Here is a 45546-nt window from a genome sequence, read left to right as displayed (position 1 = left end):
GCGGTTGTGGCGGGGACTGTTTCCTATGATGCGGGGTCGCGGACGGCGATGTTGGTGCCGTCGGCGCCGTTGGTGTCGGGGACGGTGTATACGGCGACGGTGAGGGGTGGGTCGACGGATCCGCGGGTGAAGGATCTGGCGGGTAATGCGTTGGCGGGTGATGTGTCGTGGAGTTTCACCACGGCTGTGCCGGTGGCGTGTCCGTGTTCGATCTGGTCGGCGAGTGCGGTGCCGGTGAATCAGGAGGACAACGATCGTCGGGCGGTGGAGTTGGGGGTGAAGTTCCGTTCCGACACTGACGGGTTTGTCGCGGGGGTCCGGTTCTGGAAGGGGCCGCGGAACACGGGGATCCATACCGGGGATCTGTGGTCGTTGTCGGGGACGCGGTTGGCGTCGGCGGTGTTCACCAATGAGTCGGCTTCGGGGTGGCAGGAGGTGCGGTTCGCCCAGCCTGTTCCGGTGAAGGCGGGGGTGACGTATGTGGCGTCGTACCACACTCCGACGGGGTTGTATGCGCAGGATGCTGGTGCTTTTGCTGCCGCGGGGGTGGATTCGGCGCCGTTGCACGCGTTGCGTGATGGGCTCGACGGTCCCAACGGGGTGTATGCGTACGGCACGGCGGGTACCTTCCCGACCAAGTCCTGGCGGTCCAGCAACAACTGGGTCGACGTGGTCTTCACCACCACCCCGTGAGGAACTCCGTGGGGGGCTCCGTGGGCAACTCCTTGAGGACGGCAGCCGAGGGCTGAATTGTCAGAATCGTCAGGGCCGTGCGCCCGCCTTCCAGTGCTCCTTGCGCGCCGCGACCTCCCGCAACTCCTCGGTGACCGCCGCCACCACGGCTTGGGCGAACCCGCGCGGATCCGCAGCAGGATCGGCCGGCTCGGGGACGATCCGGTGGATGATCCCGTCCTCCAGCAGTTGGTGGGCGCCGACACGCTGCTGCTCGGACAGCTCGGCGGCGTGGTCACCGTCCTTGAACATGATCGCGCTGGCACCCTCGGGCGGCAGCGGCGCCAGCCAGCCGTTCTCCATCGCGATGATCCGGTCGGCCGGCAGCATCGCCAGCGCACCACCGCCGGTGCCCTGGCCCAGGATGATCGAGACCGAGGGCACCGTCGTACGTGACAGCCAGGCCAGGGTTCGGGAGATCTCGCCGGCCAGGCCCCCCTCCTCGGCCTCGGGCGACAGATCGGCCCCGGGGGTGTCGACCACGCAGACCAGCGGCAGGCCGAGCATCTCGGCCAGGCGGATGCCGCGCTGCGCGGCGCGCAGACCGGCCGGTCCGAGCGGGCCGCCGGTCATCTGGATGTGCCGGTCCTGGCCGACGACGACGCAGGGTAGCCCGTCGAGGCGGGCCAGTGCGAGGTACAGGCCCGGGCCGTGCTCGGCACCGGTCCCGGAAAGCGGAAGGACGTCGGTCGCGCCGTGGCGCAGGACCTCGCGGATCCCGGGCCGGTCATCGCGGCGGGTGGCCTCGATCGCGTCCCAGACCGAGCCGGGGCGCGGGGGCAGCGCGGGGGGAGTGCCCTTCTCGTGGGGTTCGCCGAGGTCGACCGGGGTCAGCACCCGCAGGGCCGTCGCCGCGACCTGGCGCAGGTGTTCGGGCCGGACGATCGCATCGATGATGCCGTGGTCGACGAGGTTCTCGGCGACCTGGACGCCCTCGGGGAAGGGACGGTCGTTGAGCACCTCATACACCCGCGGGCCGAGGAAGCCGATCATCGCCTCCGGCTCGGCGACGGTGATGTGGCCCAGCGACCCCCAGGAGGCGAAGACGCCGCCGGTCGTGGGGTGGCGCTGGTACACGATGTAGGGCAGGCCGGCGTCCTTGTGCGCGATGATCGCCCGCGAGATCGAGACCATCGTGACGAAGGCAGGGGTACCCTCCTGCATCCGGGTGCCACCCGAGGACGTCGAGGCGATCAGCGGCAGCCCCTGGGTGGTGGCGCGGCGTACGGCGGCCTCGATCCGGACCGAGGTGTCGCGGCCGATCGAACCGCCAAGGAACCGGAAGTCCCCGACGATGAACGCCGCAGTCCGGCCCTCGATGGTCGCGCGACCGGTGATCACCGCCTCGTCCATGCCGGACTTCTCCCGGGCACGCAGCACCTGCTCGCGGTAGTCATCCGGGTAGCCGGTCACGTCGATCGGCTGGTCCCAGGATTCCCAGGAGCCGGGGTCCACCACGAGGTCGACAAGGTCGTGCGCACGCCATCGTTCCGCCATGCCGCCAGTGTTCCAGAGCGCAGGGCCGGGGGCTGGCGTACGGGTGGGCTGCGCGCCGGTGTACGGGTGGGCTGCGCGCCGGTGTACGGGTGGGCCGCGCCGCGTACGTCCTGGCGCCCCGACCCGGTGGTGAGGTGCCAAGGGGCCGGGGGCCGGGGGCCGGGGTGCTCAGGCTGCCACCGGAAGGTCGTCCGGCAGTTCGATGTCGAACAGCCGTTGGACGCATTCGTGCAGTCGGAAACCTTGGCCCGCCTCGGCCGGGAAGATGCGATCGGGCTGGGTTGCGGCCGCCCGGGCAGCGTGCTGAACGATCTGCTCGACCGTGTCGGCGTCGGGATGATCGCCGGTACTGATGACCTGGCCGTCGGGGAGGGTGAAGACCCAGGCACCCGGGCGGCCGGTCAGGGCCACGCCGCCCTCATGCACATACGTGTGGTGGGCTTGGCACAACAGGACCAGGTTGGATAGGTCGGTGGCGCCGCCGAGGGCCCAGGGAATGATGTGGTGAGGGATGAGGCGGCGGTGCTGGCTGCAGCCGGGGAACCGGCAGGCGCCGTCGCGCACTCGTAGTGCACGCCGTTGGGACGGTGAGGCGAGCCGGCGGCTCCGGCCCATGGCCAGGACATCGCCGTTGCGGTCAAGGATCAGCCCCAGCAGCGGGGCGTCACAGACATGACGGGCAGCCGTCTCCGCCTCGATCGGGCCGCCGCGCTCGATCCAGGCTCGCTCTGCCCGACCTGCAGCTGCGCCCCGGGACGTTCCCGCGGGAACGTCCGTCGAGCCATCGGACGTCCCGTCGTTCCCTTCTGTGGTGGAAGGCGGAGCGGTGGTGGTCGTTGCGGATGCCGTGGTCGTTGCGGATGCCGTGGCCGTGGCGGATGCCGTGGTCGTTGCGGATGTGGCTGCAGGAGTGGCCAGGGACTCCAGACCGACGTGGATCACGACCAGGTCCGGGTCGTCGGTGGCGCTGGTCGGCGTGGCATCCAAGTAGCAGCGGGCGACGGCGCACAGCCCCGCCACCGGGTCGATCCGAGCGGGCGCCGGGTCATCGCCTTCCTCCTCGGTACTGGCCTCGCCTTCCTCCTCGGTACTGGCCTCGCCTTCCTCCTCGGTACTGGCCTCGGCTCCCTCCTCGGTACGGGCCGCGCCGCGTTCCCCGGTGCTCGTCCCGGGCACTTCCCCGCTGGACCGTTTCCCGGATCTGCCGGTCGGCGCTGCCTTGCTGTCGGCGTCTGGATCGGGTGAGGACAAGGCGTCGCGCTGCCGGTCCGTTGCGGCCTCCAACGCTCCGCGTACCACTGCCGCCTCCTCCGGCAGGAGGGTGACACTGAGGCGCACCATTCCCTCCTCGGTGTCCTTCCAGGAGAGCCGGCGTCGCTCCAGCTGCTGCATGTGCGTTCCTGCGTGCGCACGGTACGACTGGATCGTTCGGGCCAACTGTGAGGCCGTCTGGTCGAGTGCCAGTTGGCACAACTCGGCCTCGTCTACCCGACCGACAAGGCGGGACAGCTCACGGACCTTGGAGAACGTCAGCTCCCCATCGGCGAACCGCGCCGCGACCATCGGCATGGACCGGAGGGCGCGGGCGACCCGTACGTGCTCCCGAGCCGTGCCCGGACTCATCGAACATGCCCACGCGAGCCAGTGCGCACACGAGGTGACACCCTCGAACCATCCCCAGCCGGACCCCTCGTCGAACTGCGCCACCAACTCCACCAGCGTCGCGTCGCACCGCGCCTGCGCCGTCGCAGCCCCCTGGATCCCCATCCCCAGGTCCTCTGCTCGGTCCCTGGGCATTCGATCGGCCCCCGCATCCTCTGACCAGTCCCACATGACGTCCCCCCACGTTCACGTACGATCGCTTCTGGTCCCAAGGCTCCGGGATGGCTCTGACAGTTCTTGGAAGGCCGCCCGACGTACGGGTCCGTTGCTTCGCCGGCGACCGGCGCCGGCGATCGGCGCCGCGACTGGCGCCGCGACTGGCGCCGGCGATCGGCGCCGCGACTGGCGCCGCGACTGGCGGCCCCTCGCCCTCCGGCCGGGCCGGCCGAGGCGCTCCTCTAGGGTGAGCCCATGATCGTACGACCTGCCTCCCGGCGCCCCGCCACCGTGCTCGCCGGGCTGGCGCTGGCGGGACTCGGCCTGGCAGCGCTGGCCGGATGCGCCACCTCCTCGACCAGTTCCGCGCCCGAGCCGACACCGTCCTTCGTCGCCGGGCAGCAGATCACCGTCTTCGCCGCAGCCTCCCTGGCCGGGCCGTTCGACCAGATCGGGGCGGCCTTCGAGTCCGCCCATCCGGGCAGCGACGTGAAGTTCAGCTATGCCGGTTCCTCGGACCTCGTCAGCCAGCTCGCCGCCGGCGCCCCCGCTGACGTCCTGGCCACCGCCGACGAGCGAACCATGAAGCAGGCCACCGACAAGGCACTGGTCCCACAACCGAGGCTGTTCGCGACCAACGAGCTGGCCATCCTGGTCCGACCCGGCAACCCGCTCGGTATCGTGGGGGCACGCGACCTGGCCCATCCGGACGTCCAGCTGGTCGTCTGCGCTCCCCAGGTTCCGTGCGGTGCTGCGACCCAGCGGACCCTCCAGGCGGCCGGCATCTCCATCACGCCGGTGAGCGAGGAGCCGAACGTCACCGACACCGCCGGCAAGGTCACCTCCGGGCAGGCCGACGCTGCAGTGGTCTACACCACCGACGTTGCGAAGGCCGAGGCTACCCGGACCGGAACGGGCGTTCCGCTCGGCATCGACCAGACCCCCAACCGCTACCCGATCGGCGTCACGGCAGCGGCCCTCTCCAGCAACCGTGCCGAGCTCGCCGACCAGTTCGTCTCGTACGTGACCGGTGCGGAAGGCCAGGCAGTCCTGCAGAAGGCAGGGTTCGGTCGGCCGTGACCCGCGAGCCCCCACCGATTGGGCCCGACGGAGTCCGTCCCCGCGGAGTCCGTCCCCGCGGAGTCCGTCCCGGCGGAGTCCGTCCCGGCGGGGCCCATCCCCATCGCATCGCGCCCCGCCTCGACCGCTACGCCGTCCCGCCCTGGATCTGGGCCCCCGCCGCGGCCGGCGTGCTGTTCCTCGTGCTGCCGGTCGCCGCGATGGCGATCGCCGCCGACTGGCCGAACTTCTGGACCCTGGTCACGTCGCAGTCCGCCCTCGTCGCGCTCGGCCTCTCGCTGCGTACGGCCGCCGCGGCGACCCTGCTCAGCCTTGTCCTGGGCATCCCGCTCGCGGTGGTGCTGGCCCGCGGTGACTTCCCCGGGCACCGCCTGGTCCGGGCGGTCGTGCTGCTGCCCCTGGTCCTGCCGCCGGTGGTCGGTGGCCTGGCGCTGCTGCTCACGTACGGGCGCACCGGCCTGCTCGGCGGCGCACTGGAGGCGTTCGGGATCCGGATCGCCTTCTCCACCGCCGCCGTGGTGCTGGCCCAGACGTTCGTGGCGATGCCGTTCCTGGTCATCTCGCTGGAGGGCGCGCTGCGCACCGGCACCGAGGCGTACGAACGGGTCGCCGCCACCCTCGGCGCGTCCCCCGGCACGGTGCTGCGCCGGATCACGCTGCCGCTCGTCGGGCCCGGGCTGGTCTCGGGCACGGTGTTGGCCTTCGCGCGGGCGCTGGGGGAGTTCGGCGCGACGCTGACCTTCGCCGGGTCGCTGCAGGGCACCACCCGGACCCTGCCGCTGGAGGTCTACCTGCAGCGCGAGGTCGACCCGGCCGCGGCAGTCGCCCTCTCGCTGGTCCTGGTCGCGATCGGCGCTCTGGTGGTGCTGGCCGTCGGCGCCCGCGCACTGTCCGGACCGGCAGCGGGGGACCGGCGTGGCTGACGTACGTATCGACGTGGCGCTGGCCCCGCGCCACCTGCAGGTCACCCTCGACGTGCCCGACGGACAGGTCGTGGCGGTGCTCGGGCCCAACGGCGCCGGCAAGTCCACCCTGCTGGCCCTGTTGTCCGGCACCCTCGCCCCTACGGCCGGGAGCGTGGCGATCGGTGGCCGTGACGTCACCGGGCTGCCGGCGCACCGGCGCCGGGTCGCGCTGCTGTCGCAGGATGCGCTGTTGTTCCCGCACCTCAGCGTGCTCGACAACGTCGCCTTCGCCCCCCGTGCGGCAGGCGTGCGCCGGGCGCACTCCGAGGAGCGGGCCCGTGAATGGCTGGAGGCGGTCGATGCCGGCCAGTTCGCCGATCGTCGTCCCGGGCAGCTGTCGGGCGGCCAGGCCCAAAGGGTCGCGATCGCCCGCGCGCTGGCCGCCGACCCGGAGGTGCTGCTGCTGGACGAGCCGTTCGCCGCCCTCGACGTCGCGGTGGCCCCCCAGTTGCGAGCCCTGCTGCGCCGGGTTCTGGCGGGTCGTACGGCCCTGGTCGTCACCCACGACCTGGTCGACGTGGTGACGCTGGCGGACCGGGCGGTGGTGCTGGAGGCGGGGCGGGTGGTCGAGGACCGGCCGGTGCGGGAACTGGTGGAGAGCCCGCGCAGCCGGTTCGCGGCGCACCTGGCCGGTCGGGTCCTGCTGGAGGGAACGTTGGCCGGCGAGCTCGACGCGGACGCCGGCGGAGAAGTCCACCGCGGCGATGCGGTGGTGATCGCTACCGCGCTGGGCCCGGTCGCAGGGCTGTGGCAGGACGACACCGCCGCCGGACCCGGGGCCACGGCGTTGGCCCTGGTGGATCCGGCGGCGGTCAGTCTCCATCGCGAGGCACCGCACGGCAGCCCGCGCAACTGCTGGCCGGTCGAGGTCGCCGGAATGGAACCCCTGGGCGGCCAGTTGCGGGTGATTGCGCACGGTGTCGGCTCGTACGGTGCCGTTGCGCAGGGTCCGGCAGGGGGTGTGGCTCCTACGGTGACCGCTGTGCGCGATGGGGTTTCCCGCGGCGAGGCGTACGTCCCGGAAGGGGGACGGTCCGTACGCCTCGCCGCGGACATCACCCCTGCGGCGGCCGCTGACCTGGCGGTCGCGCCGGGGCGACGACTGTGGTTCGTGGTCAAGGCCCAGCAGGTACGGGTGTACGCCGGGCACTGACCACGGAGTGGGTCAGCCGACGGCCTGCAGCCGGTCGCCGATCCAGGAGGTGGACCAGGCGGTCATCGCGGGCGCCGGGTCGACGACGTGGGCGCGACAGCCGTGCTGGCTGGCCACCCAGATGGCACCGTCGCGTCCGCCCACGACCAGCGCCGTGGACAGGATCTCGGCCAGGCCGGCGTGCGGGGCCACGACCGTGGCGGACCGGGCGCCCGTGGCGGGCAGGCCGGTGGCCGGGTCGACGATGTGGTCGCCGCGCTCGTACGCCCCCGAGGTGGCGACGGCACCGTCGGTGACCTCCTCCACGCCGATGATCGCTTCGGGGTCGTCGGGGTGGCGGATGCCGATCCGCCAGGCCTCGCCGGGGGCCGGGCGGCCGCGAGTGACGACGTCGCCGCCGGCGTTGACCGAGACGTTCCCGAAGCCGCGCCCGACCAGTAGGTCGGCGACCAGTTCGGCGGCCCAGCCCTTGACATAGCCCGACGGGTCGAACCCGCCCGGCGCCGCCCACGGGTCGAACCGGCCGGCGGTCAGCGTACGACCCCAGCGGCAGGCGGCGATGACCTCCATCAGCGACGCCTGGTCCGGGTCACCGGCGTCCAGGTCGGACTCGGCCAGCCGGCCGGCGCGCAGCGCACTGACCAGGGAGGTCTGCCGATAGGTGGAGAACACCCGGTCGACCCACCGCATCAGTTCCACTGCCTCGGTGATCGCACCCTCCAGCACCTCGTCGGCCGGCCACTCGTCGGGGTCCTCGACCAGGTCGATCACCACCACTGTTCCCCACATCTCCTGCAGGTGGGTGTAGCGGCGGCCGGCGGGGCGGCGCTGGGTGACGGTCGGGGTCTCGTTGCCGGGGGTCTCGTTGCCGGGGGTCTCGTTGCCGGGGGTCTTGTTGCTCGGGGAGTCGTTGCTCGGGGAGTCGGTGCGCTGGGTCATCACAGGCCTGCCTTCTGGATCGCGGACTGGAGGGACATTCGGAAGCCTTCGGTGGTGTAGCTGGCGCCGGAGACCCCGTCGACGGTGGCGGACTGGGCGGCCAGGGCCTGCTGGACCAGCAGCGGCGCGGCGTAGCTGTTGATCCGCGCGGAGTGCCCGTCGTTCATCGGGACCTGTTGCCACTGGATGTCGGAGATCTTGCCGCCGGCGACGCTGATCGAGACCTGCATCGGGCCGTACGGGGAGGAGTAGCTGGAGCCGGTGTACGTCTTCGTGCTGGTCGAGGTGGATCCGGAGCTGCTCGAGCCGGAGCCGGAACCCGAGGAGGCCGAACCCGAGGCGGACGAACCAGAGGATGACGAGCCGGAGCCGGAGGAGCCGGAGGACGAGGACCCCGACGAGCTGGAGCCGGAGGATACCGAGCCCGAGCCGGTCGAGCCGGAGGAGGTGGAGCCGTGCTCCTCGCTCTCGCCCTCCGGGTCGGACCCGGAGTTGGGGAGGGCGGGCCGGGCCTGGCCGGCACCGCTGGCTCCGCGGAGCTGGGCCCGGTCCGGGCTGACCTGGGTGCCGGTGCCGGTTCCCGCGGTGAGGGAGGGCGTCCGCGGGTTCAGCACCAGCACTCCGGCGACGCCGGCGATGGTGGCCCCGGTGACGAGGACCGTGGTGACTGCCTTCTTCATCGTTGCCTCACAGGTCGAAGACTTCGTGGTGGATGTTGGCCGGCCGGGCTCCGATCTGGCGGGCCGAGGCGACCACCTGCTCGTTCAGGGTGGCCGGCCCGCAGACGTACACCTGGGCGTCGTCCAGGCGTCCGACGGTGGCGCGCAGGTGCTCGGGGCTGAGCGGGTAGGCGTGGCGGTGGCCCGGCATCAGGTGGACCTTCACCCCGGGGTGGGACTGCAGCGCCCAGAGCTCGTCGCGGTGGGCCATCGACTCCATCGAGCCGGCCCGGTAGATCACGTCGAGCCGGGCCTCTCCGGCCAGCCGTTCGGCCAGTGCCACGACCGGGCCGATCCCGACGCCACCGGCGATCAGCACGGTGCGACGCGTACGGTCCTCGCCGTCGGGGGCGACCCGGCCCGGGGTGACCGCCCCGTACGGGCCCTCGACCAGCACGCGGGTGCCGGCCGGCAGCTGGGCCATCGTGGCGGAGGCGTCACCCAGGGCCTTCACGGTGATCCGCATCATGTCGCCGCGGATCGCCGAGATCGAGTACGGGTGCGCCTCGTAGCCCAGGCCGGGGTGCAGGAAGCGCCAGTTGAAGAACTGCCCGTGGCTGGCGCCCAGTCCGGCCAGCCGGCGGCCGCGGACCCACACGCTGGTCACGCCGGGGGCCTCCTGGACCACCATGGCGACCTTGAGGTCGTGGCGCAGCGAGCGGACGATCGGCAGTACCACCCGGTAGGCGATGATCGCGCCGAACACCGCCACGTACAGGCCGATCCACATGGCCCGGGACCAGCCGGACAGGAACGGGCCACCGGAGGTGATCTGGTGCGCGAACGCCAGGGCGATGCCCAGGTAGGTGTACAGGTGGATGGTCCACCAGGTCTCGTGCTTGATGGTGCGCCGGACCCGCTTCCACGAGGTGTACCCGGCGGCGATGATCGCGGCGGTGCCGGCCAGCGCGGGCAGGATCCACGGCGTCTTCGTCACCAGGCTCCACATCTCGGCGAACCAGTTCACCTTGGCGTCCATGCCGTAGCTGGTGACGACCAGGATGATGTGCGCGAAGACCAGCGACATCGACCAGGGGGCGATGCGCTTGTGCCAGGTGACCAGGTGGTCCTGGCCGATGGCGCGTTCCAGCACCGGCAGCCGGGCGATCAGCAGCAGCAGGATCAGCACGCCGTACGTGCCGATCGAGGCGGCCAGCACCGAGACGGCGTAGATCAGGTTGGACAGGGTGCCGGTGAGAGGGAACACGGCCTGGATGGTCAGGCCGAGCACCACTCCACCGATCGCCCCGACCATGGCCAGGAACCGGGTGGCCCGACGGGCGCGGAGGTTGTCCTGGTCGGCCTGTGCGGGAAGCGAGAGGGCGATCTCGTTGGTGCCGCGCTGGTCGATCGAACTGCGGGTGGGGGTGGCGGAGCGCTGGGGGCCGTAGTGGCGGGTGTCGTTCGGGCGGGTGCCGTACTCGTCACGGACGGTGGCGGCAGGACCGGCGGCACGGGTGGCGTACGCCGACGAGGCGGCACCGGGATCGGAGCCGATCGGGCGGGGGATACGAGACGCTGGCGACTGCATGCTTCAAGAGCACTCCCGGATCCTGTGCCGGTTCTGTGCCGGTTCTCCCGCTGCCATGTGAGTCGCGCCGGACCGTCCACCACCGCCCCCTCTTGCCGCACCGATCACCCCTGCCGTACCCCGGACAGGCACGTGCCGCACTCCGGACAGGCACCCGACCGGCCCCGAAAGGCGCGGGGGATGTCCCCCAGCACCCCCCGGAAGTGCCCCATGGGATCCGCGCGGGGCAGGATGCGCTGGCCGGCGTCCCTAGACTGGTTGGAGCCGACACACGCGCAGGGGAGGGAGCGGACAGTGGCCCAGCCGCCGATGACGACCGTCGAGGCCACCGGTGTGCTCTTCGGGCCCCGCTCCGACGACCCGGCCGAACTGGTCGATGCCGCCGGCCGGCAGCCGGTGATCGACCTGACCCGCCGGCTCCGCCCGGCCTTGTCTCCGATCGACCAGCAGAAGCTCACCCCGTTCCTGGGGTTCTGGGGCCAGATGCGCCCCGACCAGATGCCCGAGGCGTTCGTGGTCAAGGTGATCGCGGTGCCGCCAGGCGTGGCGACGGTGCCGGTCCAGGCCGCCCGGCTGCTCGCCAACGAGGAGGAGGCCGCCCGCCGCAACGGACTGCTCTTCGAGGGCGTGCCGGCGACCGGCGTCGGCGACGGCTACGCGTGGGTGATCCGGCGCTACATCCACGGCCTCACCCTCACCCAGACCCGGTCCTCCGGCGGCCTGGCCGGCAACGAGGTGCTGCTCGCCCGGATGGTGCTGGCCAGGATCGTGGAGCTGCACACCCGTACGTACAACGGCAACCCGCTCTTCCACGGCGACATCAAGCCCGCGAACGTGATCGTCCGGGTGGAGGGCACCACGATCTCGGGCGTCGAGCTGATCGACTACGAGTCCGGCGGCGCGACGGGCGACAACGGCCCGGCCTACCGGCATGCCACGCTGCAGTTCGCCAGCCCCGAGCACTTCCTCTCCCCGCAGATCGACCGCGCCTCCGACGTGTTCTCGTGGGGCCTGACCGCGCTGGACATGTACGCCCCGAACCGGCACCCGTTCGTCACCGCCGTCAATGACCCGAGGGCGTACGAGGACGCGTACGGGACCGGCCGGTCCGCCGACGAGCACCTGCTGGCCGCGGTCACCGACCCGACCCTGCGTGAGTGCATCCGGCTGGCGCTGACCGTCCGTTCCGACAACCGCCCCAGCGCCCGCGCGCTGCTGGACCGGCTGACCCCGGTCGCCCCGCCCCGCCCGGCTGCTCCGGTCGAGGCTCCGACCGCGAGCTTCCAGCTGCCGGTGCGCGGGCCCGCCCCGCTCGCCGGCCCGGGCGCGCCGGTGGCCGCCGAGCCGTACGATCCCGACCAGACCGCCATGCGCGCGTACGGACTGGTGGCCGAGCCGTGGACGGACGGCGTCGCCGGCCACGCCGCGGATCGGTACCCCGGCGGCGGCACCTCCCGGAGCGTCGATCCCGGCGCTGACCGGACCCGGGTCGCCCCGACCACGGCCCTGCCCATGCCGCTGGACGTCACCACCTCGCTGCCCGGTCGCGAGCCACCACCGCTGCCGCTCGTCCGTCCGGTCCGTGCCCTGCCCGTCGACACCGCCGACCCGGACTCGGTCCCCGCCCAGTTGGGTGGCTGGTGGCGCCAGATGGTCACCGCCCGCGGGTACCTCGGTGCGCAGGAGTTCGGGCCGTGGCACTGGGCCGGTTACCTGGTCGCCACCGTCGCGGCGGCCGCGGTGGTCGGCATGCTCGTCGGGATCGTCCTGCTCTCTCTCGGGAGGTTGCTGTTCCCATGACCCTGCCCACCTTCGAGGAGGCCGAGCGCCGCCGGGTCGCCCGGCTGGAGCACCAGCGCGCCCTGGCCCGGTTCCGTACCCGCACCCGGGTGCTGCGGCTGGTCGGACTGGCCGTCGTCCTGCTGGTCACCCTCTGGGTGGTGCTGCCCTGATGGCCCGCTACCTGTGCCCCCAGTGCGCCGTCCACTACCGGGCGAGCCAGTTCACCGCGTACAACGCGCAGAGCGAGGCGTGGGAACCGCCGCGGGTCTCGGTGCCCCAGCGGGTCGCTCGCGCCGTGCGCGCGCTGCTCGGGGCCACCGGCCGGGACCGGGACCGGGAGCGCCGCGAGCACCTGGAGATGCTCCGGCTCGGGGTGCACCACCGCTGCCCCCAGGGCCACCGGATGCCGGCCGAGTTCCTGCGCCGCGAGACCGTCCCGATCGGGCTGGTCGGCCCCTCCTCGGTCTCGAAGTCGACCTACCTGGCCGTCCTGCTGCACCGCATCGTCGGGATGACCGACCTGGCCCCGATGGGGCTGACGTTCACCGTCGAGGAGCACTCCCGGGCCGTCTACCAGCGCGACTACGTCACCCCGCTGGCGATGCGCCGTCCCCCCGAGCAGACCCGGCTGGAGCGTACGTCCCCGCTGGTGGTGCGGATGCACCGCGACTGGGCGCCCGAGGACGACGTGAACCTGTTGTTCTTCGATGCCGCGGGGGAGGGCTACCGCGATGCCCGCTCCAGCGCCGACCTCAACCCGTACCTGACCGTGATGGCCGGGGCCCTGGTGTTCTGCTCGCCGGTCAACCTCGCCTTCGCGCCAGGCTCGGGCTTCGCGCTGCCGGAGGGCATCGAGGGGGCCACCGCGCCCGGCGCCGGCACCGTCGTCGCCGCGCTGCAGTCGACCCGGACAGTCCTGGAACGCCGCCGGGACCCCATCCCGACAGCCGTCGTGGTGGCCAAGTGCGACGAGCTCGCCGCGCTGGAGGCCCGCCGGCCGCACCCCGGCCAGTCGATCCCGCTCGACCCCGGCTTCTACGGCAACGAGGAGGGCTACCTGGCCCGCCAGTCCCGCTGGCCGTACGACCTCCTCGCCGCGCACGGCCAGGCCATCCTCGCCGAGGTCGGGCGGTTCTCGCTGCTGACCCGCTACCACGCGGTCTCGGCCACCGGCTGTGCGGTCAACAACCTCGGCCTGTTCGAACGGATCGCCCCGATCCGGGTGCACGAACCGCTGCTCGGCCTGCTGCACGACATGGGGCTGCTCGAGGGTGCCGCCGCCAGCTACCACCGCGACACCGAGTCGGTGGCCGGGCAGGGGACCTACGGTGGCTGAGATCCAGCAGGCGGTGGTCGGCTGGGCGCCGACCAGCAACGGGCTGGGCGTGCTCGGCGCCTCCCCGGGATGGCCGCTGGTCGACGGGCAGCCGTGGCTGCCGGACCAGGCCCGTACGTTCCTGCCGCGCGGCTCGGACGCCGAGGTGATGCGCGGCACCGAGCCCCCCGGCGGGCTCGAGGCGCACCCCACCGCGTACGGCACCATCCTGGTCTCCAAGGTCTACCTGGGCCGGGTCGGGCGTCCCGGCACCTTCACCGCGCACTGCGTCCTCGACCCGTCCGGCCGCCAGGGTGCGACCGACCTGCTGGACCTGGCCCGCGACGGCGTGCTGCGGCTCCGCGAGGAACAGCCCGATGCCGAGGCGCTGCCCGCGCTGCAACTCACCGCGCGGCGCACCCAGCCGCTGCCAGGGGACGTCGCCCCCGACCTGCTGGCCGTGCTGATCGCCCGGCTGGCGGATCGTACGCCGCTGCTGCTGCGCGCCCGGGACCGGATGACGGCGATCGACACCTTCGCCGCGCTGGCCCGCGCCCTGCCACGGCGGGTCGGCGCGGACATGTGGTGGTCCAGCTTCGTCGCCCACCCGTACGATCCGGCCGAGACCGCCGGTCCGGGGGTCGGGGTCGTGGTGGCACCGTTCTCGGTCACCGACGACTTCGGCGCGAGTACCGGGCCCGCGACGCTGGTCGACCTGGACGCCGGCCCGCCGACCGCCCCCGAGCGCGCGCGAGCCCTGTGCCGCAGCTACCTGGACCACCCCGAGCGCTACGGCGACGCCGCGGACGTGGACGAGTTCATCGCCCGGCTCGACGCGCTGACCCTCGACCCGGCTGCCCCGGTCGACGACCGTGCCCTGGACCTGCTGGCCGGTGACGTCGGCCCGGTCGTCTTCGCCCGGCTGATCACCGGCGAGCGCGGCATGACCCGGCTGGCCGAGGTCGTCCGCGCCGGCCGCCGGCTGCCCTATCGCGCCCTGTGGAGCGCCGTCCCCGAACTGCCCGCGCAGATGTACGCGTGGTTCGGGCCGGTGCAGGGGGACCAGGACGTCCAGGTCCGGGCCCAGCACGTGATCTGCTCCACCATGGACACCCGCAACCTGGCCCGCCTGGTCGCCCGCCCGCTCGCCGCGGACGTGGCAGACTTCCGGCCGGTGATCGCCGACCGCAAGCTGGCCGGTTCGCTGGCCGGGCTGGGCGTGCCCCTGGACGCGTACGAGTGGCGGGTGCTGACCGAGGAATGGGGCCCGGTCGTCACCGCAGCCGTGGTCGGCTGGCTGGAGGGCTGGACCCACGCCCCCGCAGACCTGGCCCGGCTCGCCGCGGACCGTGCCGGCTTCGTGGCGGGGCTGGACGCGGCGCTGGCGGCGGTCGCGGCCCCGGCGGCCGACGTGCGGGACCGGCTGGCCGGTTGGCGCGAGCTGCCGGTGGAGGAGTGGATCGACGTGCTGCTGGAGTGCCGGAACGTTCCCGCGGGAACGCCGCTGGCCGCGCTCGGCCGGCTGGACCGCGGGGGAGTGCGGCAGGTGCTGCGCCGGGACTGGCCCCGGCTCGCCGGACAGGCGGGCATTCCGGCGGTCGTCGCCGAGGAGCTGCGGGTGCGCGGGTTGGGGTTCTGAGCTCGGCACTTCTGAGCCCGGCACCTCAGAGCTCGGGCCAGGGTGCACGGCCGGGAACACGCGAGCGACCGCGCCCTGAAGCGTTGAATCTTTAACTATCTCCGCGTACGCTGGGCTCCTGGAGCTCCCACGCCCGACCCGGAGGCAACGCCATGACCGCACCGAACCAGCCCGACCGCCTGCCGACGTACTTCGTCTCCCACGGTGGCGGTCCGTGGCCCTGGATCAAGGACCTGATGCCGGGCGACATGGGCAAGCTGGAGAAGTCGCTGCAGGACATCCCGCGTGAGCTCGGCGTCACACCGCGCGCGATCCTGGCGGTCTCGGGCCACTGGGAGGAGTCCGAGTTCACCGTCCAGACCAACCCGCACCCACCGATGCTCTACGACTACGGCGGCTTCCCCGACTTCACCTACCGGATCCAGTACCCGGCGCCCGGCGCGCCCGACGTGGCGGCCAGGGTCGGCCAGCTGCTCGACGAGGCCGGCATCCCCACCCGCTACGACGCCCAGCGCGGGTACGACCACGGCGTGTTCGCCCCGTTCTTCGTGATGTACCCCGACGCCGACGTGCCGATCCTCCAGCTCTCGCTCAGGAGCGGGTACGACCCGGCCGCCCACCTCGCCGCGGGCCGTGCACTGGCCCCCTTGCGCGACGAGGGCGTGCTGATCGTCGGCAGCGGGTTCAGCTACCACAACCTGCGCAACTTCGGCCCCCGGGCGGCACACGACTCCAAGGCGTTCGGCGACTGGCTCACCGAGGCGGTGGTCGAGGTATCGCCGCAGGAGCGTACGCAGCGGCTGCTGCGCTGGGACACCGCGCCCAGTGCCCGGGCCGCGCACCCGGCCGAGGACCACCTGGTCCCGCTGATGGTCGCCGTCGGCGCCGCCGAGGACGAGGCGGGCGTGCGGATCTACCACGAGCCCGACTTCATGGGCTCGGTCGACTCCTCCAGCTACCGCTTCGGGGCGCTTCCGGGGCGCGCCGGCGCCCGGGCCTGAGCCCTGCGTCGGCCCTGCGCCTGACCGGGCTCACTCCGGCAGCCCGGCCCCGTTCCAGGTGAACTGCGGCTTGCGGCGGGCCCGGAACGCCGCCATACCCTCGGCCACGTCGGGGCTGGAGGCGACCTGGTCCATCCAGGCCGCGACCCGGGCGTCCTCGAGCGTACGGTCGACCATCCGGTCCACCAGGTCCTTGGTGGCCTGGATGGTCAGCTGCGAACGACCCGCCAGGTCGTCGGCAAGCCGCAGCGCCCGGTCGAGCACCACGTCGTCGGGGACGACCTCGTCGACCAGCCCGATGTGCCGGGCGCGTTCGGCGCCGACCAGTTCGGCGGTGAAGATCAGGTACTTGGTCGCGGCCGGGCCGAGCAGTCGGACCAGCCGTTCCAGCGGCACCGTCGGGTAGATGATGCCGAGGTTGGCCGGGGTGACGCCGAACCGAGCCGACGTCGCACTGATCCGGATGTCACAGGCCGCCGCGACCTGCACCCCGCCGCCGACGCAGGAGCCGTTGATCGCCGCGATGGTCGGCTTCGGGCACTCGGCGATCGCCCGGTGCGCCTGTGTCGGCAGGTCGGTGTCGTGGATCGAGTCGAGCTGGCTGATGTCCGCGCCTGCGCAGAAGGTCTGTCCGGCCCCCGTGACCACCACCACCCGGACGTCGGTGTCGACGGTCGCCGCCCCCATCACCTCCGCCCACTGGGCCCACATCTGCGGGGTCAGCGCATTGCGCCGGCTCGGGTGGTCGATCGTGACCAGTGCGGTGCCGCCACGAACCTCGTACGCCAGGTGTCCTTCGGTGCCCATGGACGCATCGTGGTGGACGCGGGGGTCTCCTGTCAGGACGTCGCAGCGGTGGACTGTCAGGACGTCGCAGCGGTGGACTGTCAGGACGTCGCCGGGGTGGAGTCGGCGATCACCTTGTCGTACAGCTCGTTGAACCTGCCCATCCGCTCGGTGTAGTACGCGGTCCGCCGGGGGTGCGGCTCGAAGACCGTCCCCATGTCCGGCGGGGTCCGGTCCAGGTTCGGGGCCAGGGTCTCGAGCGCGAGCAGGGCGGAGCCGTGCAGCGTGGCGCGCTTGATCGTCACCGGTGCCACCGGGCGGCCCATCACGTCGGCGAGGATCTGCAGGATCTCGGGCCGGTCCTGGGTGACCCGGCCCTGCGCCAGGATGCGTACGGCCCCCGGGGCTCGGGTGACCAGCTGGTCACCGATCCGCCGGTAGGTCAGCCCGACGCCCTCGAGCACGCCGCGGTAGAGCTGCATCGGCTCGGTGGAGATCCGTACCCCTGACATCAGGGCGGTGGCGTGCGCCGCCCAACCTGTGGAGCGCTCGCCGGTGAAGAACGGCAGCACCAAGGGGGTGTCCTCGGTGGGGTCGGCCAGTAGGGCGCGGCTGACCAGTGGCTCGTCCGGCAGGGCCAGGGTGTTGGTGGCCCAGGTCACCGCGCGGCCGACGTCGTTGACCGCCCCGCCCAGCAGCGAGCGGTTCCGGTCGACCCGGTAGCACCACAATCCGCTGGGGACCTGGTCGACCGGGCCGGACACCATCACGCGCAGGGCGCCGGTGGTGGCGGCCGAGGCGCCGATCGTACGCGAGTCCGTGGCGCCGGCACCGACGCTGGCGCCCAGTCCGTCGCTGATCGCCGGGAACCACTTGGCCCCGCGCAGCGCCGGCCAGCGCTGGTCCAGCCGGTTGTCCGTCGCGGACAACGGCCGGTCGGGGTCGCGGACCGAGGACAGGTGGCTGGTGGAGATGCCGCACAGGGTCAGCATCTCGGCGTCCCACTTGCCGGTGCGCCGGTCCAGCAGGCCGCTCCAGGAGGCGGTCGAGGTGCCGACGGCGGTGCGCCCGAGCAGGTGCAGGTGCAGGTACTCACCGAGCGAGAGCCAGCGGTCCACCCGGTCGAACAGCAGCGGGTCGGTCGCCGAGAGCCAGCGCAGCCGGGCGGGCAGGTAGGAGGCGTGCAGGCGGACGCCGATCCGGTCGTGCACGGCGTCCTCGTCGACGACGCGGCGCAGTTCGGCGACCTGCTGGGCCGAGCGGGTGTCGGCGTACGTGTAGCAGGGGGTCAGGGCCAGGCCCTTGCGGTCGACGCCGATCACCGAGGAGGCGAAGGTGTCCAGGGCGACGCCGCCGATCCGGCCCTTCAGCTCCTTGGCGGCCAGCCCGTCGATGATCTCGATCACCTCGGCGAGCACCTGGTCGGGGTCGATCGTGGAGGTGCCGTCGCCGGCGGTGCTGAACGCGTGCGGCACCTTCACCCGCTGCCCGACCGGGCGGCCGTGCGCGTCGTGGAGCGAGCCGCGGCTCGCGGTCGATCCGATGTCGACGGCGAGCACCAGCGGGTCGACGGCCTTGGCCAGCTCGATCTGGAAGATGCTCCTGGCCATCCTGCCTCCGGGGTGCTCCGCCTGTGGCGTACGACTGTCGTACGCGCCCTGTGCTGCCCGTGTCTCCCGGACGCCTGGTGGCGACCGGGGCCCCCGACCCGTGCGGTTTCAGACTAGTGCGCGGACACCGGCGGCGGCGACATTCGGCGGGTGTTGCGGTCTCGGACCGGTCATGGGCACGGACGAGGGGCGGCACCCCGTCGCCCGGATGCCGCCCCTCGTGTGCTCAGGACCTGGTGCTCAGGAGCCTCAGACCTTCATGGTGCCGGTCGCCAGCATGCGCTGGTGCCAGCTGAGGGCCTGGGACAGGTCGTGCGGGGTGTGCTGGCCGTTGGCGACCTTCTGCGCCACCGCGAAGTACTCCTCCAGCATCGGACGGAAGTCCGGGTGCGCGATCTTGATGATCGCGGGGACGCGCTGGCGCGGGGACTTGCCGCGCAGGTCGGCGACGCCGTACTCGCTGATGATCAGGTCGGTGTCGTGTTCGGTGTGGTCGACGTGCGAGACCATCGGCACGATCGCCGAGATGGCGCCGTCCTTGGCGGTGGAGGGGGTGACGAACACGGTCAGCGCGGCGTTGCGGGCGAAGTCGCCCGACCCGCCGATGCCGTTCTGCATCCGCGAGCCCATGATGTGCGTGGAGTTCACGTTGCCGTAGATGTCGGCCTCGATCATGCCGTTCATCGCGATCATGCCGAGACGGCGGATGACCTCCGGGTTGTTCGAGATCTCCTGGTTGCGCAGGATGATCTTGTCCCGGTAGAACTTCGCGTTGTCGTTCATCTTCTTCGCGTACTCCGGGGACAGCGAGAACGCGGTGGCCGAGGCGACACTCAGCTTGCCGGAGTCGATCAGGTCGACCATGCCGTCCTGGATCACCTCGGTGTAGGAGGTCAGGTTCTCGAACTGGCCGTGCAGCAGGCCGGCGAGGACGGCGTTGGCGATGTTGCCCACACCGGACTGCATGGCCGGCATCGGGTCGGGCAGGCGGCCGGCCTTCTCCTCCAGGTCGAGGAAGTCCAGCAGGTGGCTGGCGATTGACTTGGACACGTCGTCGAGCGGCTTGAACGGCGAGTTGCGGTCCGGGGTGTCGTTCTCGACGACCGCGATCACCTTGGCGGGGTCGACGGTCAGGTACTTGCTGCCGATCCGGTCCGAGGCGTGGAAGACCGGGATCGCGAAGTCCAGCGGCGCCTTGCGGAGGCCGCCGAACACGTCGTGCATGCCCTCCAGGTCCTCGGACTGCCAGGAGTTGACCTCGAAGATCACCCGGTCGGCGGCGTCGAGCCAGGCCTGGTTGTTGCCGATGGAGGAGGACGGGACCAGCGAACCGTCGGCCTTGATGGCGGTCAGCTCGATGATCGCGACGTCCATCTTGCCGTGGAAGCCGTTGCGCACCTGCGGGGCGATGTGCGACAGGTGGATGTCGGCGTAGTTGATGCTGCCGGCGTTGATCCGCTTGCGGGTCTCGGGATCGGACTGGTACGGCGTACGGAAGTCGACCGCATCGGCGAGGGCCAGCTCGCCGTCCAGCTCGGGGGCGGTCGAGGCGCCCGTGTTCAGGCCGACCCGGAAGGAGCGGCCGGCCTCGTGCTCGGCCTTCGCGCGAGCAGCCAGGGCGATCGGCACCGCCTTGGGGTAGCCCGAGCCGGTGAAGCCCGAGACACCGAGCCTGTCGCCGTCATTGATCAGCGCGGCGGCGTCCTCGGCGCTCATCACCTTGCTCTGGTACGCGGCGTTGTGGATCCGATTGCCCATGAAGTCCTCCAATAGGGGTGCAGCTTTGCACTGCTTAACCTACAGGTCGCCCGCTCGCGGGGGGCAGGAACCGGCAACGAGTCCGACGGATCACTCTGCGGACGAGGGAGGAGCGGCGTACGATGCCCGGCCTCAGGTCAGCGGCTCTCGGTCGCCCGGGAGAGGAAGTCCTGGTGCTCGCCGTGCGCCCGGTGGATCAGGTCGCGGTAGTGCTGCTCGTTCTCGATCAGCTCCGACTTGAGGTGGTCGGGGATACGCGGCATCCCGCCCAGCTTCTGGCCCAGCTGGCGGTTGATCCGCGTACGCTCCTCGAGCGGCGCGTCGGCCGGCAGGGCCAGGTAGCGCTCGGCCAGGTCCTCGGTGGCGCGGATGATCGCCATGGCGCGTCCCCGCGGGCTGTAGAGCGAGAACAGCACGGTCACCGCCAGCACGCCGAGGATGAACACCAGCGACATCTGGGTGGTGATCTCCAGCACCGGCACCGGCTCCCCGGCGTTGATGAAGGGCAGGTTGTTCTCGTGCAGCGCGTGCAGGACCAGCTTCACCGCGATGAAGGCCAGGATCGCCGACAGCCCGTACGACAGGTAGATCAGCCGGTCCAGCAGCCCGTCGATCAGGAAGAACAGCTGTTTCAGGCCCATCAAGGAGAACACCACGGCGGTGAAGACCAGGTAGACCTCCTGGGTCAGGCCGAAGATCGCCGGGATCGAGTCGAGGGCGAACAGGACGTCGGTGCCGCCGATCGCGATCATCACCAGCAGCATCGGGGTCATCGCGCGACGCCCGTCCAGCTGGGTGAACAGCTTGTTGCCCTCGTACTGGTCGGACGTGTGGAAGACCCGGCGGACCGCCCGGATGAAGAAGTTCTCCCCGGACTCCTCCTCGTCGTCGTCCCCGCTGAGGGCCTCCTTGAGCGTGGAGCCGGCGGTGATCAGCAGGATCAGGCCGAAGATGTAGAAGACCCAGGCGAACGCGTTGATCGCTGCGGCACCGACGAAGATCAGCGCCGAGCGGAAGATCAGCGAGACCACGATGCCGAACAGCAGCACCTCCTGCTGGGACTCCCGCGGCACCTTGAACGACGCCATGATGATCAGGAAGACGAACAGGTTGTCCACGCTCAGGGAGAGCTCGGTGACGTAGCCGGCGTAGTACTGGGTGGCGAAGTTCGGGCCCCAGTGCCACAGCACGAACAGGCCGAAGGACAGTGCGATGGTGACGTAGAGAGCGGACCAGGCCGCCGACTCCTTGAGCCCGGGGGTGTGCGGCTTGCGCGCGTGGAAGATGAAGTCGAAGAGCAGCATCCCCACGACGAAGAGGGTGGTGAGCACCCAGGTGAGGCCGGAAACCGCCATGCGTCGTCCCTTCTGTTCAACCGGCGCAGTCTATCAGGCGCACTCCGGCCCCCGGATTTCCGTGCATCGGGCACGGGCCGGGGGCCGGAGGAACGGTTGCCGGGACGTACGGGCCGGTGACGTACGTCAGTGGCGCCGGTGACGTACGTCAGTGGTGCTGCGGGCGCCCCTCGCTGCTGCCCTCGGGGGCGGTCGAGCCGACCGACTCCTCGGCCGAGCCGACCGACTCGGCGGCCGGGTTGACGATGTCGCTGAAGGCGGTCTTGCGGCGCTCCAGCTCGGCCGACTCCGCCGAGGAGGTGTCGTCGGAGGACTGCCGGGCGCTCAGGTAGTCCAGGTGCTCACCGTGCACCTCGTGCAGCAGCTCCATGTAGTGGCGCCTGTCGGAGATCAGCTCGTCCTTCAGGCTGTCGGAGATCCGCGGCATCCGCTGCAGCTGGCGGGCCAGCTTGCGGCTGATCGCGTCGCGCTGGGAGTCGGTGGCGTCGGCCGGCAACTGCAGGTAGCGCTCGGACAGCATCTCGGTGGCGCTGACCACCGACATGGCCCGGCCCCTCGGGCTGTAGAGCGAGGCGAGCACGGTGACCACCAGGATGCCGATGATCACGCTGAGCGACAGGCTGGTGGTGATCTCGAAGACCGTCACGTGCTCGCCGCCGTTGATGAAGGGCAGGTTGTTCTCGTGCAGCGCGTGCAGGAACAGCTTCACTGCGATGAAGCCGAGGATCGCGGACAGGCCGTACGACAGGTAGATCAGGCGGTCCAGCAGGCCGTCGATCAGGAAGTACAGCTGCTTGAGGCCGAGCAGCGAGAAGGCGACCGCGGTGAAGACCAGGTAGACCTCCTGGGTCAGGCCGAAGATCGCCGGGATCGAGTCGAGGGCGAACAGCAGGTCGGTGCCGCCGATCGCGATCATCACCAGCAGCATCGGCGTCATCACCCGGCGGCCGTTGAGGTGGGTGAACAGCTTGTTGCCGTCGTACTCGTCAGAGGTGTGGAAGATCCGGCGGATCAGCTTGATGAATCGGCTGTCGCCCTCTTCCTCCTCGTCACCCTTCAGGGCCTCCTTCAGCGTCGAGCCGGCGGTGGCGAGCAGGATCACGGCGAAGATGTAGAAGACCCAGGCGAACTGGTTGATCAGGCCCGCGCCGACGAAGATCAGGCCGGTCCGGGCGATCAGCGAGAAGGCGATGCCGAACAGCAGCACCTCCTCCTGGTACTGCCGCGGCACCCGGAAGGTCGCCAGGATGATCAGGAAGACGAACAGGTTGTCGACGCTGAGCGCCTTCTCGGTGATGTAGCCGGCGTAGTACTGGCCGGCGAAGTCGCCGCCCCACAGGGCCAGTACCACCAGGCCGAAGACCAGGGCGATGCCGACGTACGCGGCGGACCAGATCGCAGACTCGCGCATGGTCGGGACGTGCGGCTTGCGGGCGTGGAACACGAAGTCGTAGACCAGCATCCCGAGGATCAGGGCTACGGTGAGGGTCCATACCAACGGTGAGACCGTCATGGGTGGGAGTCCTTCCAAGGAGTCGACAGAAGTCGCCTCGCAAGTCTCTCCGCCTCACCCCTCGGGGCCAGGCCGCACCACCCGGTCGGGCCCATCGGGGCCGACGTGCTGACGTGTGGTGTGTTGCGGATACTCCCTCACGGACTCCACCACGTTACCAGTGTGGGGTGGCTCACTCGAAATCGTCGTTCCTCCGGGCGCCTCTACGAGGTCGTGAACGCGATCACCATCAGCGCGAGCGAGAAGACACCCTCGGCCAGGCCGAGCTGCTTGGGCGTGAACCGCAGGCCGTCGGTCCGCATCGGTCCGACCAGCGGCAGGGCGAGGGATCGTACGACCAGGATCGCGAACAGGACCGCCCACGCCCAGGGGAAGCCGGTGAGCAGGCTCGCCACCACGGCCGCGGCCAGCACTGCCACGTGCCAGCCGACCGACATCGCCAGGAAGCCGGCATTGCCGCGTTCGCGGATCATCGACTTCACGAAGAAGACCGTGCCGCCGAAGTAGCCGAGGCACGCCAGCGCCAGGCCGACCGCCGTGCCGTCGGAGGACGGGACCTCGGCCGGCGATGCGTACGCCGCGACCAGCACGACCAGGCAGGCGGCCGCGACCGTGAGCAGGCCACCGACCAGGGCCCGCTCGTGGCGGGAGGCGGCCAGGGCCAGCGCCACGGCGAGCACCGGGACGAACGGGACCACCCACCAGGCCAGGGCCACCCCGGCGAGGGCCCAGGTCAGCAGGCCCAGGGCCGCGGTGATCGCGCCGTAGACCAGCACCGGGCGCCGGTACCGGGCCTGGCGGCGCGACTTCAGCCAGACCGAGGTCGCATGGAAGGTGAAGTAGCCGACCAACCAGAACAGGCCCAGTACCAGGGCGTACGCGGCGCCGCGGCCCTGGTGGAAGCGCAGCCAGGTGCCCAGCACCCAGGGCACGATCACCATGGCCCAGGCGCCGTGCTGGTTGGGTACCCAGCCGCTGGTCCGGTGGTGCCCCCGTTGCTTGCGTACGGGTGCGGGGGTGGCGGGCTGGAAAGACACGGAACTCACGTCGCAATTCAACACGACCGGTCCAACGGTCCGGACGCGGGTCAGGACTCCCGTGTGCTGCGGGTGACGATGTAGCTGCGGTCGCGGGCCACGACCTCGGAGGGGCCGACGTCGCGGCGCAGCGCCGGCAGGTAGGGCAGGTGCGCGTTGTAGACGCACCACAGCTCACCTCCCGGCCGCAGGGCGTGGGCGGCGGAGGCGATCATCCGGAACGCCGGGGAGGAGTCCTTGGCCGAGCCGACGTGGAAGGGCGGGTTGCAGACGACCAGGTCCAGGTCGGCGGCCGACCAGTCGGTGAGGGCATCGGTGCGGAGGACCTCGACAGTGGCCCGGTTCGCCGCGGCGGTGGCCGCGGTGGCGGCGACGGCCGCACGGGAGGAGTCCACCCCGGTGACCTGCCAGCCGTTGCGGGCCAGGACAGTGGCGAGGATGCCCGATCCCGAGCCCAGGTCGACCGCCCGGTCCGCGCCGGGGGCGGGCCTCAGGTCGGCGACCTGGCCGAGCAGCAGGCGGGTGCCGAGGTCGAGCTTGTTCCCGGCGAAGGTGGCGCCATGGGACAGCACGGTCAGCCCGAACTCCTCCAGGGCCGCCTCCCGGGGCCAGGTCGGTTGCGTCCCGCGGGCGTCGGGCAGGGCGCCGGCGGCGTGCAGCACCCGGCACTTGCGTACGCCCAGGCTGGCCCGGACCTCGCCGAAGTGGGCGGCCAGCACGTCGTTCATCCCGCGAGTCATGTGCTTGACCCGCGCGCCGGCGACCAGCCTGACCTCGGGGTGGCAGTGGGTGGCGACGAGTTCGGCCAGCTCGTCTAGCGCGTTCAGGTTGGCCGGCAGGCGCAGCAGGACCAGCCGGACCTCGGCCAGCCGCGGGTCGTCCCAGGACTCCAGCAGTTCGGCCGGTACGTCGGCCTCGTCCTCGAGCTGGTCGGAACGGTGCAGGACCGTACGTCCCTGGCCGGCCAGCTCGGCCGCGACGGCCGGGGCCTCCAGGACCAGCACCGGGGCGTCGGCGAGGTCCTCGCCGGACCCGGCCTCGTCGGTGTCCTCGCCGGACCCGAACGCGTCCTCCTCGGACGCGTCCCCCGACTCCGCGGGATCGACCGTGAGGGCTTCGTCGAGGATCAGGTCGTCTACCGCGTCGAGCTTGTGCATTCCCCGAGCCTAGTGGTCCCGGCCACAGCCGGCGGCCCGGACGTCCGTGCCGGGCAGCGGGACGCGTCCCGGACTCCGGCACCCGATGGGCCGCCGTCTCAGCAGGTGGTCGGAATTCCGCTTCGTTGTCCCCGGTTGCGGAACGGTGCGGACCTGCCCCCGCGATCCTTCACCGGCGGGGGCTAGTGTGCTCCTCGTGGCGGGGGAAGTCCTTGAAGTTCATGTCATTGCCGACTCCACGGGAGAGACGGCGGCTCGCCTTGCCCGCGCGGCACAGGCGCAGTTCCCGTCGCGCCGGTTCCGGATCATCCGCCATCCCCGGATCACCTCGGTGGAGGGCGTGCTGTCGGCGGTGGAGAGCCTGAAGGGCCGCCCGCACGACCGGATCGTCCTCACCACCCTGGTCAATCCCGACCTGCGCGACCTGGTGAACCGGGCCTGCGACGAGATGGGCGTACGACACTCCGACCTGCTCGGCCCCACCCTGCGCAGTATCGAGGAGATCACCGGGACCGAAGCCGACCTGGTCCCGATGCGCCCGGTCGGGGTGGAGGCGGACTACTTCACCCGGATCGGCGCCATGCACTACGTCATCCAGCACGACGACGGCCAGCACCTCGAGGGGTTGAGGAGCGCGGACATCGTCCTGCTCGGTGCCTCGCGCAGCGGCAAGACACCGCTGTCGATGTACCTGGGCTACCTCGGCTACCGGACCGCCAACGTCCCGCTCGTGCTCGGCATCGACCCGCCCGCGCAGCTTGCCGCGGTCGACCGCTGGCGGCTGGTCGGGCTGACCATGGACCCGGAGCGGCTGGTCGAGATCCGCAAGGAGCGGGTGGGACGCCTCGGCCAGGGCACCGGCCTGCGCAACCGCAAGGACGGCTACGCCGACCTGGCCCGGGTGTACGACGAGGTCGACCAGATCGTGGCGCTGCAGCGCCGGCTCGGGGCCGTGGTGATGAACACCACCTCGGTCGCCCTGGAGGAGAGCGCCGCCAAGATCATCGAGACCGTCGAGCGCCGCGCCCTCCAGGCCGGCGCCCACCTCAGGGAGATCGCCGGTGAGCCGCGGGCCACGCCCCGCGCCTCGGCGAAACCCCCCACCTGAACTCCCGGCAACGGGTATGGTCCGCATCCCACGAGGATGCTCCCTCCGGTTGACCACCGGAACCCGACTTGCCGGACAGAGGGGTTCGGCACAGAAGAGGAGAAGTTTGATGACAGAACAGGCCTCCAGCCCCTACATCTATGACCTTGCAGACGGCAATGCGGACATGAAGCCCCTCCTGGGCGGCAAGGGTGCCGGTGTTGCCGAGATGCACCGCATCGGTGTGCCGGTACCCGACGCCTTCACCGTGACCACCACCGCGTGTGTCGAGACGATGCGGACCGGCGAGTGGCCGGCCGGACTCTGGGACCAGATCCAGGCCGCCGTGAAGCGCCTCGAGGAGCGCACCGGTCGTACGCTCGGTGGCTCGGAGAAGCCCCTGCTGGTCTCCGTACGCTCCGGCTCGGTCCAGTCCATGCCCGGCATGATGGACACCATCCTGAACCTGGGCATCTCCGACTCCTCGGTCGAGGCGCTCGGTGCCGAGGCCGGCAACCCGCGCTTCGCCTGGGACTCCTACCGCCGCTTCATCTCCATGTACGGGGAGGTCGTCGAGGGCATCGCCCCGCACATCTACGAGGACGCGCTCAGCGCGGCCAAGCAGGCCAAGGGCGTCGCCAGCGACACCGACCTGGATGCCGAGGATCTCAAGGCGCTGGTGGCGGAGTACAAGCGCCTTTCCAGCGACGCCCTGGGTGGCGCCTGGACCACCGACCCGATGGAGCAGCTGCGCCGCGCCGTCGACGCCGTGTTCAAGTCCTGGAACAACCCGCGGGCCGAGGTCTACCGTCGGGCGAACAACATCTCCGCAGCCATGGGCACCGCCGTCAACGTGATGCAGATGGTGTTCGGCAACATGGGCGAGACCTCCGGCACCGGTGTCTGCTTCACCCGCAACCCCTCCACCGGCGCCAAGGAGCTCTACGGCGAGTTCCTCACCAACGCCCAGGGCGAGGACGTGGTGTCCGGCATCCGTACGCCGCGCCGGCTGGAGGAGATGGAGCAGGTCCTCCCCGAGGCGTACCACCAGCTCATCGAGACGATGGAGCTGATGGAGAAGCACTACAAGGACATGCAGGACATGGAGTTCACCATCCAGGATGGCAAGCTCTACATGCTGCAGACCCGCAACGGCAAGCGCACCGCCCGCGCAGCGCTGCGGGTCGCCGGTGACCTGGTCGACGAGGGGATCATCGACAAGACGGAGGCCGTGCGCCGGATCGAGCCGGGCCAGCTGGACCAGCTGATGCACCCCGGCATCGACCCCGACGCGAAGCCGGAGGCCATCACCACCGGCCTGAACGCGTCCCCGGGTGCCGCCGTCGGTGCCATCGTGTTCGACGCCGACACCGCCGAGGAGCGTGGCAAGGCCGGCGAGGACGTCGTGCTGGTGCGCTGGGAGACCACCCCGGACGACATCCACGGGGTCATCCAGGCCCAGGGCGTGCTGACCTCCCACGGCGGCATGACCTCCCATGCGGCCGTCGTGGCGCGCGGCATGGGTACCCCCTGTGTCGCCGGTGCGCACGAGCTGGCCATCGACGCCGCCAACAAGGTCGTCACGGTCAACGGTCGTACGTGGCACGAGGGCGACATCATCTCGATCGACGGCACCACCGGTGAGGTCTTCGAGGGTGCGGTCAAGTTGATCCCGCCGGCGATGGACGAGGACTTCGAGCGGATCATCAGCTGGGCCGACGAGGTCAAGTCGCTGGTCGTGCGCGCGAACGCGGACAACGGTCCTGATGCCGCCAAGGCGCGCGAGTTCGGCGCCCAGGGCATCGGCCTGTGCCGCACCGAGCACATGTTCATGGACGAGGTCCGCCTGCCCGCCGTGCAGCGGATGATCCTGGCCGAGGACCAGGCCGAGCGGGCGGCCGCCCTGGCGGAGATCCTGCCGCTGCAGCAGTCCGACTTCGAGTCGATCTTCGAGGCGATGACCGGCCTGCCGGTCAACATCCGACTGCTCGACCCGCCGCTGCACGAGTTCCTGCCCGGCCTGGTCGAGCAGAACCTGAAGGTCCAGGAGCTGCGCCTGACCGGCGGTTCGCAGGAGGACATCACCAGGGAGGAGGCCCTGCTGGCCCGGGTGAAGAAGCTGTCCGAGGCCAACCCGATGCTCGGCCTGCGTGGCTGCCGCCTGTCCCTGCTGTACCCGGAGATCCCGGTGATGCAGACCAAGGCCATCGTCCGCGCCGCGATCGCCGTCAAGCAGCGCGGTGGCGACCCGGTGCTGGAGATCATGGTGCCGCTGGTGGCCTACCCGGAGGAGCTCAAGCGCCTCCGCGAGATCATCGTCCGGGTGGCCGACGAGGAGATCGCCGCCGCCGGCATCGAGCTGGAGTACACGGTCGGCACGATGATCGAGCTGCCGCGCGCGGCCCTGGTCGCTGACCAGATCGCCGAGTACGCCGACTACTTCAGCTTCGGCACCAACGACCTGACCCAGACCGGTATCGGCCTGTCGCGTGATGACGCGGAGGGATCCTTCCTCAACGCGTACATCGACAACGACATCATCCCGGCCAACCCGTTCGCCCAGATCGACCGCGACGGTGTCGGCGAGCTGGTCCGGATCGGGGTCGAGAAGGGTCGCAAGGCCAAGCCCGGCCTGAAGACCGGTGTCTGCGGCGAGCACGGCGGTGACCCGGAGTCGATCGAGCTGTTCAACGAGATCGGGATGAACTACGTGTCCTGCTCCCCGTACCGCGTGCCGATCGCCCGCCTCGCGGCGGCGCGTGCGGCGCTGGGTGCGCAGGGCTGATCCTGGCCTGAACCGGGCCGACCCGTACGGGTGGTCCGAACGCTGTAGCGGCCGGTCCGGGCGATGCGCCCGGGCCGGCCGATGCACGTCCGGGACCCCTTGGGTGTGACGATCCGGTTGCGCCCGGGGACCGGGTCCGCCCGATGGAACCGGTCTCACTAGGATCACAGGCGTGGAGACGCTCACCTACGCCGTACTGACCGACAAGGGAACCGTCCGGGCCGAGAACCAGGATTCGGTGCTGGCCGACCCTCCGGTGTTCCTCGTCGCGGATGGTATCGGTGGCCAGGCCGGGGGTGCGCTGGCCAGCCAGGCGATCGTCGAGGAGTTCCGTACGCTCGTCGGCCGCGCCGTCGACGTGGAGGAGGTGGCGGCCGTCGTGAAGGCCGCGCATCGGCGCGTTGTGGGCCTGCACGACGAGAACCCCGGCGCCGGCAGCACCTTGTGTGCGCTGGTCGTGGTCCGGGTGGACGACACCGACCTCTGGATGGTGCTGAACGTCGGTGACTCGCGCTGCTACCTGGTCCACGAGGAGGACGGGCGGCGCCGGGTCCGGCAGGTCACCGTCGACCACTCGCTGGTGCAGGAGATGATCGACGCCGGCGTCCTCGACCCCGAGGAGGCGGAAAAGACGCCGCTGCGCAACGTGATCACCCGCGCGATGGGGTCGGAGCAGGAGTCCGAGAGCGACGTGTGGCTGCTGCCGTTCGAACCGGGCCAGCGATTGATGCTGTGCAGCGACGGGCTGGTGAACGCCGTCCCGATGGCTGAGATCGAGGCCGTCCTCCTCGGTCCGCAGCCCCCTGCTACGGCCTGTCAGACCCTTCTTGAGGGTGCCTTGGGTTACGGTGCACGTGACAATGTGTCAGTCGTAGTTGTCGACGTAGGGGATGGGCGATGAACATTCAGGGCCCGCAGGCCGCAAGCCAGGAGTCCACCGAGCCGATCGGTACGTGGCGTGTCACGTACGCCCCCGGGGAATGGGTCGCGCTCGCCGGCCCCGACGCCCTGGTGGTGATGCCGCCCGCCCCCGCGCGCGCCGGCCGTTTCCTCACCCGCCTCTGGGAGTCCATCGTCCCGACCGCGTCGATCGATGACCTCGTGGCCGAGCTCGGTCGCGCCGGCGTGACCGAGATGCCCGACATGGTCGCGCTGTTCTGGGACGCGGGCTCGATGCACAGCCTCGTCCGCGGTCGCCTCCGGGTCGTCGACCCGGCCACCGGTGACGTGATCGCCAGCGGCGAGGGCGTCCGGACGTGGAACGAGGTCGGCCTCGGTGACGTCCGTACGGTCGCGATCGTGCCGTCCGACGAGGCTCCCGCCGGCGACGACGTCCTGCACCTGCCGCTGGTGGTCGGCGCGGCACGGGTCGGATCCCTGGTGGTCGAGACCTCCGCCGAGCGCCTGGTGAAGAGCCCGCCCGCCGCGCCGCGTGCGTCGGTGGTCGAGCCGGCCAGGACCGAGGCGCCGCGCCACGACACGTCCGGCTGGGCTGCCCCTGCCGGAGCTGCTGCGGGACCTGCTGCCGGGTCTGGTGCTGCTGCCGGCGCTGCCGCAGCCCTCGCCGCCGGCGGCCTGGCCGCGGGTATCGCTGCTGGTGCTGCTGGTGCTGCTGGTGCTGCTGGTGCTGCTGGTGCTGCTGGTGCTGCTGGTGCCGCTGGTCCGGCGGGCGTGGAACACCCCGGTGGACACGAGCCCGAGCACCCGCACGGCCAGGTGTACGACCCGGTGCACCCCGAGTCCGACGAGCCCTCGGTGGTGCACCACCACGGTTCCCACCCGGCCGAGACCGGTGCCTACCCCGCCGACGACGAGCCGCGGACGGCCGAGCTGGCCGCCGTACCCGCCGCCTGGGACGACGAGCCGCAGACCTGGGACGAACGACAGGTCGGAGGCACCGGCTCCCAGGCTCGCATCGACCCCGATGACGCCGCCGCCGAGGACATGGACGCCTCGCTGGCGCAGCAACCGCAGGCCGCGCCGGTGTGGAACCGTCCCGCCACCGACACGGGCCGAACCGGCCCCGACTCGGCTACCCAACTGCTCGACGTCCCCTCCGGCGCGCCCGGATCCGACCATGACGCCGACGCCACCGGGCCGATGGCAGCCACTGAACTGCTCGACGTCCCGGACGGGGCGACCGGCCCGTCCGTCCCGATCGAGACCCCGGCCGCGCCCGGCCCCACTGCGCCCGGAGCCACCCAGCCCGGCCCGTCCGCTCCCGCCGATCGGTCCGGAGCGGCGCAACCGGCCGGACCCGCCGGCGTGTCCGGCACCGGGCTCATCGGCGCCGCAGCCTCCGGTGCCGGCGCGAGTGCTGCCGGCCACGAGGCCCACCGGGAGCAGCCCCAGGAGGAGCGCCCCCACGAGGCCACCGCGCCAGTGATGGCGATCCTGCGGCCGATCACCGGTGCGCCGGTGACCGTCGACCGGATCGTGCTGATCGGCCGGGCCCCCAACGCGGGCAAGGCCGGCGGCACCGGGGTCCCCAAGCTGATGACCGTGCCGAGCCCCTCGCACGACATCAGCCGCACCCACGTGAAGGTCGAGCCGGTCGGACGTACGGTCCAGGTCACCGACCTGCACTCGACCAACGGCACCGTGCTGATCACCGGCCCGGTCGGCGGTGATCCCTCGCTCGCCGGCCAGCGCCACCAGCTGGTGCCCGGCGAGCCCGTCGCGGTCCAGCCCGGGTGGATCCTCGACCTCGGTGACGGCGTGACGATCCTGATCGATCGCGCCTGACGCATGCCCCGACAACGCCACCGCGTGGACCTGGGAGTCCGCCAGGGGTCCCTCCGCGAAGCCAACCTCGAGCTCATCACTCGCCACGTGTTCGCCTTCGGCGACGAGGACCACCCGGTCTCCCGGGCCCGGCTCGCCGACGAGACGCACATGACGCGCTCCACGTCCTCGCGCTTGGTCGACGCCCTGATCGAGGGGCGGATCCTCGAGTCCCTGCCGGCGATCAGCGTCTCCGGGCGCGGCCGCCCGGCGGTCCCGCTCATCCCGGCCCGCGGCTCGTACGTGGGTCTGGGCATGGAGGTCGGCGTCGGTCTGCTCGCCGCCCGCTTGGTCGACCTGTCCGGCAGGGTGCTCGCCGACAGCCTGGACCAGCTGGACCTGACCGGGTCCGACCCGGCCAAGGCACTGCGGCACCTGGGCGTCATGGTCAAGGAGATCCTGGACGAGATGGCCCCGGGCCAGGTACTGGTCGGGGCGACGTTGTCGCTGCCCGGGCTGGTCGACATGTCGGCCGCACGCCTGCTCGTGGCGCCGAACCTCGGCTGGACCGACGTGGACCCCTACCCGTACCTGGAAGAGGTGCTCGGCCCCGAGATCGACTTCAGCGTCGGCAACTCGGCCAACCTCGCCGCCCGCACCGTGGCCCAGACCCGTCCCGGGCACCCCGGGCCGTGGTCGAGCTTCATCTACCTGCACGGTGACATCGGTGTCGGCGCCGCCATGATGCTCGACGGTCGGGAGATCGTCGGTGCGCATGGCTGGGCCGGCGAGATCGGACACATGACGGTCGACCCGAACGGGCCGGCCTGCCGCTGCGGCTCGCACGGCTGTCTCGAGCAGTACCTGGGCCGCCACCACCTGCTGCTGGCCGCCGGGATGCCGCCGCGCGCCTCGATCCACGACCTGCTCGCCCGGGTCCGGGCCGGTGACCCGCTGGCCGTCGAGGCGGTGCGAGCTGCCGGGCACGCGCTCGGATCGGTGCTGGCGAGCGTGGTGAACCTGCTCGACATGCCGACCCTCGTCCTCGGCGGTGACCTCGCCGTCATCGGGGAGTACCTGACCGGGCCGGTCGAGCAGGAGATGCGCCACCGACTCCTGTCCGACCCGCTGGCCAAGCCCCTGGTCGTGCTCGCCCCGGCCACCGCGGCCCCCGGGGCCACCGGCGCCGCTTACGTGGCCCTGGACCGGGTGATCCGCGACCCCGCCCGCTGGCTCGGCCCCGGCCGCGGCACCTCCGACCTCGACTGACCGACCTCGACGACCGGACGCGCACTCCCGGCCGCCGCCCGGACAGCGAGAGGCCGGCGCGACCGACCGCAGACCAGCGCGATCAGCGACCGTACGCCGTATGCCGTGCGGCAGGCGTGGCTGCTCGGTATAGGGTCGTGCCATGCTCCTGTCGGACCGCGACATTTCCGCCGAAATCGAGGCCGGTGCCATCGGCCTCAGCCCGTTCGACCCGGCGATGGTCCAGCCCGCCAGTGTCGACGTACGTCTGGACAAGTACTTCCGGATCTTCCAGAACCACCGCTATCCCAACATCGACCCCGCCGAGGAGCAGGCGGAGCTGACCCGGATGGTGGAGCCGGAGGGGCCCGACGAGCCGTTCATCCTGCACCCGGGCGAGTTCGTGCTGGCCTCCACCTACGAGGTCGTCACGCTGCCGACGCACCTGGCGGCGCGGCTGGAGGGCAAGTCCTCGCTGGGCCGGCTCGGCCTGCTGACGCACTCGACCGCTGGCTTCGTCGACCCGGGCTTCAGCGGTCACGTCACCCTGGAGCTGTCCAACGTCGCCACGCTGCCGATCAAGCTGTGGCCGGGCATGAAGATCGGCCAGCTCTGCTTCTTCCGGCTCTCCTCACCGGCCGAGGCCCCGTACGGCTCGGACCGGACCGGATCGCGCTACCAGGGCCAGGTCGGCCCGACACCGAGCCGCTCGTACCTGAACTTCCACCGCACCCGGATCGACTGATCCAGCCGGATCGTCCGAGCTGCCGGATCGACCGAGCTGCCGGATCGACCGCGTCACCCGACCGTCCGGTCAGGAGGCGGCGCGTGCGGGGCGCGCGGTGCCACCGAGCAGGATGGCGCACTCCTTCGCCCCGCTCTCATGGACGTACGAGGCGCCGCGGCGGGCGTACGCGGACTGGACCACCGCCCCGAACCGCCACGCGTTGACCTGCTTGGCGAGCCGCTCCGGCGCGATGGTCCACTCCATCCCGAAGTCGTCCGCGAGCCGCTGGAGGCCGTCGGCCAGCTGTCGGTCGTAGTCGGCCAGACGCTGCGACGTCTCCTCCCGCAACCCGTCGCGCAACACGCCGTAGATCGCCAGTTCGGCCACCACGCCCTGGGTCGCCGCGTCCTGGACGAGCAGTTCGCCCAAGAACTGCTCCAGGGCTTCGGGGAACGTGTCGGCGGTCGGCTCGGGGGACGGCGCCGGGACCAGCTGGCGCTCGATCAGCCGGAGCAGGAACTCCTCGTGGTTGGTGAAGGCGTAGTGGAACGAGGCCAACGGCATGCCTGCCTCGTTGACGATGGCCCGGGTGGTGGCCGCCGCGACCCCGGAGCGGGCGATCACGCGCACCCCGGCGTCCAGCAGCAGCTCTCGCCGGCGGGCGATCGGCAGGTTGGGCATGGCGGCCTCCATAGAGCCAAGCGGTCGGCACGAGCTCCCGAGGGCGAACCAGACGTATGTCGATAGTTTACGCGCGGTTCACATTCTGGGGGTCGCCGCCGGGAAATGCCGGGGTGGCGTCGAAGGCCGCGAGCCGGGACACCCGGGCGAACGCGCGCAGCAGTCCGCGGCCGAAGGCCAGCACCAGCAGGGCCGTGATGACGCCGCGGGGCAGGTCCCAGCCGAGCGAGGTGGCGAGCCAGAAGGCGCCGTACCGGGCCAGGTTGGCGGCCAGCGGGTCGCCGGCGATGAACGACAGGCCGGTCCCGTTGGCCGTGAAGGGCCAGAACCAGATGTTCATCACCAAGCCGTACGCCAGGCCCGCCACCGTCCCGTACGCGCCGAGCAGGCCGAGCTGCCAGGCCCGGACCGTACCGTGCAGCCGGGCCGCCCCGGGCAGCAGTCCGGCCCCGGCCCCGACCCAGCCGGCGGCGAACATCTGGAACGGCATCCACGGCCCCACGCCCGCAGTGAGCAGCCCGCCGGCCACGATCGACAGTGACCCCAGCACGAAGCCGAAGCCCGGACCGAAGGCGTAGCCGGCCAGCACCAACAGGAAGAAGCCCGGCTCCAGTCCCGCCACGCCGGGTGAGATCGCCCGCAGACCGGCGCCGACGGCGGTGAGCATCCCCAGCAGCGCCACCACCTTGGCGTCCATCCCGCCCTCGGACAGCTGGGCCAGTACCACGGCGGCCAGCAGCGGCAGGACCGCCACGAACAGCCACGGGGCGTCCTGGGTGTGGCTGATCGCGTGCGCGCCGGACTCCTGGCCGACCGGCACGAAGAACGGCCACCCGAACGCCAGCAGGCCGACCAGTGAGGCGGCGACGAGGGCCGCTGCCGAACGGGGGCCCATCGCGATCAGGGACAGTCGGGCGGCCCGGGTCATGGGGGCGGGGCGGGTCATGCCACCTGCTCCAGGGCCGCGGCGACCTGCCCGACGGTCAGGTAGGGGAGCGGGGCGAGCACCTTGGCCACCTGCGGGGCGAACATCGGCGAACCGGTCACCACTCGCTGGGCTGGCCCGTCGGCGACGACCTCGCCATCGGCGACCACCACCACCCGGTCGGCCAGCGTGGCGACCACCTCGACGTCGTGGGTGGACAGCACGATGCCGTGCCCGGTCGCGGCCAGCCGGGCCAGCTGGGCGCCGAGTCGCTGCTTGGCGCTGTAGTCCAGGCCCCGGGTCGGTTCGTCCAGGACCAGCAGGTCGGGCGACCCACTGAGCACCACGGCCAGGGCCAGGCACATCCGCTGGCCCTCGGACAGGTCCCGCGGGTGCCGTGACGCCGGGACGTCCGGGGCAAGGTCGGCCAGCAGGGCGGCACAGGTCCCGGCCGGGACGTCGAAGTCGGCATCGGCGGTGGCGCACTCCTCGGCCACCGAGGCGGCGTACAGCAGGTCGGCGGGATCCTGCGGGACCATCCCGACCCGGCGGACCAGCTCGCGCGGGGTGGACCGGCGAGGTACCACCCCACCGACCTCCACCGTCCCGGAGGTCGGGGCGACCAGGCCGGCCAGCACCGACAGCAGGGTCGACTTGCCGGCGCCGTTGCGGCCCATCAGCGCGCAGATCTCCCCGGCCCGGGCCTCGAAGTCGATCCCGCGCAGCGCCTCGACCCGCCCGTACCGGACGGTCAGGCCGTGGCTGGAGGCCAGTACCCGGCCCGGCAGGCCGGCGTGGGTGGTGCGCGGCGGGGGCACCTCGGGCAGGCCGTCCCGCAGCGTACGGGCCCGGCGGCGGGCGTCGCGGACCGACAGCGGCAGCGGTGTCCAGCCGGCCAGTCGGCCCAGCCGGACGATCGGCGGCACCACTGCGGCATCGGCCATCACCCGGCAGGGATCACCGGAGCGGACGATCCGGCCGGCGGCGATCTCGACCACCTGGTCGGCGTACTGCACCACGCGCTCGAGCCGGTGCTCGGCCATCAGCACGGTCATGCCCAGGTCGTCGACCAGGCGACGGATCGCCGACAGGACGTCCTCGGCGGCCTGCGGATCGAGGGCGGAGGTCGGCTCGTCCAGCACCAGGATCCGCGGGTGGGCTGTCAGCGCGGAGCCGATCGCGACCCGCTGGGCCTGGCCGCCGGACAGGGTCGTCACCGGACGGTTGCGCAGGTCGGCCAGGCCGAGCAGGTCGAGGGTCTCCTCGACCCGGACCCGCATGGTCTGTGGGCCGACACCGAGGGACTCCATCGTGTAGGCGAGCTCGGTCTCGACGGTGTCGGTGACGAAGGTCGAGGCGGGGTCCTGTCCGACCAGCCCGACCAGGTCGGCCAGGTCGCGGGGCTGCCACTCGGCGGTGTCCCGACCCCCGACCGTGACCCGGCCGGTCAGCAGGCCCCCGGTGAAGTGGGGGACCAAGCCGTTGGTGGCGCGCAGCAGGGTCGACTTGCCCGAGCCGGTCGGGCCGACCAGCAGGGCCAGTTCGCCTTCCTCGACGTGCAGGTCGATGTCGTCCAGGGTCGGGCGCGGGGCGCCGTCGTAGCGGAGCGAGACGTGGGTGAAGTCGATCATGGCTGGACGACCTTCATGATGGGACGACCTCCACGGATCGGGGAGCAGGGGTGGCCGCGGAGGCGGCAGGGACCGGCGCGACCAGGGCGGGTAGCAGGCCGACCAGGATGGCCAGCAGGGGCACCGGCGCCAGCGGCGGGACGGCCGTCGCGCTCGGCATGGTCAGCCCGCCGGTCCCGTGCAGCGAGGACCAGACCAGCACTGCCGCGACCAGGGCGCCCGAGCCGGCGACCAGCCACTCGGGCAGCGCCCACGGGTCGGGGCGGTAGCGGGTCCGGGTCGCCCGGACCCGGCCGAGCACCAGCGCCGTGGTCGCCAGCGCCAGCCCGAGCAGCACCGCGCCGATCGACAGGGCGGGCCGGATCGAGGCGGACAGCAGACCGTACAGGCCGACCAGCAGCCCGCCGCTGCCGGCCAGGCTCAGGGCGGAGGTCAGCCGCCTGCGGCTGCGCGGCAGGTGGCGGGTCCGGCCGTAGCCGCGGGCGTCCATCGCGGCGGCCAGGGCCACCGAGCGGTCCAGCGCCGACTCCAGTACGGGCATCGCGGTGGTCCGGAACAGGGTCCGGACCCGGACCCGGCGCCCGCGCAGCCGCCGGGCGTTGTGGATCCGGCGGGCGTCGACGACCAGCTGCGGGGCGAACGTGAGCGCGACCACCAGGGCCACCTGGATCTCGTAGAGGGCGGCGGGCAGCAGCTGCAGCAGCCGGCGCGGGCTGGCCAGGGCGTTGGCCGCGCCGAAGCAGACCAGCACCACGGCGAGTTGGCCGCCCGCGTACAGCGCCGACAGCACGGCCTCCCAGGTGACCGGCCCCCCGAGCTTGATACCGGTCACCCAGTCCGGCAGCGGGAGCTGCGGCAGGACGACCAGCAGGTGGGTGCCCTGCGTGTTCGTGGACAGCACGGCCTGCAGTACCACTCGCAGCGCGACCACGACGAGCGCGATCCTGACGAACATTGTGTACGCCCGGGCCCAAGGGGCATCCGTACGCTTCATCGCGACCACGAACCCGGCCACCACCGCCAGCAGTACCAGCGGCACCGGGTTGTCCGTCCGGCTCGCCGCGACGGCCAGGCCGAGCGCCCATGCCCACCAGGCCCCCGGGTGCAGGTCCCGGGGGTGGCGGAAGTCATGGGCGGCCGACGGCCGGCGCATCGTGGCGGTCCCCGATCGGGGCGTGGCCGTCAGGCCCGGCGCCGGCGCGCGACCAGCACGCCGGCACCGGCCAGGACCACGACCAGGCCGCCGACGGTGCCCCAGACCCACGCCGGGGCGCCGGTGGACACGTCGCCGGCAGGGTCGGTCAGCTCGGGGGTGACGGGGGCCTCGGAGGCCGGGACGGTGATGTTGCTGACCGCGTCCGCGCAGCCGGTGGCCGGGTAGCCGTCGATCCCGCAGACCAGGCCGGAGGCATCGGTCCGGACGCTGGTGGCCAGTTGCAGGGTCTGGGTGGCGGTGGCGTCCTTCGGTGCGACGACACAGGTGGCGGTGGGCGGTCCGGGCGGCGTGGAGCCGGCCGGGGCGTCCTCGGCGGTGCCGGGATCGACGACCACCGCGACCCGCTTCTCGCCGTCGACGGCGCGGACCTTGCCGCAGATCTCGTTGAAGGCGGGCGTCGACCGGGGCGTACGAACAGTGGTCATGCCGGCGACGGCGTAGCGCCAACCCTGCACGGACCCGTCCTCGACGTTGGTCGACCCGGGAGCGGTCTGCGCAAACTGCCAGGCGTTGTCGATCCGCTGGTAGTAGCCCCAGTAGCGGTAGCCGTCCTCGGCCCGGGCGGTGCTGGTGCCCAGCGGAGCGAGCAGCAGCGCGAGGGCCGCCACGGCGACCAGCGCACCGCGGCGCAGGGTGAGGAAGGGACGTACGGGCATCGGGGCCTCCTGGCTGTGTTTCTCGACATGCCCGGGTGGATGCGCGCAGGCCCGAACGGCCGGCTCGCCCGCAGTCCACGACGGGTCGGTGAGCACCCCCGGCATCCGGTCATCCGACTCGTCCCGGGGCCACCTGTCGGCGGCTCGCGGGCCGCCGTGTGGGCGACCGGGACCTACGGTTGCGGGTCAGCGCCGGCTTCGGACCGGCTTCCCCGGAAGTCGGGAACTTCCGGGGCAAAGCCTACACTCTGTCGTAGAGGAACCCTGCCGACGGCCGTGCCGGACAGCGCACGGACGGGCGCGGAACGCGGCCCCGGCGGCTAACGTGGCGCCGTGTCGCCCCTGGAAGCAGTCCTGATCGTCCTGGCCGGCCTCGCCGCGGGCACCATCAACACCGTGGTCGGGTCCGGGACCCTGATCACGTTCCCGACCCTGCTGTTCCTGGGGTTCCCGCCGGTCGCCGCGAACATCTCCAACAGCCTGGGGCTCAGCGCCAGCGGGGTGACCGCCACCCGGGGATCCCAGGAGGAGTTGCGCGGCACCGGCCCGCTGCTGCGACAGATGCTGCCCCTGCAATTGGTCGGGGCGGTCGTGGGCGCGCTGTTGCTGCTGGTGCTGCCGCCGGAGGCCTTCCGCCGGGTGGTGCCGGTGCTGATCGTCATCGCGGCGCTGCTGGTCGTGTTCGGTGCCCGGATCAACCGCTGGATCGGCGCCCACCACGTCGAGGGCCCGCTGGTCGGTGGGCACCGGATCGCGCTGCTGGTAGGCACGTTCGCCGCAGGCGTCTACGGCGGCTACTTCGGTGCCGCCCAGGGCGTCCTGCTGATGGGGCTGATGAGCGCCCTGACCGCCCTGCCGCTGGTCCGCCTCAACGCGATCAAGAACGTCCTCGCGCCGGCGTCGAACTTCCTGGCCGCCCTCGTCTTCGTCGCCCTCGCCTGGGACCAGGTGCGCTGGCTGGTCGCGCTGCTGCTGGCCATCGGTGCGCTCGGCGGTGGCTGGCTCGGCGCCCGGATCGGTCGCCGGCTCTCCCCGGCCGTGCTGAGGTCCTTCATCGTGCTGGTCAGCATCGTGGCAGTGGTCAAGCTGGTCTGGTTCAGCTGAGCCGTACGACCCGGGTGGCGTAGACCCGACGCCCACGAGCGCGGTCGGCTACTCCGCGGGTGCCTGCTCCAGCACCGTACGACTGGCCGACATGCCCAGCCGGGTCGCGCCGGCCCGGACCATCGCCACGGCCGTCGGATAGTCCCGGATCCCGCCGGAGGCCTTGATCCCCAGCCGGTCGCCGACCGCCGCCCGCATCACCTCGACCGCGTGCACCGTCGCGCCGCCGGAGGGGTGGAAGCCGGTCGAGGTCTTGACGTAGTCCGCCCCGGCCCGCTCGCAGGCCTGGCAGGCGTCGATCACCTGCCGGTCGGTCAGCACGCCGGTCTCCAGGATCACCTTCAGCAGCACCGGCGCCGGCACCGCCTCCCGGACCATCCGGACCTCCTTCTCCGTGTACACCAGGTCACCGTCGAGCAGGCGGCCGACGTCGATCACCATGTCGATCTCGTGCGCCCCGGCGGCCACGGCGGCGGTCGCCTCGTCGGCCTTGATCTCGGCGGTGTGCTGTCCCGAGGGGAAGCCGGCGACCGCGGCCACCCTCACCCGGCCGGCGCCGCCGGGCAGCGGCAGGCGTGAGGGAGAGACGCAGACCGACCAGGTCCCCAGTTCGTTCGCCTCGGCCACCAGTGCCGCGACCTCGGCCTCGGTGGCAGTGGGAGCCAGCAGGGTGTGGTCGATCATCCGGGCCAGGCGGGGGCGGGTCAACTGCATGGCACCAGCGTCCCACGGCCCGACCTGCGCCGGGGCCGTTACACCAAGGGGCCCCTACCCGACGCGCGTGACGCTTGGGTATTTTCTTCTCGCCGTCGGCAGAGCCCTGTGGCAGGGTTTGCACCAGTACAACCTAGGAGGAATCCATGTCTCAGCCTGTACCCGGAGGTGGGCACGCGGCGTCTGCCGTCCGTGACACCTTCTCGGGGCGCGGGGCGTTCATCTTCGCTGCGATCGGCTCGGCCGTCGGTCTGGGGAACATCTGGCGCTTCCCGTACGTCGCCTACACCAACGGCGGCGGCGCCTTCATCATCCCCTACCTCGTCGCGCTGCTCACTGCGGGCATCCCGTTGCTGTTCCTCGACTACGTGGTCGGCCACCGCTACCGCGGTGCACCCCCGATGGCCTACCGACGACTCAAGCGCTGGATGGAGCCGATGGGGTGGTGGCAGATGGCGATCTGCTTCGTCATCGCCGTCTACTACGCCGTCATCCTCGCCCTGGCCGCGGTCTACCTCGTGCTGTCGTTCACCAAGGGCTGGGGGGCGGATCCGAAGACCTTCCTCTTCGCGCACTACTGGCCGGTCGCCGACACGTACGCCCCGCACTTCGACTTCGTGCCGAAGATGCTGATCCCGCTGGTCATCGTCTGGCTCGTCACCACCGTGGTGCTGGCCCTCGGCGTGCAGAACGGCGTGGCCGGCACCTCGATGGTCTTCCTCCCGGTGCTCTTCATCATGTTCATCTGGCTGGTGATCACGGCCGTCCGCCTGCCCGGCGCCGCCGACGGGCTGAACGCCTTCTTCACCCCGGACTGGACGGCGCTCGGGAACCCGACGATCTGGATCGCCGCGTACGGCCAGATCTTCTTCTCGCTGTCGGTCGCCTTCGGCATCATGGTGACCTACTCCTCCTACCTGAAGAAGAACTCCGACCTGACCGCCAACGGCTTCATCGTCGGCTTCGCGAACTCCTCGGTCGAGATCCTGGCCGGCATCGGGGTCTTCGCCTCGCTGGGCTTCATGGCCCACCAGGCGGGCACCACCGTCGACAAGGTGGCCGTGCCCGGTATCGGCCTGGCCTTCGTGGCCTTCCCGACGATCATCAACCAGGCGGCCGGCGGCACCCTGATCGGCATCCTCTTCTTCGGGTCGCTGCTGATCGCCGGCTTCACCTCGCACATCTCGATCCTCGAGGTGATCATCGCCGCCCTGCGCGACAAGACCGGCATCAAGCGGGTCCCCGCCACCCTGGCGGTCTGCCTGTCCGTCGGCGTGGTGTCGGTCCTGCTGTTCCCGACCACCACCGGCCTGAACCTGCTCGACGTCACCGATGCCTTCGTCAACAACTTCGGCATCGTCGGCGCCGCCCTGTTCAACGTGATCATGCTGGCCTGGGTGCTGCGCAAGCTGCCAGAGTTCGCCGGCCATGCGAACAGGTACGCCTCGATCCGCCTCGGCCGCACCTGGTTCGCCATGGTGGCCGTCGTGGCACCGGTGGTGCTCGGCTTCCTGTGGGTCAGCCAGCTCGTCACGTACGCCCGGGAGGGCTACGGCGGGATGCCCGGCTGGTTCGTCGCGGTCTTCGGCTGGGGGATGAGCATCGCCCTGGTCGTCTTCGCGCTGCTGATGAGCCTGGTCCCGTGGACGGCCGCGTCGGCACTGCGGCGCGAACGTACGTACGTGGACCTGGACGAGGACGGGGTGCCCGACGTGCCCCGCGACTTCGCACACGAGCACGGGAGGTCGGACGTATGAGCACCACCGCGACCATCATGATGGTCATCTCCATGATCGCCGTCTGGGGGAGCCTGCTGGCCTCCGTCGCCTGGGCGGCGACGCACCCGGAGAAGCCCGAGTGATGCCACGGCGGGGGAGCGGCCGGACGCGGCGGGTGGAGAGCCCGACGTGATCCTGGTCGACCCCCCGCTGTGGCCCGCGCACGGGACCCACTTCTCCCACCTGGTCTCGGACGATTCCCTGGCCGAGCTGCACGACTTCGCCGAGCTGATCGGCCTGTCGGCCCGGGCGTACGACCGCGACCACTACGACCTCCCTGTCTCCCAGTACGACATCGCCGTGGCCGCGGGGGCCAGGGAGGTCCCGCCGACCGAGGTGGTCCGTGCGCTGCGCCGCGCCGGGCTGCGCAGCAGCAAACCGCGGGCGCTCGCCGCGGCCCGGGCCCGCGACGAGATGCTCCGCGCGTCCTGGGCGGCCATGCTGCCGCACGCGATCGACATGGGCACCGAGTTGCTCGAGCGCTGGTCGGAGCCGCAGCGCCGCTACCACACCCCCCAGCACCTGGCCGAGATGCTCGACGCCCAGGCCGCCCTGGTCGATGACCAGGAGACCGGCGCCGTCCCCGAACGCAGCCTGCGACTGGCCGCCTGGTTCCACGACGCGGTGTACGAGGGCCGGCCCGGCCAGGACGAGGAGGCCTCCGCCGTCCTGGCCGAGCAGTCCCTCGACGGCTTGGTCCCGGCCCGCGAGGTGGAGGAGGTCGCCCGGCTGGTCCGGCTCACCGCGAGCCACCGCGCCGAGGCCGACGACCGCCGCGGCGAGGTCCTCACCGATGCCGACCTGGCCATCCTCGGTGCCGACGGTGCGCGCTACCTGGAGTACTCCCGGCAGGTCCGGGCCGAGTACCACCGGGTGCCCGCAGGGGACTACCGGGGCGGTCGCCTCGAGGTCCTCCGGCGACTCGCAGCCCTGGTGCCGCTCTATCGCACCCGACCTGCCGAGCGCTGGTGGGCCGAGGCCGCCCGGCACAACATGGCCGAGGAGCGGGATCGCCTGCTGGCCCAGCAGCGACGCGCCGATCGCGCGACCTGACTACTGGCTGCTACCCGCCACGCCGATGGGGGAGACCTGTTCCCGCGCAGCGGCGACGACCGGCGAGGCCGAGGCGGGGGCGGGTGCGAGCGGCAGCCGGACCGTGAGGGTCGTCCAGGTCGCCGCGCCGGTGCTGCCGGGCGGCAGGTCCGCGGCCGCCCGCGAGTCGATCGTCACCGTCCCGCCGTGGGCCTCCACGACGGCCTGGACGATCGACAGTCCCAGGCCGGTGCTGCCCGACCGGATCGAGGCGTCCGGGATCCGGGCCCGCGCCGAGTCGGCCCGTACGAAGCGGTCGAAGACCTGGTCCACCATGGCGGCGGGGATCCCCGGACCGTTGTCGCGGATCGAGATCACCGCGCACTGCCGGCCGGTGGCCGGGTCCGGCTGCACCGACAGTGCGGCGTGCACCTGGGTTCCCGGAGGGGTGTGGGTGCGGGCGTTGGCGAGCAGGTTGGCCGTTACCTGGTGCAGTTGGTGCCGGTCCCCGATCGTCACGACGGGCTCCGGCGGGACGCCCAGGGACCACCGGTGCTCCGGCCCGGCGGCCTGCGCGTCGGCGGTGGCGTTCACCACGATCTCGCTGAGGTCAACCGGTTCGGTGGCAGGGGTGGGGTTGTTGTCGAGCCGGGCCAGGAGCAGGAGGTCCTCGACCAGGGCGGACATCCGCTCGGCCTCGGCGTCGATCCGGTCCAGGGCCCGGGCCGTCTGCGCCGGCATCGATGCCCGGTCCCGGCGGGTCAGCTCGGCGTAGCCCCGGATGGCGGCCAGCGGGTTGCGCAGCTCGTGGGAGGCGTCGGCGACGAACCGGCGGACCTTGGACTCCGAGGACTGGCGGGCCTGCAGGGCGCTCTCCACGTGGCCGAGCATCTGGTTGAAGGCGTCGCTCACGTCGGCGACCTCGGCGGCATGGCCGGGGGGCGGGACGGGCGCGCGGACCTGCAGGTCCACGTGGCCGTGCTCCAGCGGTGTGGCCGTCACCTCCCGGGCCACCGCGGCCAGGTCGGTCATCGGGCGCAGGTTGCGGACCACGACCAGGTAGACGCTGGCCAGGCTGACCACGATGGCGAGCAGCGAGATCGCGCCGAACGTCGAGACGACCCGTACGATCACCGCACGGGTGTCGGCCAGCGGCAACCCGACGATCACCTGTTGCCCGTCGATGTAGGTGCTGATCGCGCGGTAGGGGCCCATCATGTACAGGTCGACGGTGACCGGTGCGCGGTCCGGTACGACGGCGGCCAGGGTCTTCAGTGCCGCATTGCTGGGCACGCCCTGGATCCCGTCGTTGGTGAGGTAGCCGCTGATGGCCGTCGTCTGGCTCAGGTAGACCACCACGGTGCCGATCGGCTGGCCAGGCAGGTTGATCCCCTCGGGGTATCCCTGGGCGTTGTTGTCCGGTCCGGGCTGGCGGGTCAGGACCGCGGACAGCCGCTCGTCGAGCTGCTCCAGCAGCACCCGCTGCGCGACGACGGTGGTGATCCCGCCGAGGAACAGGGCGACCAGCGTGGTGATGGCGGTGACCTGCAGGATCAGCCGGCGGGCCAGGGTGCCGGCAGCAGGGACCCCCAGGTTCCCGGTCTCCGCGGGGGAGGGCGGTGCGGCCGGTGCGGGCAGGGCGCGGGCGGGCGCGCCGGCCGGTCCGCGCGCCCGGCCGGGCCCGAGCCGCCGGTGGCCCCGCCGGGGTGGCGCGGCTCGGGGTCCGTCAGTCATCTGCCGGTCGGAGCATGTAGCCGGCCCCACGCAGGGTATGGATCATCGGGGTCCGGCCCGCGTCGATCTTCTTGCGCAGGTACGAGATGTAGAGTTCGACGATGTTCGCCTGGCCGC

Annotated in this window: 39 protein-coding genes (1 of these 39 only partly in view); 19 read left to right on the top strand and 20 right to left on the bottom strand. The window is 71.8% G+C overall.

Annotated features, from left to right (window positions below; all coding sequences use genetic code 11):
• The coding region (locus tag GA0111570_RS11985) for a DUF4082 domain-containing protein (RefSeq protein WP_139283233.1) at positions 1-693 on the top strand (693 nt) is incomplete at its 5' end.
• A gap of 69 nt (positions 694-762) precedes the next feature.
• On the opposite strand, the gene GA0111570_RS11980 is transcribed toward GA0111570_RS11985, so the two are convergent.
• On the bottom strand, positions 763-2229 hold the full coding sequence (locus tag GA0111570_RS11980) for a carboxyl transferase domain-containing protein (protein ID WP_092611365.1): 1467 nt from the start codon (positions 2227-2229) through the stop codon (positions 763-765).
• A gap of 168 nt (positions 2230-2397) precedes the next feature.
• Positions 2398-3996, bottom strand: coding sequence for an HNH endonuclease signature motif containing protein (locus GA0111570_RS11975; protein WP_175557469.1), 1599 nt, complete (start codon positions 3994-3996; stop codon positions 2398-2400).
• Positions 3997-4302: 306 nt separating this feature from the next.
• On the opposite strand from GA0111570_RS11975, the gene modA reads away from it, so the two are divergent.
• The 3 genes from modA to GA0111570_RS18280 all read left to right on the top strand — a co-directional run bounded on the left by modA (position 4303) and on the right by GA0111570_RS18280 (position 7245).
• The gene (modA, locus tag GA0111570_RS11970; protein WP_092611359.1) at positions 4303-5127 is read left to right on the top strand and encodes a molybdate ABC transporter substrate-binding protein; all 825 of its coding nucleotides are present in this window, start codon (positions 4303-4305) and stop codon (positions 5125-5127) included.
• 170 nt (positions 5128-5297) lie between these two features.
• The gene (locus tag GA0111570_RS11965; RefSeq protein WP_245703175.1) at positions 5298-6050 is read left to right on the top strand and encodes an ABC transporter permease; all 753 of its coding nucleotides are present in this window, start codon (positions 5298-5300) and stop codon (positions 6048-6050) included.
• Complete coding sequence (locus GA0111570_RS18280) at positions 6043-7245, top strand: sulfate/molybdate ABC transporter ATP-binding protein (RefSeq protein WP_092611356.1); 1203 nt, start codon at positions 6043-6045, stop codon at positions 7243-7245. The genes GA0111570_RS11965 and GA0111570_RS18280 overlap by 8 nt, the downstream gene beginning before the upstream one ends.
• Positions 7246-7257: 12 nt before the next feature.
• Here the strand turns inward: GA0111570_RS18280 and GA0111570_RS11955 are convergent, their stop codons facing one another.
• The 3 genes from GA0111570_RS11955 to GA0111570_RS11945 are packed head-to-tail and all read right to left on the bottom strand — an operon-like array spanning position 7258 to position 10434.
• Positions 7258-8184, bottom strand: a complete 927-nt coding sequence (locus GA0111570_RS11955; RefSeq protein ID WP_092611352.1) for an FAD:protein FMN transferase — start codon at positions 8182-8184, stop codon at positions 7258-7260.
• Positions 8184-8864: an FMN-binding protein gene (locus GA0111570_RS11950; RefSeq protein ID WP_092611349.1), complete on the bottom strand. Its 681-nt coding sequence runs from the start codon at positions 8862-8864 to the stop codon at positions 8184-8186. The genes GA0111570_RS11955 and GA0111570_RS11950 overlap by 1 nt, the downstream gene beginning before the upstream one ends.
• Positions 8865-8871: 7 nt before the next feature.
• Positions 8872-10434: a ferredoxin reductase family protein gene (locus tag GA0111570_RS11945; RefSeq protein ID WP_092611346.1), complete on the bottom strand. Its 1563-nt coding sequence runs from the start codon at positions 10432-10434 to the stop codon at positions 8872-8874.
• Positions 10435-10728: 294 nt separating this feature from the next.
• On the opposite strand from GA0111570_RS11945, the gene GA0111570_RS11940 reads away from it, so the two are divergent.
• The 5 genes from GA0111570_RS11940 to GA0111570_RS11925 all read left to right on the top strand — a co-directional run bounded on the left by GA0111570_RS11940 (position 10729) and on the right by GA0111570_RS11925 (position 16171).
• Positions 10729-12234, top strand: a complete 1506-nt coding sequence (locus tag GA0111570_RS11940) for a protein kinase domain-containing protein (protein ID WP_092611343.1) — start codon at positions 10729-10731, stop codon at positions 12232-12234.
• The gene (locus GA0111570_RS17695; RefSeq protein ID WP_175557468.1) at positions 12231-12386 is read left to right on the top strand and encodes a hypothetical protein; all 156 of its coding nucleotides are present in this window, start codon (positions 12231-12233) and stop codon (positions 12384-12386) included. The genes GA0111570_RS11940 and GA0111570_RS17695 overlap by 4 nt, the downstream gene beginning before the upstream one ends.
• Positions 12386-13552, top strand: a complete 1167-nt coding sequence (locus tag GA0111570_RS11935; protein ID WP_092611340.1) for a hypothetical protein — start codon at positions 12386-12388, stop codon at positions 13550-13552. Before GA0111570_RS17695 ends, GA0111570_RS11935 begins: the two co-directional genes overlap by 1 nt.
• A complete protein-coding gene (locus GA0111570_RS11930) occupies positions 13545-15170 on the top strand; it encodes a hypothetical protein (RefSeq protein ID WP_092611337.1) in 1626 nt (541 codons plus the stop codon). The genes GA0111570_RS11935 and GA0111570_RS11930 overlap by 8 nt, the downstream gene beginning before the upstream one ends.
• Before the next feature lie 152 nt (positions 15171-15322).
• Positions 15323-16171 (top strand): DODA-type extradiol aromatic ring-opening family dioxygenase, encoded by an 849-nt coding sequence (locus tag GA0111570_RS11925; protein WP_092611334.1) that lies wholly within the window; start codon positions 15323-15325, stop codon positions 16169-16171.
• Between the two features lie 30 nt (positions 16172-16201).
• Here the strand turns inward: GA0111570_RS11925 and GA0111570_RS11920 are convergent, their stop codons facing one another.
• The 7 genes from GA0111570_RS11920 to GA0111570_RS11890 form a co-directional block, all read right to left on the bottom strand.
• Positions 16202-16978, bottom strand: coding sequence for an enoyl-CoA hydratase/isomerase family protein (locus GA0111570_RS11920; RefSeq protein ID WP_092611331.1), 777 nt, complete (start codon positions 16976-16978; stop codon positions 16202-16204).
• A gap of 80 nt (positions 16979-17058) precedes the next feature.
• Complete coding sequence (locus tag GA0111570_RS11915) at positions 17059-18567, bottom strand: gluconokinase (protein WP_092611328.1); 1509 nt, start codon at positions 18565-18567, stop codon at positions 17059-17061.
• 249 nt (positions 18568-18816) lie between these two features.
• Positions 18817-20325 (bottom strand): succinyl-CoA:acetate CoA-transferase ScpC, encoded by a 1509-nt coding sequence (gene scpC, locus GA0111570_RS11910; protein ID WP_092611325.1) that lies wholly within the window; start codon positions 20323-20325, stop codon positions 18817-18819.
• Positions 20326-20462: 137 nt separating this feature from the next.
• Positions 20463-21680, bottom strand: coding sequence for a TerC family protein (locus tag GA0111570_RS11905; protein WP_092611322.1), 1218 nt, complete (start codon positions 21678-21680; stop codon positions 20463-20465).
• 148 nt (positions 21681-21828) lie between these two features.
• Positions 21829-23193, bottom strand: a complete 1365-nt coding sequence (locus GA0111570_RS11900; RefSeq protein WP_092611319.1) for a TerC family protein — start codon at positions 23191-23193, stop codon at positions 21829-21831.
• Between the two features lie 203 nt (positions 23194-23396).
• Positions 23397-24239: a YwiC-like family protein gene (locus GA0111570_RS11895; RefSeq protein WP_092611316.1), complete on the bottom strand. Its 843-nt coding sequence runs from the start codon at positions 24237-24239 to the stop codon at positions 23397-23399.
• A gap of 41 nt (positions 24240-24280) precedes the next feature.
• Entirely contained in the window at positions 24281-25387 is a 1107-nt protein-coding gene (locus GA0111570_RS11890; protein ID WP_092611313.1) for a class I SAM-dependent methyltransferase, read from the bottom strand.
• A 196-nt stretch (positions 25388-25583) separates the two neighbouring features.
• On the opposite strand from GA0111570_RS11890, the gene GA0111570_RS11885 reads away from it, so the two are divergent.
• The 6 genes from GA0111570_RS11885 to dcd all read left to right on the top strand — a co-directional run bounded on the left by GA0111570_RS11885 (position 25584) and on the right by dcd (position 33976).
• The gene (locus tag GA0111570_RS11885; RefSeq protein ID WP_092611413.1) at positions 25584-26495 is read left to right on the top strand and encodes a pyruvate, water dikinase regulatory protein; all 912 of its coding nucleotides are present in this window, start codon (positions 25584-25586) and stop codon (positions 26493-26495) included.
• 109 nt (positions 26496-26604) lie between these two features.
• Positions 26605-29259 (top strand): pyruvate, phosphate dikinase, encoded by a 2655-nt coding sequence (gene ppdK, locus GA0111570_RS11880; RefSeq protein ID WP_092611310.1) that lies wholly within the window; start codon positions 26605-26607, stop codon positions 29257-29259.
• Between the two features lie 172 nt (positions 29260-29431).
• A complete protein-coding gene (locus GA0111570_RS11875) occupies positions 29432-30160 on the top strand; it encodes a PP2C family protein-serine/threonine phosphatase (protein WP_175557467.1) in 729 nt (242 codons plus the stop codon).
• A complete protein-coding gene (locus tag GA0111570_RS18430; RefSeq protein WP_092611304.1) occupies positions 30157-32004 on the top strand; it encodes an FHA domain-containing protein in 1848 nt (615 codons plus the stop codon). The genes GA0111570_RS11875 and GA0111570_RS18430 overlap by 4 nt, the downstream gene beginning before the upstream one ends.
• A gap of 24 nt (positions 32005-32028) precedes the next feature.
• Positions 32029-33252, top strand: coding sequence for an ROK family protein (locus tag GA0111570_RS11865; RefSeq protein WP_217634140.1), 1224 nt, complete (start codon positions 32029-32031; stop codon positions 33250-33252).
• Between the two features lie 142 nt (positions 33253-33394).
• A complete protein-coding gene (gene dcd, locus GA0111570_RS11860; RefSeq protein WP_092611298.1) occupies positions 33395-33976 on the top strand; it encodes a dCTP deaminase in 582 nt (193 codons plus the stop codon).
• 69 nt (positions 33977-34045) lie between these two features.
• Here dcd and GA0111570_RS17690 read toward each other — a convergent pair whose 3' ends face one another.
• The 5 genes from GA0111570_RS17690 to GA0111570_RS11835 form a co-directional block, all read right to left on the bottom strand.
• A complete protein-coding gene (locus tag GA0111570_RS17690; protein ID WP_175557466.1) occupies positions 34046-34639 on the bottom strand; it encodes a TetR/AcrR family transcriptional regulator in 594 nt (197 codons plus the stop codon).
• Positions 34640-34706: 67 nt separating this feature from the next.
• The gene (locus tag GA0111570_RS11850; protein ID WP_245703173.1) at positions 34707-35585 is read right to left on the bottom strand and encodes an ECF transporter S component; all 879 of its coding nucleotides are present in this window, start codon (positions 35583-35585) and stop codon (positions 34707-34709) included.
• Complete coding sequence (locus GA0111570_RS11845; protein ID WP_092611295.1) at positions 35582-37195, bottom strand: ABC transporter ATP-binding protein; 1614 nt, start codon at positions 37193-37195, stop codon at positions 35582-35584. Before GA0111570_RS11845 ends, GA0111570_RS11850 begins: the two co-directional genes overlap by 4 nt.
• Before the next feature lie 13 nt (positions 37196-37208).
• Positions 37209-38348, bottom strand: coding sequence for an energy-coupling factor transporter transmembrane component T (locus GA0111570_RS11840; protein ID WP_092611292.1), 1140 nt, complete (start codon positions 38346-38348; stop codon positions 37209-37211).
• A 29-nt stretch (positions 38349-38377) separates the two neighbouring features.
• Positions 38378-39067, bottom strand: coding sequence for an SCO2322 family protein (locus GA0111570_RS11835; RefSeq protein ID WP_092611289.1), 690 nt, complete (start codon positions 39065-39067; stop codon positions 38378-38380).
• 333 nt (positions 39068-39400) lie between these two features.
• Between GA0111570_RS11835 and GA0111570_RS11830 the strand changes: the two genes are divergently transcribed.
• On the top strand, positions 39401-40171 hold the full coding sequence (locus GA0111570_RS11830; RefSeq protein WP_092611286.1) for a sulfite exporter TauE/SafE family protein: 771 nt from the start codon (positions 39401-39403) through the stop codon (positions 40169-40171).
• A gap of 48 nt (positions 40172-40219) precedes the next feature.
• Here the strand turns inward: GA0111570_RS11830 and deoC are convergent, their stop codons facing one another.
• Positions 40220-40885 (bottom strand): deoxyribose-phosphate aldolase, encoded by a 666-nt coding sequence (gene deoC, locus GA0111570_RS11825; protein ID WP_092611283.1) that lies wholly within the window; start codon positions 40883-40885, stop codon positions 40220-40222.
• A gap of 146 nt (positions 40886-41031) precedes the next feature.
• Between deoC and GA0111570_RS11820 the strand changes: the two genes are divergently transcribed.
• From GA0111570_RS11820 to GA0111570_RS11815, 3 genes are read left to right on the top strand one after another with little or no spacing between them, the layout of a single operon-like run.
• The gene (locus GA0111570_RS11820) at positions 41032-42642 is read left to right on the top strand and encodes a sodium-dependent transporter (RefSeq protein ID WP_092611280.1); all 1611 of its coding nucleotides are present in this window, start codon (positions 41032-41034) and stop codon (positions 42640-42642) included.
• Positions 42639-42746 (top strand): methionine/alanine import family NSS transporter small subunit, encoded by a 108-nt coding sequence (locus GA0111570_RS17365; protein ID WP_139283229.1) that lies wholly within the window; start codon positions 42639-42641, stop codon positions 42744-42746. The genes GA0111570_RS11820 and GA0111570_RS17365 overlap by 4 nt, the downstream gene beginning before the upstream one ends.
• 46 nt (positions 42747-42792) lie before the next feature.
• Complete coding sequence (locus GA0111570_RS11815) at positions 42793-43716, top strand: DUF4031 domain-containing protein (protein ID WP_092611277.1); 924 nt, start codon at positions 42793-42795, stop codon at positions 43714-43716.
• Here GA0111570_RS11815 and GA0111570_RS11810 read toward each other — a convergent pair whose 3' ends face one another.
• Together GA0111570_RS11810 and GA0111570_RS11805 are read right to left on the bottom strand one after the other, a co-directional pair.
• Positions 43717-45429 carry a sensor histidine kinase gene (locus GA0111570_RS11810; RefSeq protein WP_092611274.1) on the bottom strand — a complete coding sequence of 571 codons (1713 nt, stop codon included), beginning with the start codon at positions 45427-45429 and terminating at the stop codon, positions 43717-43719. It abuts the gene before it with no gap.
• Positions 45422-45546, bottom strand: partial view of a response regulator transcription factor gene (locus tag GA0111570_RS11805; protein WP_092611271.1) — the final stretch only. The gene runs 607 nt beyond the window's last position; 125 of the gene's 732 nt are visible here — the last part of the coding sequence; its start codon lies off the right edge, out of view — the gene reads right to left on this strand; the stop codon is at positions 45422-45424. The genes GA0111570_RS11810 and GA0111570_RS11805 overlap by 8 nt, the downstream gene beginning before the upstream one ends.

Origin of the sequence: Raineyella antarctica, assembly GCF_900092135.1 — a bacterium.
GTDB classification, from domain to species: Bacteria; Actinomycetota; Actinomycetes; order Propionibacteriales; family Propionibacteriaceae; genus Raineyella; species Raineyella antarctica.
The sequence above is the reverse complement of the archived record's forward strand: the minus strand, read 5'-3'. Positions and strand labels throughout refer to the sequence as shown.

Coding starts and splice junctions, on each gene's coding strand:
- GA0111570_RS11980 (WP_092611365.1), bottom strand. CDS start 2,229: ATGGCGGAACGATGGCGTGCGCACGACCTTGTCGACCTCGTGGTGGAC.
- GA0111570_RS11975 (WP_175557469.1), bottom strand. CDS start 3,996: ATGGGGATCCAGGGGGCTGCGACGGCGCAGGCGCGGTGCGACGCGACG.
- modA (WP_092611359.1), top strand. CDS start 4,303: ATGATCGTACGACCTGCCTCCCGGCGCCCCGCCACCGTGCTCGCCGGG.
- GA0111570_RS11955 (WP_092611352.1), bottom strand. CDS start 8,184: ATGACCCAGCGCACCGACTCCCCGAGCAACGACTCCCCGAGCAACAAG.
- GA0111570_RS11950 (WP_092611349.1), bottom strand. CDS start 8,864: ATGAAGAAGGCAGTCACCACGGTCCTCGTCACCGGGGCCACCATCGCC.
- GA0111570_RS11945 (WP_092611346.1), bottom strand. CDS start 10,434: ATGCAGTCGCCAGCGTCTCGTATCCCCCGCCCGATCGGCTCCGATCCC.
- GA0111570_RS17695 (WP_175557468.1), top strand. CDS start 12,231: ATGACCCTGCCCACCTTCGAGGAGGCCGAGCGCCGCCGGGTCGCCCGG.
- GA0111570_RS11935 (WP_092611340.1), top strand. CDS start 12,386: ATGGCCCGCTACCTGTGCCCCCAGTGCGCCGTCCACTACCGGGCGAGC.
- GA0111570_RS11925 (WP_092611334.1), top strand. CDS start 15,323: ATGACCGCACCGAACCAGCCCGACCGCCTGCCGACGTACTTCGTCTCC.
- GA0111570_RS11920 (WP_092611331.1), bottom strand. CDS start 16,978: ATGGGCACCGAAGGACACCTGGCGTACGAGGTTCGTGGCGGCACCGCA.
- GA0111570_RS11915 (WP_092611328.1), bottom strand. CDS start 18,567: ATGGCCAGGAGCATCTTCCAGATCGAGCTGGCCAAGGCCGTCGACCCG.
- scpC (WP_092611325.1), bottom strand. CDS start 20,325: ATGGGCAATCGGATCCACAACGCCGCGTACCAGAGCAAGGTGATGAGC.
- GA0111570_RS11905 (WP_092611322.1), bottom strand. CDS start 21,680: ATGGCGGTTTCCGGCCTCACCTGGGTGCTCACCACCCTCTTCGTCGTG.
- GA0111570_RS11900 (WP_092611319.1), bottom strand. CDS start 23,193: ATGACGGTCTCACCGTTGGTATGGACCCTCACCGTAGCCCTGATCCTC.
- GA0111570_RS11890 (WP_092611313.1), bottom strand. CDS start 25,387: ATGCACAAGCTCGACGCGGTAGACGACCTGATCCTCGACGAAGCCCTC.
- ppdK (WP_092611310.1), top strand. CDS start 26,605: ATGACAGAACAGGCCTCCAGCCCCTACATCTATGACCTTGCAGACGGC.
- GA0111570_RS18430 (WP_092611304.1), top strand. CDS start 30,157: ATGAACATTCAGGGCCCGCAGGCCGCAAGCCAGGAGTCCACCGAGCCG.
- dcd (WP_092611298.1), top strand. CDS start 33,395: ATGCTCCTGTCGGACCGCGACATTTCCGCCGAAATCGAGGCCGGTGCC.
- GA0111570_RS17690 (WP_175557466.1), bottom strand. CDS start 34,639: ATGCCCAACCTGCCGATCGCCCGCCGGCGAGAGCTGCTGCTGGACGCC.
- GA0111570_RS11850 (WP_245703173.1), bottom strand. CDS start 35,585: ATGACCCGCCCCGCCCCCATGACCCGGGCCGCCCGACTGTCCCTGATC.
- GA0111570_RS11845 (WP_092611295.1), bottom strand. CDS start 37,195: ATGATCGACTTCACCCACGTCTCGCTCCGCTACGACGGCGCCCCGCGC.
- GA0111570_RS11840 (WP_092611292.1), bottom strand. CDS start 38,348: ATGCGCCGGCCGTCGGCCGCCCATGACTTCCGCCACCCCCGGGACCTG.
- GA0111570_RS11835 (WP_092611289.1), bottom strand. CDS start 39,067: ATGCCCGTACGTCCCTTCCTCACCCTGCGCCGCGGTGCGCTGGTCGCC.
- deoC (WP_092611283.1), bottom strand. CDS start 40,885: ATGCAGTTGACCCGCCCCCGCCTGGCCCGGATGATCGACCACACCCTG.
- GA0111570_RS11820 (WP_092611280.1), top strand. CDS start 41,032: ATGTCTCAGCCTGTACCCGGAGGTGGGCACGCGGCGTCTGCCGTCCGT.
- GA0111570_RS17365 (WP_139283229.1), top strand. CDS start 42,639: ATGAGCACCACCGCGACCATCATGATGGTCATCTCCATGATCGCCGTC.
- GA0111570_RS11810 (WP_092611274.1), bottom strand. CDS start 45,429: ATGACTGACGGACCCCGAGCCGCGCCACCCCGGCGGGGCCACCGGCGG.